The 57,671-nt window shown below is 44.0% G+C and carries 56 protein-coding genes and 1 pseudogene (2 of these 57 running past the window's edge); 48 read left to right on the plus strand and 9 right to left on the minus strand.

Going from position 1 to position 57,671, the window contains the following annotated elements; translation table 11 throughout:
- Positions 1 to 193, plus strand: the 3' end of a protein-coding gene (locus NE638_RS03190) for a ribonuclease domain-containing protein (RefSeq protein ID WP_015525212.1). The gene continues 344 nt to the left of window position 1, outside the view; 193 of the gene's 537 nt are visible here — the last part of the coding sequence; its start codon lies beyond the left edge, outside the window; its stop codon occupies positions 191 to 193.
- A gap of 82 nt (positions 194 to 275) precedes the next feature.
- Here the strand turns inward: NE638_RS03190 and NE638_RS03195 are convergent, their stop codons facing one another.
- The 3 genes from NE638_RS03195 to NE638_RS03205 all read right to left on the minus strand — a co-directional run bounded on the left by NE638_RS03195 (position 276) and on the right by NE638_RS03205 (position 3,941).
- On the minus strand, positions 276 to 1,262 hold the full coding sequence (locus tag NE638_RS03195; protein WP_022426501.1) for a 2-hydroxyacid dehydrogenase: 987 nt from the start codon (positions 1,260 to 1,262) through the stop codon (positions 276 to 278).
- A 241-nt stretch (positions 1,263 to 1,503) separates the two neighbouring features.
- Entirely contained in the window at positions 1,504 to 2,778 is a 1,275-nt protein-coding gene (aroA, locus tag NE638_RS03200; protein WP_173745765.1) for a 3-phosphoshikimate 1-carboxyvinyltransferase, read from the minus strand.
- Positions 2,779 to 2,849: 71 nt separating this feature from the next.
- Positions 2,850 to 3,941 carry a prephenate dehydrogenase gene (locus tag NE638_RS03205; RefSeq protein WP_015525209.1) on the minus strand — a complete coding sequence of 364 codons (1,092 nt, stop codon included), beginning with the start codon at positions 3,939 to 3,941 and terminating at the stop codon, positions 2,850 to 2,852.
- 405 nt (positions 3,942 to 4,346) lie between these two features.
- Between NE638_RS03205 and NE638_RS03210 the strand changes: the two genes are divergently transcribed.
- The 6 genes from NE638_RS03210 (at position 4,347) to NE638_RS03235 (ending at position 12,545) form a co-directional block, all read left to right on the plus strand.
- Entirely contained in the window at positions 4,347 to 5,069 is a 723-nt protein-coding gene (locus NE638_RS03210) for a phosphatase (protein ID WP_173745766.1), read from the plus strand.
- A gap of 149 nt (positions 5,070 to 5,218) precedes the next feature.
- Positions 5,219 to 7,309 (plus strand): elongation factor G, encoded by a 2,091-nt coding sequence (locus NE638_RS03215; RefSeq protein WP_173745767.1) that lies wholly within the window; start codon positions 5,219 to 5,221, stop codon positions 7,307 to 7,309.
- A gap of 159 nt (positions 7,310 to 7,468) precedes the next feature.
- Positions 7,469 to 7,639, plus strand: a complete 171-nt coding sequence (locus NE638_RS03220; protein WP_015525206.1) for a hypothetical protein — start codon at positions 7,469 to 7,471, stop codon at positions 7,637 to 7,639.
- Entirely contained in the window at positions 7,636 to 8,643 is a 1,008-nt protein-coding gene (locus NE638_RS03225) for a LacI family DNA-binding transcriptional regulator (RefSeq protein WP_021652638.1), read from the plus strand. Before NE638_RS03220 ends, NE638_RS03225 begins: the two co-directional genes overlap by 4 nt.
- A 219-nt stretch (positions 8,644 to 8,862) precedes the next feature.
- Positions 8,863 to 10,539, plus strand: a complete 1,677-nt coding sequence (locus tag NE638_RS03230) for a glycoside hydrolase family 13 protein (RefSeq protein WP_022426497.1) — start codon at positions 8,863 to 8,865, stop codon at positions 10,537 to 10,539.
- A 14-nt stretch (positions 10,540 to 10,553) separates the two neighbouring features.
- Positions 10,554 to 12,545 (plus strand): glycoside hydrolase family 31 protein, encoded by a 1,992-nt coding sequence (locus NE638_RS03235; protein WP_022426496.1) that lies wholly within the window; start codon positions 10,554 to 10,556, stop codon positions 12,543 to 12,545.
- 217 nt (positions 12,546 to 12,762) lie between these two features.
- Here NE638_RS03235 and NE638_RS03240 read toward each other — a convergent pair whose 3' ends face one another.
- Positions 12,763 to 13,992, minus strand: a complete 1,230-nt coding sequence (locus tag NE638_RS03240; RefSeq protein ID WP_021652635.1) for a dicarboxylate/amino acid:cation symporter — start codon at positions 13,990 to 13,992, stop codon at positions 12,763 to 12,765.
- Between the two features lie 253 nt (positions 13,993 to 14,245).
- Between NE638_RS03240 and leuS the strand changes: the two genes are divergently transcribed.
- The 6 genes from leuS to NE638_RS03270 all read left to right on the plus strand — a co-directional run bounded on the left by leuS (position 14,246) and on the right by NE638_RS03270 (position 22,244).
- Entirely contained in the window at positions 14,246 to 16,663 is a 2,418-nt protein-coding gene (gene leuS, locus NE638_RS03245) for a leucine--tRNA ligase (protein ID WP_021652634.1), read from the plus strand.
- A 346-nt stretch (positions 16,664 to 17,009) separates the two neighbouring features.
- Positions 17,010 to 18,371: a radical SAM protein gene (locus NE638_RS03250; RefSeq protein WP_021652633.1), complete on the plus strand. Its 1,362-nt coding sequence runs from the start codon at positions 17,010 to 17,012 to the stop codon at positions 18,369 to 18,371.
- Positions 18,372 to 18,462: 91 nt separating this feature from the next.
- A complete protein-coding gene (locus tag NE638_RS03255; protein WP_059085891.1) occupies positions 18,463 to 19,119 on the plus strand; it encodes a TVP38/TMEM64 family protein in 657 nt (218 codons plus the stop codon).
- Between the two features lie 79 nt (positions 19,120 to 19,198).
- The gene (locus NE638_RS03260) at positions 19,199 to 20,485 is read left to right on the plus strand and encodes a chloride channel protein (RefSeq protein ID WP_059085890.1); all 1,287 of its coding nucleotides are present in this window, start codon (positions 19,199 to 19,201) and stop codon (positions 20,483 to 20,485) included.
- A 147-nt stretch (positions 20,486 to 20,632) separates the two neighbouring features.
- Complete coding sequence (locus tag NE638_RS03265; RefSeq protein WP_059085889.1) at positions 20,633 to 20,836, plus strand: hypothetical protein; 204 nt, start codon at positions 20,633 to 20,635, stop codon at positions 20,834 to 20,836.
- A gap of 169 nt (positions 20,837 to 21,005) precedes the next feature.
- Positions 21,006 to 22,244 (plus strand): AGE family epimerase/isomerase, encoded by a 1,239-nt coding sequence (locus NE638_RS03270; RefSeq protein WP_059085888.1) that lies wholly within the window; start codon positions 21,006 to 21,008, stop codon positions 22,242 to 22,244.
- Positions 22,245 to 22,421: 177 nt separating this feature from the next.
- Here NE638_RS03270 and NE638_RS03275 read toward each other — a convergent pair whose 3' ends face one another.
- Positions 22,422 to 24,173, minus strand: coding sequence for an Rqc2 family fibronectin-binding protein (locus NE638_RS03275; protein WP_059085887.1), 1,752 nt, complete (start codon positions 24,171 to 24,173; stop codon positions 22,422 to 22,424).
- 149 nt (positions 24,174 to 24,322) lie between these two features.
- On the opposite strand from NE638_RS03275, the gene NE638_RS03280 reads away from it, so the two are divergent.
- The 8 genes and pseudogenes from NE638_RS03280 to NE638_RS03315 all read left to right on the plus strand — a co-directional run bounded on the left by NE638_RS03280 (position 24,323) and on the right by NE638_RS03315 (position 31,432).
- Positions 24,323 to 25,201, plus strand: coding sequence for a YicC/YloC family endoribonuclease (locus NE638_RS03280; protein ID WP_015525190.1), 879 nt, complete (start codon positions 24,323 to 24,325; stop codon positions 25,199 to 25,201).
- A 45-nt stretch (positions 25,202 to 25,246) separates the two neighbouring features.
- Complete coding sequence (locus tag NE638_RS03285) at positions 25,247 to 25,519, plus strand: DUF370 domain-containing protein (protein ID WP_059085886.1); 273 nt, start codon at positions 25,247 to 25,249, stop codon at positions 25,517 to 25,519.
- Positions 25,512 to 26,132 carry a guanylate kinase gene (gmk, locus tag NE638_RS03290; RefSeq protein WP_059085885.1) on the plus strand — a complete coding sequence of 207 codons (621 nt, stop codon included), beginning with the start codon at positions 25,512 to 25,514 and terminating at the stop codon, positions 26,130 to 26,132. The genes NE638_RS03285 and gmk overlap by 8 nt, the downstream gene beginning before the upstream one ends.
- Positions 26,133 to 26,185: 53 nt before the next feature.
- Positions 26,186 to 26,440, plus strand: a pseudogene (gene rpoZ, locus NE638_RS03295) (DNA-directed RNA polymerase subunit omega); the annotation flags it as partial.
- Between the two features lie 100 nt (positions 26,441 to 26,540).
- Complete coding sequence (gene rimO, locus NE638_RS03300; RefSeq protein WP_173745768.1) at positions 26,541 to 27,878, plus strand: 30S ribosomal protein S12 methylthiotransferase RimO; 1,338 nt, start codon at positions 26,541 to 26,543, stop codon at positions 27,876 to 27,878.
- Positions 27,862 to 28,401: a CDP-diacylglycerol--glycerol-3-phosphate 3-phosphatidyltransferase gene (gene pgsA / locus NE638_RS03305; RefSeq protein ID WP_015525184.1), complete on the plus strand. Its 540-nt coding sequence runs from the start codon at positions 27,862 to 27,864 to the stop codon at positions 28,399 to 28,401. Before rimO ends, pgsA begins: the two co-directional genes overlap by 17 nt.
- Positions 28,402 to 28,432: 31 nt before the next feature.
- A complete protein-coding gene (locus tag NE638_RS03310; protein WP_022427252.1) occupies positions 28,433 to 29,689 on the plus strand; it encodes a competence/damage-inducible protein A in 1,257 nt (418 codons plus the stop codon).
- Between the two features lie 294 nt (positions 29,690 to 29,983).
- Positions 29,984 to 31,432 (plus strand): Ig-like domain-containing protein, encoded by a 1,449-nt coding sequence (locus NE638_RS03315; protein ID WP_173745769.1) that lies wholly within the window; start codon positions 29,984 to 29,986, stop codon positions 31,430 to 31,432.
- Between the two features lie 96 nt (positions 31,433 to 31,528).
- Here the strand turns inward: NE638_RS03315 and NE638_RS03320 are convergent, their stop codons facing one another.
- Both NE638_RS03320 and NE638_RS03325 read right to left on the minus strand, forming a co-directional pair.
- Positions 31,529 to 32,359 carry a Cof-type HAD-IIB family hydrolase gene (locus NE638_RS03320; RefSeq protein WP_173745770.1) on the minus strand — a complete coding sequence of 277 codons (831 nt, stop codon included), beginning with the start codon at positions 32,357 to 32,359 and terminating at the stop codon, positions 31,529 to 31,531.
- 87 nt (positions 32,360 to 32,446) lie between these two features.
- On the minus strand, positions 32,447 to 34,030 hold the full coding sequence (locus tag NE638_RS03325; RefSeq protein ID WP_173745771.1) for a glucose-6-phosphate isomerase: 1,584 nt from the start codon (positions 34,028 to 34,030) through the stop codon (positions 32,447 to 32,449).
- Positions 34,031 to 34,344: 314 nt separating this feature from the next.
- Here NE638_RS03325 and NE638_RS03330 point away from each other — a divergent pair, with 314 nt between their 5' ends.
- The 19 genes from NE638_RS03330 to NE638_RS03420 all read left to right on the plus strand — a co-directional run bounded on the left by NE638_RS03330 (position 34,345) and on the right by NE638_RS03420 (position 49,440).
- Positions 34,345 to 35,661 (plus strand): Na+/H+ antiporter NhaC family protein, encoded by a 1,317-nt coding sequence (locus tag NE638_RS03330; RefSeq protein WP_244094791.1) that lies wholly within the window; start codon positions 34,345 to 34,347, stop codon positions 35,659 to 35,661.
- The gene (locus tag NE638_RS03335) at positions 35,658 to 36,359 is read left to right on the plus strand and encodes a DNA alkylation repair protein (RefSeq protein ID WP_059085879.1); all 702 of its coding nucleotides are present in this window, start codon (positions 35,658 to 35,660) and stop codon (positions 36,357 to 36,359) included. The genes NE638_RS03330 and NE638_RS03335 overlap by 4 nt, the downstream gene beginning before the upstream one ends.
- A 21-nt stretch (positions 36,360 to 36,380) precedes the next feature.
- On the plus strand, positions 36,381 to 37,829 hold the full coding sequence (locus NE638_RS03340) for a DNA/RNA helicase domain-containing protein (protein ID WP_173745773.1): 1,449 nt from the start codon (positions 36,381 to 36,383) through the stop codon (positions 37,827 to 37,829).
- A gap of 39 nt (positions 37,830 to 37,868) precedes the next feature.
- Positions 37,869 to 38,795, plus strand: coding sequence for an AEC family transporter (locus NE638_RS03345; protein WP_022427259.1), 927 nt, complete (start codon positions 37,869 to 37,871; stop codon positions 38,793 to 38,795).
- Between the two features lie 22 nt (positions 38,796 to 38,817).
- Complete coding sequence (locus NE638_RS03350; protein WP_021652616.1) at positions 38,818 to 39,279, plus strand: NUDIX hydrolase; 462 nt, start codon at positions 38,818 to 38,820, stop codon at positions 39,277 to 39,279.
- Between the two features lie 18 nt (positions 39,280 to 39,297).
- On the plus strand, positions 39,298 to 39,828 hold the full coding sequence (locus tag NE638_RS03355) for an alpha/beta hydrolase (RefSeq protein ID WP_256137106.1): 531 nt from the start codon (positions 39,298 to 39,300) through the stop codon (positions 39,826 to 39,828).
- A gap of 434 nt (positions 39,829 to 40,262) precedes the next feature.
- The gene (locus NE638_RS03360; protein ID WP_114001603.1) at positions 40,263 to 42,134 is read left to right on the plus strand and encodes a TIGR03960 family B12-binding radical SAM protein; all 1,872 of its coding nucleotides are present in this window, start codon (positions 40,263 to 40,265) and stop codon (positions 42,132 to 42,134) included.
- Positions 42,109 to 42,825, plus strand: coding sequence for a TIGR03936 family radical SAM-associated protein (locus NE638_RS03365; protein WP_334292737.1), 717 nt, complete (start codon positions 42,109 to 42,111; stop codon positions 42,823 to 42,825). The genes NE638_RS03360 and NE638_RS03365 overlap by 26 nt, the downstream gene beginning before the upstream one ends.
- Positions 42,809 to 44,032 (plus strand): ribonuclease E/G, encoded by a 1,224-nt coding sequence (locus tag NE638_RS03370; protein ID WP_059085871.1) that lies wholly within the window; start codon positions 42,809 to 42,811, stop codon positions 44,030 to 44,032. Before NE638_RS03365 ends, NE638_RS03370 begins: the two co-directional genes overlap by 17 nt.
- A 141-nt stretch (positions 44,033 to 44,173) precedes the next feature.
- Positions 44,174 to 44,479, plus strand: a complete 306-nt coding sequence (gene rplU, locus NE638_RS03375; protein ID WP_015525170.1) for a 50S ribosomal protein L21 — start codon at positions 44,174 to 44,176, stop codon at positions 44,477 to 44,479.
- A gap of 12 nt (positions 44,480 to 44,491) precedes the next feature.
- Positions 44,492 to 44,812, plus strand: coding sequence for a ribosomal-processing cysteine protease Prp (locus NE638_RS03380; protein WP_173745775.1), 321 nt, complete (start codon positions 44,492 to 44,494; stop codon positions 44,810 to 44,812).
- Between the two features lie 5 nt (positions 44,813 to 44,817).
- Positions 44,818 to 45,105 (plus strand): 50S ribosomal protein L27, encoded by a 288-nt coding sequence (gene rpmA / locus NE638_RS03385; protein ID WP_015525168.1) that lies wholly within the window; start codon positions 44,818 to 44,820, stop codon positions 45,103 to 45,105.
- Positions 45,106 to 45,169: 64 nt separating this feature from the next.
- Positions 45,170 to 46,462 (plus strand): GTPase ObgE, encoded by a 1,293-nt coding sequence (gene obgE / locus NE638_RS03390; RefSeq protein WP_021652070.1) that lies wholly within the window; start codon positions 45,170 to 45,172, stop codon positions 46,460 to 46,462.
- Positions 46,463 to 46,473: 11 nt separating this feature from the next.
- Positions 46,474 to 46,764, plus strand: a complete 291-nt coding sequence (yhbY, locus tag NE638_RS03395; protein ID WP_021978046.1) for a ribosome assembly RNA-binding protein YhbY — start codon at positions 46,474 to 46,476, stop codon at positions 46,762 to 46,764.
- A gap of 16 nt (positions 46,765 to 46,780) precedes the next feature.
- Positions 46,781 to 47,422 carry a nicotinate-nucleotide adenylyltransferase gene (gene nadD, locus NE638_RS03400; RefSeq protein WP_021652068.1) on the plus strand — a complete coding sequence of 214 codons (642 nt, stop codon included), beginning with the start codon at positions 46,781 to 46,783 and terminating at the stop codon, positions 47,420 to 47,422.
- Positions 47,409 to 48,023 (plus strand): bis(5'-nucleosyl)-tetraphosphatase (symmetrical) YqeK, encoded by a 615-nt coding sequence (gene yqeK, locus NE638_RS03405; protein ID WP_015525164.1) that lies wholly within the window; start codon positions 47,409 to 47,411, stop codon positions 48,021 to 48,023. The genes nadD and yqeK overlap by 14 nt, the downstream gene beginning before the upstream one ends.
- A 6-nt stretch (positions 48,024 to 48,029) precedes the next feature.
- Positions 48,030 to 48,419, plus strand: a complete 390-nt coding sequence (gene rsfS / locus NE638_RS03410; protein WP_173745776.1) for a ribosome silencing factor — start codon at positions 48,030 to 48,032, stop codon at positions 48,417 to 48,419.
- 92 nt (positions 48,420 to 48,511) lie between these two features.
- Complete coding sequence (locus tag NE638_RS03415) at positions 48,512 to 48,658, plus strand: hypothetical protein (RefSeq protein ID WP_015529224.1); 147 nt, start codon at positions 48,512 to 48,514, stop codon at positions 48,656 to 48,658.
- A 104-nt stretch (positions 48,659 to 48,762) separates the two neighbouring features.
- The gene (locus NE638_RS03420; protein ID WP_117657182.1) at positions 48,763 to 49,440 is read left to right on the plus strand and encodes a hypothetical protein; all 678 of its coding nucleotides are present in this window, start codon (positions 48,763 to 48,765) and stop codon (positions 49,438 to 49,440) included.
- Here the strand turns inward: NE638_RS03420 and NE638_RS03425 are convergent.
- Positions 49,421 to 49,768, minus strand: coding sequence for a hypothetical protein (locus NE638_RS03425; RefSeq protein WP_029732399.1), 348 nt, complete (start codon positions 49,766 to 49,768; stop codon positions 49,421 to 49,423). The genes NE638_RS03420 and NE638_RS03425 overlap by 20 nt on opposite strands.
- Before the next feature lie 421 nt (positions 49,769 to 50,189).
- On the minus strand, positions 50,190 to 50,810 hold the full coding sequence (gene lexA, locus NE638_RS03430) for a transcriptional repressor LexA (protein WP_015525162.1): 621 nt from the start codon (positions 50,808 to 50,810) through the stop codon (positions 50,190 to 50,192).
- A 214-nt stretch (positions 50,811 to 51,024) separates the two neighbouring features.
- On the opposite strand from lexA, the gene NE638_RS03435 reads away from it, so the two are divergent.
- From NE638_RS03435 to NE638_RS03470, 8 genes are all read left to right on the plus strand, one after another.
- Entirely contained in the window at positions 51,025 to 52,467 is a 1,443-nt protein-coding gene (locus NE638_RS03435) for an HlyD family efflux transporter periplasmic adaptor subunit (RefSeq protein WP_244092768.1), read from the plus strand.
- Positions 52,468 to 52,486: 19 nt separating this feature from the next.
- Positions 52,487 to 53,179 carry a YggS family pyridoxal phosphate-dependent enzyme gene (locus NE638_RS03440; protein WP_173745777.1) on the plus strand — a complete coding sequence of 231 codons (693 nt, stop codon included), beginning with the start codon at positions 52,487 to 52,489 and terminating at the stop codon, positions 53,177 to 53,179.
- Between the two features lie 24 nt (positions 53,180 to 53,203).
- Positions 53,204 to 53,857, plus strand: a complete 654-nt coding sequence (locus NE638_RS03445) for a cell division protein SepF (RefSeq protein WP_173739457.1) — start codon at positions 53,204 to 53,206, stop codon at positions 53,855 to 53,857.
- Positions 53,858 to 53,861: 4 nt separating this feature from the next.
- Positions 53,862 to 54,614, plus strand: coding sequence for a YlmH family RNA-binding protein (locus NE638_RS03450; protein WP_021652062.1), 753 nt, complete (start codon positions 53,862 to 53,864; stop codon positions 54,612 to 54,614).
- A 20-nt stretch (positions 54,615 to 54,634) separates the two neighbouring features.
- Complete coding sequence (aroB, locus tag NE638_RS03455; protein ID WP_110103147.1) at positions 54,635 to 55,726, plus strand: 3-dehydroquinate synthase; 1,092 nt, start codon at positions 54,635 to 54,637, stop codon at positions 55,724 to 55,726.
- 62 nt (positions 55,727 to 55,788) lie between these two features.
- On the plus strand, positions 55,789 to 56,259 hold the full coding sequence (lspA, locus tag NE638_RS03460) for a signal peptidase II (protein WP_330603353.1): 471 nt from the start codon (positions 55,789 to 55,791) through the stop codon (positions 56,257 to 56,259).
- 47 nt (positions 56,260 to 56,306) lie between these two features.
- Positions 56,307 to 57,221, plus strand: a complete 915-nt coding sequence (locus NE638_RS03465) for an RluA family pseudouridine synthase (protein WP_015525156.1) — start codon at positions 56,307 to 56,309, stop codon at positions 57,219 to 57,221.
- Between the two features lie 102 nt (positions 57,222 to 57,323).
- Positions 57,324 to 57,671: the 5' portion of a cytidylate kinase-like family protein gene (locus NE638_RS03470; protein ID WP_022427272.1), read on the plus strand. The gene runs 294 nt beyond the window's last position; 348 of the gene's 642 nt are visible here — the first part of the coding sequence; it begins with the start codon at positions 57,324 to 57,326; its stop codon lies beyond the right edge, outside the window.

A 57,671-nucleotide genomic window follows, 5' to 3' on the forward strand; every position in this document is an offset into this window, starting at 1 on the left:
TGGCCATGTACCCTCCAATCTGACTGCTGCAGACTATGATAATGCAGACAGTATGCTTCCGGTAGAGGAGGGCGTAACCTATCAGCAGTGCAGCCTTGATGATGCAGGGAAACAGAAGCTGATCTTCACTCAGGATGCAAAGCGCATTTATTACACAGACGATGACGGACAGTCTTTTGACGAGATCTATTAAAATCAAAAGAACAAAATAAGACCCCCGGATACAGATAAACGATCAGTATCCGGGGGATTTTGCATGTCAGGGTTGAGACTGATCAGTGGACCAGATTTTTCATTTCAGCTCCATCCATAAAAGTTTTTGCGTTTTCCAGGGTTGTCTCCGCAATATTGGTCAGTGCTTCTACCGTAAAGAATCCCTGATGTGAGGTCATGGTCACATTTGGGAAGGACAGAAGACGCTGGATCGTGGAAGTAGGAAGAATGCTGCTTGACATGTCTTCATATACATATGCAGATTCTTCTTCGTAAACATCCAGACCAACGGCGAAGAATTTGTGATCACGGATACCTGCGATCAAATCATCGGTTTTGATCAGTCCACCTCTGGAGGTATTTACAAGGATCACACCATCTTTCATTTTTGCAATCGTTTCGGAGTTGATCAGATGCTCTGTTTCCGGAGTCATCGGACAGTGCAGACTGATCAGATCACTGGTGGAAAGAAGTTCATCCAGTGAAACATACTCCAGAAAGTCAAGATTTTTATTAGGGAAAAGATCATAAGCAATTACCTTCATGCCAAAGCCGCGACAGATTTTTGCCATTGCCTGACCGATTTTTCCGGTGCCGATGATGCCGGCAGTTTTCTGATAAAAGTTAACGCCCATGAGACCGTTCAGTGCAAAGTTATTTTCACGGCATTTGATATATGCCTTGTGGGTGTGCCGGTTGGCGGTAAGTGCCAGTGCCATGGCGTGTTCGGCAACTGCTTCCGGAGAATAACCGGGAACACGTGCCACCTGGATCCCGCATTTTGCTGTAGTTTCCAGATCAACATTATTGTATCCGGCACAGCGCATCAGGATCAGTTTTACACCCTGGCGGTGAAGCTCTTCAATGACCGGTGCGCCGAGGTCTGCATTTACAAATGCACAGATGGCATCGTAGCCGTGGGCAAGAGCTGCGGTTTCTTCATGGATATTTGCTTCAATGAATTTAACTTCAATACCAGGATAGGACGGAAGCAGCTTCTCAAAAAATTCTCTATCGTAGCTCTTGGTGTCATAAAACAAAATTTTCATAATTGTTGCTCCTCTCTGGAAATAATTATTTTCCGAAAAAATAATACCATAATAGTAGGAATTTGGAAAGTGGGGAAAGCGATAAAATTTATCAAAAAAATGGTTTTGTTTTGGAATTATGATATCCATAATAAATAAAAATTATACGAAATACAAAAAAAAGAGAGCATTTTATGCACTGTCATCTGATGGAACAGATGTTGTGATACATGAAAATGCTCTCTGTCTGGATATGAGATAATTATTCAGCCAGACTATAAAGATCAGAATAGAATTCCGGATAGGAGATGTTGACACATTCTCCATTTTTGATGGAAAGTGTTCTTTCACAAAGCAGTCCTGCTACTGCAAAAGACATGGCTACACGGTGATCCAGATGAGAATCGATCTCTGCGCCATGAAGGGCTTTTCCACCATGAATGATCATGCCATCTTCGGTTTCCTGGATCTCTGCGCCCATTTTCCGAAGATTTTCCGTCATAACCTGGATGCGGTCGGACTCTTTGACACGAAGCTCCTGTGCATCCCGGATAACAGTGGTTCCTTCTGCAAAAGCTGCCATAACGGCGATCATCGGAAGTTCATCGATCAGAGTAGGAATGATCGCGCCTTCTATTGTGGTCCCGTGAAGCGCAGAGGAGCGGATCAGAAGATCGGCAGTAGGTTCGCCCTCTGTGGTTTCATTGAGAAGAGTGATATCTGCTCCCATGGCCCTGCATACACGGAGGATGCCGTCACGGGTCGGGTTGATCCCCACATTTTTCAGAAGGATCTCACTGTTGGGAACAAGAAGACCTGCTGCGATAAAATAAGCTGCAGAAGAGATATCTCCCGGAACCAGGATCTCACGTCCGTAAAGAGATGGGTCCGGTTTGATGGATGCTGTTGTTCCCTCTGCGGTTACATTGGCGCCAAAGTAATTCAGCATGATCTCCGTGTGATTTCTGGAAAGGACCGGCTCTGTTACACGGGTAATGCCGTCAGAGTACATTCCGGCAAGAAGTACGCAGGATTTTACCTGGGCAGATGCTACCGGAGAATTGTAGTGGATGGCATGGAGCTTTTTTCCGGAGATCTTAAGCGGTGCACATCCGTTTCCGTTGAGACTTACGATATCGGCACCCATTTGGGAAAGCGGAGTCATGATCCGTTTCATAGGGCGTTTCTGGATGGAAGCATCGCCGGTAAGCTCTGATACAAAGTCCTGTCCTGCAAGGATCCCGGAGATGAGGCGGGTGGTAGTACCGCTGTTACCGACGTCAAGAGTCTCTGACGGAGCACAGAGACCATGGAGACCTTTTCCGTGGACCAGGATCTCTCCTTCTGTATTTTCAATGTTAATACCCATTTTCCGGAAACAGGAAATAGTGGAGAGACAGTCTGCACCCTCCAGAAAATTTGTGATTTTGGTAGTGCCTTCTGCAAGAGAGCCGAACATGACAGCTCTGTGAGAAATGGATTTATCTCCGGGAATGGCAAGAGAGCCGGATAATTTTTTTGCTTTTTTGATTTCCATATTAGTACCTGCCTGTATTGTTATTTTTGAAATACATGGCAGCAGATCGGATATCTGCTGCCGTTTATATATCAGCGTTCGCAGATCTTGTAATTACGTTTTGTAAGAAGCACTTTAGCCTGCTCCAGAGCTGCGTCTGTATAAAATTCGATCTTCAGAACGCCATCTTCAAATTCTCGGTTGTGGATAATACCGATATTTTTGATGCTGACCTTTTCTGTTGCAAGGATGGTTGCGATGGTTGCAATGGCACCGGCCTCATCTGCCACATCGATATAAAGGACATAGGAGCGGGGGATCAGGCTGTTGTCTACAATGTCAATGGAGTCACGGTAATCCTTGGAGCTTGCAAACATGTCAAAGATGTTGTCAGCTTCTTTGTTGTCAATGGAACAGCGGATCTGGATCAGCATACGGATAAATTCATCCAGAACCGTGGAAATGTTTTTCTGATTTTCCAGACAGATCTGTTCCCACATAACCGGTGAAGAAGAGGCAATACGTGTGATATCACGGAAACCGCCGGCTGCGATCATTTTCATATACTGGGCGTCGTTATCCAGAAGATTTACAAGATTTACAAGAGCGGAGGCTACGATATGAGGAAGGTGGCTGACTCCTGCCGTGATGAAATCATGTTCTTCTGCAGTGATAACAAGGGGGATCGCACCAAGAGAGGAGATCAGTTCTGTGAAATCAGAAATCTTTTCCAAAGCAACTTCTCCTCCCGGAGTGATGATATAATAAGCATTTTCCAGAAGATGATCACTGGAATTGGAAAAACCGCTGCGTTCGGAGCCTGCCATAGGATGACCGCCGATGAAGCGTCCTTCAAGTCCGAGCTCGGTTACTTTTTCGTGGATAACACTTTTTACACTGCCTACATCTGTGAGGATACAGTTCTTTCCAAGAGAATCTTTGATCTTTTCCATGTATTCCACATTAAATTCTACAGGTGCACAGAGAAAAAGATAATCACAGTTATATAACTGCTCATCGTCAATATCACAGATCCCGTTGATCACGTTTAAACTGACTGCCTCTGCCAGAGCACTTCTGTCTTTGTCAAAGGCAAGCAGGCGATAATCCGGGTGAAATTTTCGGATGGTTCTGGCAATGGAGCCGCCGATCAGTCCAAGGCCGATAAAACCTATGGTTTTCATAGTACTTCAGAGTCCTTTCAGGTTACTTTTTACTTTTATTCTTTAATAGTGTAAATCACGACTATATTGTAAAAGAAAGTGTGAAAAATGTCAACAAATGTTAGCGGAAACAGGAAGGCCATTTTTGTAGCTGTTTACCGGTAATGTTTTGCGAACAGGGAAGAGTAATAGAAAGTTACTGTTCATTGGTAATATTCCGCGAGGTGTTTTTTGTGAGCGAAGGTCACGGAAAACCCGAGACATACCGCGCGAATTTATGTGATCAGCATAAATTCTGTGCATCGCGAAGCGTGTTGCTGAGAACGGAGTGAACAGTAACAATAGAAAAAGGCTTGAGAAATCGGAGATTTCGGACGTATAATATAATAAGAAAAAAACAATATAAGATACAGAGGAGAATTTATCATGAAATATCAGTCAGTTATGGATCTTCACACACATACCGTAGCCAGCGGACATGCATACTGCACACTTCGCGAGATGGCCAGGGCTGCTTCCGATAAAGGTCTTGAACTCCTGGGAATCACAGAGCATGCACCGAAAATGCCCGGAACCTGTCATAAGTTTTATTTCCAGAATATAAAGGTAGTACCCCGTGAAATGTACGGGATCCAGCTGCTTCTGGGTTCGGAGGTAAATATCCTGGATGCGGCGGGAACGGTAGATCTTGAGCAGAAAACCCTGGAGAAGCTGGACGTGGTCATTGCAAGTCTTCATGTTCCATGCATCAGACCAGGCAGCAGACAGGAGAATACGGAGGCCTATCTTAATGCTATGAAGAATCCGTGTGTCAATATCATCGGACATCCGGATGACGGAAGATACGAGGTTGACTATGAGGCGCTTGTACAGGGCGCCAGAGAATACGGTAAAGTCCTGGAGCTGAACAATCACTCCATGGACCCTGACTGTAACCGTGAGAATGCAGTAGAGAATGATACCATCATGCTGGAATACTGCAAAAAATATCGGGTACCTGTGGTTATGGACAGTGATGCCCATTTTGATCTTCTGATCGGGGAATTTGATCTTGCCAGAGACCTTCTGACTAAACTGAATTTTCCGGAAGAGCTGGTACTGAACCGTTCTGTGGATGCCGTGAAAAAGTATGTAAACCGGAAATTCTGAAAGATAGACGACTGTTCTGTGTTAATTGACGGTAATACGAAAAACTTTCTGAAAAAAAGTTGTCAAAATTGAATAAAATACTTGAAATTTGCATGGAAATTTAGTAAAATGTGAACATATTAAGTAAGACAAACAGGGAGGTATTACATATGGACGTTTTCAGAACAGACCGAATCAGAAATGTAGTCCTATTAGGTCATGGTGGCGCAGGCAAAACAACACTGGCTGAGGCAATGGCTTATCTGGCAGGTATGACAAACAGACTCGGACGTGTTGAGGATGGCAATACTGTCAGCGATTATGACAAGGAAGAAATAAAGAGACATTTTTCCATCACAACTTCTTTGATTCCGGTACCATGGGATAAGATGAAGGTAAATGTACTGGATACTCCCGGATATTTCGATTTTGTGGGAGAAGTTGAAGAGGCAGTCAGCGCAGCAGATGCAGCGATTATCGTTGTTTCCGGTAAGGCCGGTGTTCAGGTTGGAACACAGAAAGCATGGAATCTCTGCGAGAAATATAAACTTCCGCGAATGATCTTTGTTACCGATATGGACGTGGATGATGTCAGCTATCGTGAGGTCGTGGAAGAGCTGACAGAGCTGTACGGCAAGAGAATCGCTCCTCTTCATTTCCCAATCCGTGAGGATGGTAAGTTTGTAGGTTATGTCAATGTTGTGAAACAGGCCGGAAGAAGATACATTGACAAGGCCGGTAAAGAAGAATGCCCGGTTCCGGACTATCTGACCGAATATCTTGAGAAATATCATGAAACTCTGATGGAGTCTGTTGCAGAGACAAGTGAAGAGTTTATGGACCGTTATTTTGAGGGAGATACCTTCTCCGTAGCAGAGGTTTCAGCCGCTATTGCAACCAATGTACAGGATGGAAGTATTGTTCCGGTATGCATGGGATCACCGGTGAACCTTCGCGGTGTATCTAACCTTCTGGATGATATCTGCGGTTACTTCCCAAGCCCAAGCGGACGTTCCTGCAATGGTATCGCACAGAAGACTAACGAGATCTTTGAGGCCAATTATGACTTTGCCAAGGCAAAATCCGCCTATGTATTTAAGACTATCGCGGATCCGTTCCTTGGTAAATATTCTCTGATCAAGGTATGCTCCGGTGTGCTGAAATCCGATGATACACTTCTTAATGTAGAGAAAGGAACAGAGGAGCGTGTAAACAAGCTTTATGTCATGGAAGGTTCCAAACCGATCGAAGTTCCGGAGCTTTTTGCAGGGGATATCGGTGCCATTGCCAAGCTTGGCAGTGTACAGACCGGTGACAGCCTTGCAACCAAGGCGAATCCAATCCTTTATCCAAAGGCTATACTTTCCACACCATATACATATAAGAGATTTAAGGCAGTGAAAAAGGGCGACGAGGATAAGATCGCACAGTCCCTTGCCAAGATGATGACAGAGGACAGAACACTGAAGGTTGTCAATGACAGTGCAAACCGTCAGAGCCTGATCTACGGTATGGGTGATCAGCATCTTGATATCGTTGTCAGCAAGCTGAAGGAGCGCTATAAAGTGGATGTGGAGCTTTCCAAACCGAAGGTTCCGTTCCGTGAAACACTCCGTAAGAATTCAGATGTAGAAGGCAAACATAAGAAACAGTCCGGCGGACACGGACAGTATGGCCACGTTAAGATGCGCTTTGAGCCATCTGGCGATCTGGAGACACCTTATGTATTTGAGCAGGTAGTTGTAGGTGGTGCAGTTCCGAAGAACTACTTCCCGGCTGTTGAGAAGGGACTTCAGGAATGTGTTCTCAAGGGACCTCTGGCTGCATATCCGGTTGTTGGTGTGAAGGCAACCCTTTACGATGGATCTTATCATCCGGTAGATTCTTCTGAGATGGCATTTAAGATGGCAACTATCCTTGCCTTCAAGAAGGGCTTTATGGAAGCGTCTCCTGTACTTCTTGAGCCGATCATCTCCATGAAGGTTACAGTTCCGGATAAATATACCGGTGATGTTATGGGAGATCTGAACAAGAGACGTGGTCGTGTTCTCGGAATGAATCCGGACCACGAAGGAAATACCATCATTGAGGCAGATGTTCCGCTTCTTGAAATCTATGGTTATTCCACTGTCCTTCGTTCCATGACCGGTGGAAGCGGAGATTTCTCCTATGAATTTGCACGCTATGAGCAGGCTCCTAATGATATCCAGGAGAAAGAGATCGCGGCACGCGCAAGCAAGGTTGACAGTGCTGACGAATAAACAGAGATATTTTTTGAGGGCAGAATAAAGAGTTGACAGGCTGCAGCATTTGCTGTAGCCTGTTTTTAGATGCGTTCGTGAATAAGCAGTCAGAAAAACGAATTGCGCTCATACAGGTTATTGAAGTATGAGCAAAAAAGAAAAGAGAGAGGACAAAAAATGTTAGTATGTGATTATATCGTGGAACAGATTGACGGAGATTATGCACATTTGAAGCGTGTGGATCAGCCGGAGGAGGAACTGAAAGTAGTTGCCAGAGCATTACTTCCGGCAGAAATCTATGAGGGCTGTGAGCTTCATTATGAGCTGATGCAGTATTCAATGAAATGATAAGGCTGCAGGATATCGCGGATATGGCAGGTGTCAGTCGTACAACCGTATCCAATGTGATCAATGGAAATACAAAACGGGTTTCACAGAGCACCATTGACCGGATCACGGCGATTCTGAAGGAGCAGAATTATGTTCCCCACATGGGATCTGTGATGCTATCCGGACACGGCTCAAGGATCATTGGAGTGGTTCTTGGTTTTTCCTTCATTCATGGTATGCAGTCTCTGCAGGATTCTTTTGTGGGAGAGATCACCGGAACGCTGCAGGTCGAAGCAGAAAACAGAGGCTATTATATTATGCTCATTGGCGGTGAACGGATCGATAATGTGGTAGATATGGCATCCCGTTGGAATGTAGAGGGTCTTATCATTATAGGGTATAATGAAGAACAGTATCATCAGCTTTCCAGAAAGCTGAATAAAAAAATGGTATTGATCGATGCCTATCCGAAGGGTGGATATAGCTTTCAGAATGTAGGAGTGGATGATTATTCCGGCGGATATCAGATTGGGGAATATCTGCATTCCTGTGGATACCACCGGGCACTTTTTGTTGCGGAAACAGAGCAGGACAGTGATTATGCCAGATGGCTTGGATTCAAACAGGCTATGGAAAAAAATGGCGGCTTCTGCAGCCGCTCCCGCTATGTGGTGGTTCCCCAGGAACCCCGGCGCAGACTGAAAAAATATGAAGAGCTGCTGCCTCATTTTCTGGAGACAAAGGCTCTGGCATTTTCTTCGGATTACACAGCTGTGGAGGCCATCAATTTTTTTACAGACAGGGGAATTCGGATTCCGGATCAGATTTCCATTACCGGCTTTGATGATAATTTTTATGCGCAGATCGTCAGGCCAAAGCTGACCACCATTCATCAGGATGTTCATCAGAAAGCAGTTCTGGCCTTGCGGAAGCTGCTTCTTATGGCAGAGGGAAAGGAACCTGCCGAAAAAAATGTAAAAAGCCCTGTCTGGCTTGTAAAGAGAGATTCTGTAAAAGAGTAGCAGGATCTCTTTTTTTATGTTGTGATGACTTTTCCTGGCACATCATCGAAATACGGTTGGAAATTATTTTTAGAGGCCAGTAGTGCTTTATTGTTAAAACTGCATAAAAAAAACAGAAAAGTTTGGCAGTAATTTAAGTTTCACGAGAAACTTATTGATTTTAAAGGTGGGATAGGATATGCTGATTTCAGAATCAACAGAAAAAGGAGGCAATTTACCATGAAAAAAAACTGGTGGAAAGAAAGCGTGGTATATCAGATCTACCCGAGAAGTTTTAAGGACAGCAACGGAGACGGAATTGGTGATATTCCCGGGATCATAGAAAAACTGGACTATCTGAAAGAACTGGGAGTAAATGTTCTCTGGATCTCACCCATGCTGGAATCTCCGCAGGATGACAATGGCTATGATATTTCCGATTACCGCAGGATCTATAAAGAATATGGAACCATGGAGGATTATGAAAAGCTTCTTGAAGAAGCGCATAAACGGGGCATTAAGATCCTCATGGATCTGGTCGTAAACCATACTTCCGATGAACACAACTGGTTTATTGAAAGCAGGAAATCCAAAGATAATCCTTACAGGGATTACTATATCTGGAGAGAGCCGGTGAATGGAAAAGAACCGAATAACTGGGGAAGTGCGTTCGGAGGACCTGCATGGGAGTATGATCCTCAGACAGAGATGTATTATCTTCACCTGTTTTCAAGAAAACAGCCGGATCTGAACTGGGAAAATGAAAAGGTTCGTCAGGAAGTTTACGATATGATGAATTTCTGGTGTGAAAAAGGAATCGACGGTTTCCGAATGGACGTGATCAGCATGATCTCCAAGGATCAGTCATATCCGGATGGAGAAATGAATGGAGGATTATACGGTGATTTTGGTCCTTACTGCGTCCATGGCCCGAGGATCCATGAGTTTCTTCAGGAAATGAACAGAGAGGTTTTATCCCGATACGATGTGATGACAGTTGGAGAAACCTCCGGTGTGACTATCGAAGAGGCACAGAAATATGCAGGTGAGGACAGAAATGAGCTGAACATGGTGTTTCAGTTTGAGCATGTAGAGGGCCAGGGATCAGACCATGGTAAATGGACTACCGAGAAATACGATTTCCAGGAATTTAAAAAGGTTATGATCAAATGGCAGGAAGAGCTTGCGGGAAAAGCATGGAACAGTCTGTTTCTTGGAAATCATGACCAGCCAAGAAGTGTTTCCAGATTTGGAAATGATAATCCGGCATACAGGGAAACTTCAGCCAAGATGCTGGCAACCTGTCTTCATATGATGCAGGGAACTCCTTATGTTTATCAGGGAGAAGAGCTTGGAATGACCAATGCTTATTTTACAGAGCTTAAGGATTATCGTGATATCGAGAGTATTCAGTATTTCCATGAATATACAGAAGCAGGTATTTATACACCGGAATATATGATGAAGTGCCTGATGCTGAGAGGACGTGACAATGCCAGAACACCAATGCAGTGGGAGGATTCTCATCAGGCCGGCTTTACGGAGGGAACGCCATGGATCAGGGTAAACTCTAATTATAAGGAGATCAATGCGAAGCAGCAGCTTTCAGATCCGAATTCTATTTTCCATTATTATCAGAAGCTGATCCGTTTAAGAAAAGAAAAACCAGTGATCGTTTACGGTGTTTTTGAGGCACTTTACAGAGATCATGATCAGATTTTTGCATATACCAGAACTCTTGAGGGAGAGAAGCTTCTCACAGTCTGCAATTTCAGTGAGCATGTGGCAGAAATGGAAATTCCGGAAGAATTTCAGAAAAATGCAGAATGTCTGATCACAAATCTTGGAAGAAAGGATTTTGGAAAGAAAGTGGTCCTGAAACCTTATGAGGCATTTGTTCTTTACAGAAATCTGTAACAGGAGAGGGAAAAATGATAAAAAAATATGTATATGGAGAGCCCTTTGAGACTGAGGCACTGACAGAAAACATTGAGACAGCAGAAGGAAAGCCAGGATATGGAGAAATCTGTGCAGAAGATGGATTTTCTTTTACTTATATCATGGATGAAGAGGATATCGTCTACGGATTGGGAGAATCCAACCGCGGTATCAACAAGAGAGGATTCATTTACACCAGTAACTGTACCGATGATCCGGAGCATACAGAGGATAAACATTCCCTGTACGGTGCACATAATCTTATCATTGTGTCCGGAAAAGAAACCTTTGGAATGTTTTTTGACTATCCGGCAGCGATCACCTTTGACATTGGCTATACCAGAATGGATACCATGAAGGTAACCTGCGAAAATGCAGACCTGAAGCTTTATGTGATTGAAGGGGAGAGTCCCTATGATATTGTAAAGCAGTTCCGTCATGTGATCGGAAGAAGCTATATCCCGCCGAAATTTGCCTTTGGATTTGGCCAGAGCAGATGGGGCTATACTACAAAAGAGGATTTCCGGAAGGTTGCAGCTGGATATCGTGAAAATCATATTCCTATTGATATGATCTATATGGATATTGATTATATGCAGTCTTATAAGGACTTTACATTAAGTGAAGAGAATTTTCAGGATTTTCCGGAATTTGTAAAGGAACTGAAGGATCAGGATATCCGTCTGATCCCGATCATCGATGCCGGCGTCAAGGTAGAGCCGGGATACGATGTTTATGAGGAGGGTGTTAAAAACCGCTACTTCTGCCAGAGAGAGGACGGCAGTGATTTTGTAGCTGCTGTATGGCCGGGGGATACTCATTTTCCGGATGTATTGAACAAAGATGCCAGAAAATGGTTCGGTGACAAATACCGTTTCCTGATCGAGAAGGGAATCGACGGTTTCTGGAACGATATGAATGAGCCAGCGATCTTCTATTCCACAGAGGGAATGAAAGAGGTCAAAGAGCTTGCAGGAGAATTTGCAAAAGATACGGAAGGAAAGATCCATATCTGGAAGATGCAGAGTGCACTTCGCAATGTTGCAAACAATCCGGAAGATTATCGGAGATTTTACCATAATGTGGATGGCAGAAAGATCCGCCATGACAAAGTCCATAACCTGTTTGGCTACAATATGACCAGAGCAGCAGGGGAGGCTTTTGAACGGATCGATCCGGAAAAACGTTTTCTGATGTTCTCCAGATCATCCTATATTGGTATGCATCGTTATGGTGGGATCTGGACCGGCGATAATAAATCCTGGTGGGCTCATATCCTTTTGAACCTGAAGATGATGCCATCTCTGAATATGTGTGGTTTCCTGTATGCAGGAGCAGATCTGGGTGGATTTGGCGCTGATACAACAAGAGAACTGCTGCTTCGTTTCCTGGCACTTGGAGTATTCACACCGCTGATGCGTGATCATACAGCGATCGGTACCAGAGAGCAGGAATGCTACCAGTTTGAAAATGTGGAAGATTTCCGTCATGTGATCGGTGTAAGATATCGTCTTATTCCATATCTTTACAGTGAATATATGAAGGCGGCTCTGAACGATGATATGTATTTCCGGCCGTTGGGCTTTGTTTATCCGGAGGATAAGATTGCTGTACATGTGGAAGACCAGCTGCTTCTTGGAAATGAGATCATGATCGCTCCGGTTTATGAACAGAACGCAAGAGGCCGTTATGTATATCTTCCGGAGGAGATGAAGTTTGTGAAATTCCTTCCGGATGGAACCATTGCAGAGGAGATCCTTGAAAAGGGTGTTCATTATGTAGAGGTGGCACTGAATGAGATTCCGTTGTTTATCCGGAAGGGAAAATGTATTCCGGTTGCAGAAGCAGCGGAATGTGTGGCAGCTCTGGATACAAAAAATATGCAGCTTCTCGGATATGAAGGTGCGGAGTATACCTTATATGAGGACGATGGGGTCCATAAGGATTACGACAGAGAAGAAAATTACCGTGTTCTGAAAAAATAAAGTCAGCAAAATGAAATATAAATTTCTGTGTTACATCATTTACGTTAAACAGTATAAAGAATACAGGATGTGAACAGTTGATAAACAGAAAAGCCGTAAGTATATGTGAAAGTTTCTTAAACATATATCTTACGGCTTTTGCTATTGCTGCTTTACATAAAATATTTTATGTAAAGTAATTCGCATTCTGTTTAAATAACACTTCAGAAAGATTTGTTTATGCTTCTTCCTCAATCTGGATAACATTTTTCAGTACAGAGCAGCATGCCATGTCACCGATAACATTGACACAGGTGGCGCCCATATCACAGAGGGTATTGATACTGATATAAACACCAAGAACTCCGGCAGGAAGTCCGGCCATAGTTGCCAGTGCTGCGAAAGATGCGATAGCACCACCGGGAACACCTGGAGTACCAACGGAAAGCAGTACGTTTGCAAGAAGGATAATGATCATAAGAGGAATACTTACATGGATCCCGCAGGCGTTTGCAAAGAACATGATCATAAAGGACATCAGGATAGATACAGCATCCATATTAACGGTAGCACCAAGAGGAATGGCGATGCTGGTGATCTGGTTGGATACGCCCATTTCTTCCTCCATACACTGCTTGCTTAATGGAATGGTTGCGGAGCTTGAGCAGGTTCCGAAGGCATTCAGTGCTGCTGGCAGGATCGCTTTCAGGAATTTCAGCGGACTCTGTTTGCCGATCAGCTTTACAGAGAGACCGTACACTACAATAGCGAAGCCAAAGAATGCCACATACAGAATGACAAGCTGTGTTGCAAGGGAAATGATCGTTTCAGTTCCGTTGGCTTCCACAACCGGTACGATGGTACAGAAAACACCGATGGGTGTAAAGTACATGATGGTTGTGATGATCTTCAGGCATACTTCATTGATGGAATCAATCAGATTCAGGAATGGAGTTCCTTTTTCACCGACTGCGATCAGTGTGAAACCGATGATCAGGGCAAACACCAGAACCTGGAGCATGTTTCCGTCAGCAAATGCGGCGATTGGGTTGGAAGGGATCAGGTTTTTCAGGGTGTCAAGGATACTGCTCATTTCTGTAGCCTGGATATCGGCTGTTGCCATCTCAAATTTGACTCCCTTTCCGAGATGGATCAGTCTCGGGATGATCAGTCCGCACAGGCTGGCAAGTGCCGTTGTGCAGAGAAAATAGATCATGGATGCTGCAGTGATCTTGCCGGTAGTACGTGCGTTTCCGATGGAACAGATTCCAATGACAATGGAACAGAAGACCATGGGAAAGATCATCATGTTCAGGGCGTTCATGTAGATACTTCCGATCAGACTGGTCACAGTGAGGACAGGTTCAAACCGTCCGGCCAGGAAAAGTCCTGTGAGGATACCCAGGATCAGTCCTGTAAAGATCGCACCGGTAATATGCTTCCGGTACCAGGAATAAAAAGATTTCATTTATGTGTTCCCTCCTAAGATAAATATGTATGGTATGTATAATATAGGAAAATACATGCAGGAAATTATATCATGTGAAAAAAGAAGCGTCAACTAAACCAGGCCAGGATTGCAGGTTCATGTATATTTTGATGGAAAAAGGCTGTTTTTGGATTTTTGTTTGACAAATACATCATAAGTAGTTAAAATTAATAGCAGTGTGTGAAAGCATTAAAGTATTAATACTGAGTAATTTGTCAGGAGGAATAAAAAAATGGCTGCACCTTATAACCATAGAGCCATCGAAGCGAAATGGCGCACAAACTGGGAGAAAAAGCCGGTAAATGTCAATGATGGCAAGAAACCGAAATACTACTGTCTGGATATGTTCCCGTATCCGTCCGGAAACGGTCTTCATGTAGGACACTGGAGAGGCTATGTGATCTCTGATGTATGGAGCCGCTATAAAATGCTCCAGGGTTATTACCTGATCCATCCGATGGGATGGGACGCTTTTGGTCTCCCGGCTGAGAACTATGCCATCAAGATGGGTGTTCATCCGGCAGTATCTACAGCAGCAAACATCAAAAATATCAAACGTCAGATCAACGATATCGCAGCGATCTATGACTGGGATATGGAGGTTAACACAACAGATCCGGAGTTCTATAAATGGACACAGTGGATCTTTGTAAAAATGTTCAAAGAGGGGCTTGCATATGAGAAGGAGTTCCCGATCAACTGGTGCCCTTCCTGTAAGACAGGTCTTGCAAATGAAGAGGTTGTAAACGGATGCTGCGAGCGTTGTGGCACTCCGGTTACCAAAAAGAACCTCCGTCAGTGGATGCTCCGCATAACAAAATATGCAGACAGACTTTTAAGTGATCTGGATAAACTGGACTGGCCGGAGAAGGTTAAAAAGATGCAGACAGACTGGATCGGCAAATCCTACGGCGCAGAGGTCGATTTCCCGGTTGAGGGAAGAGAAGAGAAGATCACGGTCTATACAACAAGACCGGATACTCTTCATGGAGCAACATTCATGGTACTTGCACCGGAGCATGCTCTTGCAAAATCTCTTGCAACAGACGAGACAAGAGAGGCTGTAGAGAAATATATCTTTGATGCTTCCATGAAATCCAATGTAGACCGTCTTCAGGATAAAGAGAAGACCGGTGTGTTCACAGGTACTTATGCGATCAATCCGCTGAACGGCGAGAAGCTTCCAATCTGGCTTTCTGACTATGTACTTGCTGATTATGGTACAGGTGCTATCATGTGTGTACCTGCTCATGATGACCGTGACTTTGAGTTCGCAAAGAAATTCGATATTCCGATTATCCAGGTTATCGCAAAAGATGGTAAAGAAATTCAGAATATGACAGAAGCTTACACAGAGGCTTCCGGAACCATGATCAACTCCGGTGAGTGGAACGGAATGGAATCTTCCGTACTGAAGAAGGAAGCACCGCATATCATCGAGAAGCTGGGTATCGGACGTAAGACTGTCAACTACAAACTGAGAGACTGGGTATTTTCCCGTCAGCGTTACTGGGGTGAGCCGATCCCGATCGTACACTGCCCGAAATGCGGTGCGGTACCGGTACCGGAGGATCAGCTTCCGTTAAGACTTCCGGAGGTAGAAAGCTACCAGCCGACAGGAACCGGAGAGTCACCGCTTGCAGCTATTGACGAGTGGGTAAATACCACATGCCCATGCTGTGGTGCTCCTGCAAAACGTGAGACAAATACCATGCCTCAGTGGGCAGGATCTTCCTGGTATTTCCTCCGTTATGTAGATAATAAGAATAATAAAGAACTGGTTTCCAAAGAGAAAGCTGATAAATATCTGCCGGTAGATATGTATATCGGTGGTGTAGAGCATGCTGTTCTTCATCTTCTGTACTCCAGATTCTACACCAAGTTCCTGTATGATATCGGAGCTATTGATTTCGATGAGCCGTTTGTCAAGCTGTTCAACCAGGGTATGATCACAGGTAAAAACGGAATCAAGATGAGTAAATCCAAAGGAAATGTTATTTCACCGGATGATCTTGTAAATGATTACGGATGTGATTCCTTACGTATGTATGAGCTGTTCGTAGGACCGCCGGAACTGGATGCAGAATGGGATGACAGAGGAATCGATGGTGTATCCAGATTCCTGAAACGTTTCTGGAATCTGGCTCTTGACAGCATTGAGAAAGATATCCCGGCTACCAAAGAGATGGAGAAGACCCGTCATAAGATGGTATATGATATCACCAGCAGACTTGAGGCCTTCAGCCTGAATACCGTAGTGTCCGGATTTATGGAATACACAAACAAGCTGATCGCTATCGCAAAGCAGAATGACGGCGCTGTTGACAAAGAAACCATCGAGACAGTTACCATTCTTCTTGCGCCATTTGTTCCTCATATTGCAGAGGAGATCTGGGAGAAGCTTGGTCATGAGGATTCCATTTTCCATGCACAGTGGCCGGCTCACGATGAGGAGCTTATGAAGGATGATGAGATCGAGGTTCCGGTTCAGATCAACGGCAAGACCAAGGCTGTTATCAGTATTCCGGCAGAAATCTCCAAAGAAGATGCGATTGCCGAAGGAAAGAAGGCAGTTGCAGATAAGATTTCCGGAAATATCATCAAAGAAATTTACGTACCGAAGAAGATCATCAATATCGTAGTAAAGTAATAAGATAAATCAAAAACACCCGAAGCAGGGCGGAAGATATTTCTGCCTTTGCCAGGGTGTTTTTTATATGGATAAACATCGTAAAATCGGTAAGTATGCACAAAAATAACGAATGTTATTTAGAATAAATGCCAATAATATTTAGGCATTTTAACAGATTTGCCTAGTTTTTGGTCATGCCAATTATATTGCCTATTGTTATTCAAATGGAAAAAACGTACAGTAACACCATGAGTCAGGCAAAGATAGTAAGAAAGCTTTGGTACTCGAAATGCAGTGTGACGGAATGAAGATGTCCGTTTAGCTAGATTGCATATTTACATTGAGAGAAATAAGGAGAGATAGTATGAGCGCAATGAACACACTTAAGAAATTCGGACTTGAACAGGCATTCAATTATGTTTATAAAGATCCGGATAAGAATTTTATCAAGATCATGGACTGGGCAGATAAATTTTCCGGTGGTGGATTTCCTACACAGAGAGCAATGATCCGCGCAGCCATTTCTAATCCGGAACATCCGTATTATCCGTTTATTCATAGATTGGTAACTGATATTGATCCGCATGTTATGAAAACTCTGGTTGCAAACTTCTTTATCAATGCAAATCTTGCAGGCTGGAAGAAACAGGATGAATGCCGTGAGAAATATGGCTGTAATATCCCGTGGGCAATCCTTCTTGACCCAACAAGTGCATGTAACCTGCACTGTACAGGATGCTGGGCAGCAGAGTATGGAAACAAGCTGAACCTCACCTACGATGAGATCGATGACATCATCCGCCAGGGTAAGGAGCTTGGCGTTTATATGTATATTTACACAGGCGGAGAGCCACTTGTAAGAAAAAAGGATCTGATCCGTCTTTGCGAGAAACATAATGACTGTATCTTCCTTTCCTTCACAAATGCAACACTGATCGATGAGGATTTTGCAAATGATATGCTTCGGGTAGGAAACTTTGTTCCTGCAATTTCACTGGAAGGATTTGAGACTGCAACAGATGGCAGAAGAGGAAATGGTGTATACCAGAAGGTTATCAAGGCCATCAATCTTCTCAGAGAGAAGAAGCTTGTATTTGGTATCTCTGCATGTTATACGAGTGCAAATTTCGAGTCTATCACATCAGAGGCATTTTACGACAGCCTGATCGATCTTGGAGCGTACTTTATCTGGTATTTCCATTATATGCCGGTTGGAAATGATGCAGCACCGGAGCTGCTTCCTACTCCTGCACAGAGAAGAGAAACCTATGAGCGTATCCGTAAATACCGTGCAACAAAGCCGTTGTTTGCCATGGATTTCCAGAATGATGCAGAGTTTGTGGGAGGATGTATTGCAGGCGGCCGTCGCTATCTGCATATCAATGCAAACGGCGATATCGATCCATGTGTGTTTATCCATTATTCTGATTCCAATATCCGCGAGAAAACACTTCTGGAAGCACTGCAGTCTCCGATGATGATGGCATATCATGACGGACAGCCGTTTAATGACAATATGTACCGTCCATGCCCGATGCTTGAAAATCCGCAGAAGCTGAGAGAAATGGTAGAAAAATCCGGAGCACATTCCACAGATCTTCAGTCACCGGAGAGTGCAGAGCATCTCTGTGCGAAATGTGACCGGTATGCTGAAAACTGGAAGCCGGTAGCAGAGGAAATGTGGAAGGAAGACCAGGAGAGAAAGGCAGCGAAGAAAGGCTGCTGATCCTGAAACTTAAAAAAGCAGAACTTATGAAAGAGCACGGTACCGGAAACAGGTGCCGGTGCTCTTTTTTTGAAAACGGAGGGATCAGACCATGAAAAAAATGATTGATAACATCAGAAAATATCTGCCGGCGGTGCTCCTTCTTGTGCTTCTCCTTTTCTGTATCCGTTATAGAGAGGATCTGTCTGTGGAAAGGATCTTAAGCTATACACCGGAGGAACCTGTTAAGGCTGCATTACTTATGCTTGGGCTTTATGCAGTGAAAAGTGTCTCTTTTATATTTCCAATTGCGATCCTGCAGCTTGCTGTAGGGCATCTGTTTTCTACAGGAACAGCACTTCTGGTGAACTTTCTGGGAAGAGCAGTCACATTGGCGCTTCCTTACTGGATGGGACGTTTTTCCGGCTCTTCCATGGTGGAGAATCTTACTTCCAAATATCCGAAGCTGAAAACAGTGGTGGACTATCAGAACGGAAATCCGCTGTATATCTCTTTTTTTATGAGAACGCTGAATTTTTTGCCCGGGGATGCAGTGAGCCTGTTTCTGGGCGCGGTGAAGATCCCGTTTGAAGTATATATGCTGGGCGGGATGCTGGGAACATTTCCGGGAGTTATCCTAGCCACGATATTTGGAGCAAATATCAAGAATCCCGGATCACCGGCATTCTGGCTTTCCGCAGTGCTTCTTGTGATGATCAGTGTATTCTCGGTCCTGATACATAGATATATTTCCGGGAAGAAAAAATAAAAGGGCTTTCTCCTTCCTGCTTTTACTGTGAAGAAAAATGTAGTATAATGCAGACAGTAAAGAAAAGAAGGGAAGGAACATGGGGATCGATCATAACAAAAGATTAAAGGAACATTTATATTATTACAGCGCAAGAATCAGCCGGGATATCTCAAATCTGATCAAGTGGCTGGTTCTTGCTGTCATTACAGGATGTATCGTAGGAGCTGCCAGCACACTGTTTTCTTTTACGTTGAAGGCAGTGACCAATTACCGGAAGGCTCATGAATGGATTTTCTTTTTGCTGCCATTATCCGGACTTGTCATTGTATTTTTGTATGAGAAGCTTGGAAAAGAGGATGGAGGGACCAATCAGGTTCTTTCTACCGTGCGTTCCAGAGATGATGTGCCAATCCTTTCTGCGCCTCTGATCTTTATCACAACGGCGCTGACTCATCTTACCGGTGGTTCTGCGGGACGTGAGGGAGCAGCGATCCAGCTTGGAGGAAGTATTGCCAACCAGCTTGGAAGATGGATCCATCTGGACGAGGAGGACCGTCATGTAATTGTCATGTGCGGCATGAGCGCGGCGTTTTCCGCATTGTTTGGAACACCGATGGCAGCGGCAGTTTTTGCGCTGGAAGTGGTCAGTGTGGGCGTGATGTATTATGCAGCACTGATGCCGTGTATGATCGCGTCATTGATCGCTTCCGGATTTGCAGCCGGAATGGGAATCACGCCGGAAAGTTTTCATGTGACGGATATTCCGGCACTGACTGTGGAAACTGGCCTGAAAATGGGAGTGATCGCTCTGGGCTGTGCAATTGTCAGCATTATGTTCTGTATTGCGCTGAATGGTGCAGCAGGACTTTATGGCAGATGGTTTAAGAATAAATATGTCAGGGTTGCAGTGGGCGCCTGCCTGGTCATTGTTGTCACCTTTATTCTGAGAACAGATGAATATATGGGCGCTGGTGCGGAGCTTATTGAAAAAGCGGTGGAAAACGGACAGGCGGATACTTTCGCCTTTTTTTGGAAAATAGTTCTTACAGCACTGACTATGCGCGCAGGGTTCCGCGGGGGAGAGATCGTACCTTCTTTCTGCATTGGAGCTACCTTTGGCTGTGTGATGGGTAATCTTCTGGGAATTTCTCCGTCGATCTGTGCAGCCTGCGGAATGGCAGCAGTTTTCTGCGGTGTGACCAATTGTCCGATCACTTCGATCCTGATCGCTTTTGAAATGTTTGGATTTAAGGGAGTATCCTTCTATCTGATCGCAGTATCTATCAGCTATGCAGCATCGGGATATTATGGCCTTTACAAGGATCAGACCATTGTGTACTCCAAATATAAAGCAAAATATGTGAACCGACATACCAGATTCTGATATAGAACGAAATGTGAAGGGGTGTGTATACTGGCATAATATCTTATGGAATACCGCATGGACATGGCTGGAAAATATCTGGACATCTGCGGAAATCTGATGTAATATATTAAACGTTAGTATTTACAGAAAGGCAGATTTTAAGGTATGGAAGAGAAGATTCTTGATTTTATCATGGAGTATGCACAGGAGAATGAGGGAGTCCCGTTTCAGGTGATCGAGGAGAATTTTAATATCGTTATGGATGATAAGCTGAAAGATATCATCAGTGATGCGATCTGGGACAGGGATAATGTTTCCGATGTGATCATGGAAAGTGATCGTTATGTGATCACCTGTTTTGAAGATTAATACAGGGCTATCTGTGACCGTTACGGTAATGGAATTAAGAAATCTGATATGAGGAGAATGCATATAGGGCATTCTCCTTTTTTCGTCAATCTGTCAAAAGAATCCAAAGGAATTGAAGTCCCCAAAAAAGAATGGTATCCTAAAGAAAAAAGTAGATGGGGTGGTTGAAATGAACAGCAAATATGAGATCAGCACAAAAGAAAACCGGGAATTCCTGAAAGCATCCTGTGAGGAGCTTTTGAATTTCGGACATCGGTTTCCTTCACCGAATGGAGGTTCCTATTATCTGGGGGACGACGGAACACCATGGAAGGACAGAAACCGGGAAACCTGGATCACCTGTCGTATGGCTCATGTATACAGTCTGGGTCTGATGCTTGGCCATGAGGGAAGCGGAGAGCTTGCGGATGCGGCATTGAAAGGTCTGAAGGGAGAGCTTCACGATGAAAAAAACGGTGGCTGGTATGCAGGTGTAACACCGGAAGGAGGTATTGTGCCCAATAAACAGTGTTATGCCCATGCATTTGTGATCCTGGCTGCATCTTCCGCACTGACAGCCGGAAGGTCCGGGGCGAAAGAGCTCCTTGAAGAGGCATTGGCTGTTTATGACCGACATTTCTGGAATGAAGAGGAAGGGCTGGCCTGCGACACCTGGAATACGGAATTTACCGTGCTGGATGATTATCGGGGATTAAATGCCAATATGCATACGGTAGAGGCTTTTCTGGCAGCAGGAGATGTCACCGGGGATAAAAAATATCACATTCGTGCAGGCAGGATCATTGATCATGTGATCCAGTGGGCAGAAGATAACTCCTGGAGGATCCCGGAACATTTTACGAAGGAATGGGTGGCAGATCTTGACTGCAACCGTGACCGTCCGGATGATCCGTTCAAGCCATACGGCGCAACACCGGGACATGGAATCGAATGGGCAAGGCTGATCACACAGTGGACGCTTGCAAACTGTGGAGAAGAGAAAGAAAAACTGGAAAAACATCTTCAGGCAGCAGAAAATCTTTACACAACAGCAATAAAAGACGGCTGGAACGCAGATGGTGCACCGGGAATTGTATACACGACAGATTGGAATGGCAAACCGGTGGTACATGACCGTATGCACTGGACTCTTGCGGAAGCGATCAATACCTCTGCAGTTCTTTATCATGTGACCGGTAAGGAGAAATATGCGAAAGATTATGCTGCGTTTATGAAGTACCTGGATGAAGTGGTCATGGATCACGAAAACGGCTCCTGGTTTCATCAGCTGGATGAGCAGAATCATCTGAAAGGAACCGTATGGCCCGGAAAATCCGATCTGTACCATGCACTGCAGTCTACACTGATCCCATATCATAAAGCAGATACGTCTATTGCACCGGCAGTGAAGAAAAAACTGGAGATCTGAACAAAATCGTTTTGCGATTTTTGTTCGTGAGCATGTAACGAAGCGGAGTGCGAATGTTCAATAAAAAAAACTTCCTGTGTTTACAGAAAAATTTCTCAGGACAGATACTTGCAGAGATACAGGTATCCGGTCTCGAAGAAATACGAGAACACAGGAAGGTTTTTTGTTGAATAGTTATTACTCCGTAACCTCTTTCAGATCCGAAATATCCGGAGAAGCCATGAGAGAATAATTGGTGTAATAAACAACGAAACCGGGTTTCGCACCGGCAGGTTTTTTCACATGCTTTTTCTGGATATAATCGATCTCTACCTTGGGAGCAGAGTGTCCTTTGGAGTACCAGGCTGCCAGGCGGCCTGCTTCTTCGAAAGTACGGTCCGGAAGTTCACCGTCTTTGGTGCGGACGATCACATGGGAACCAGCCATTTTCTTTGCATGGAACCACCAGTCATTTCCGGTTGCGAACTTGAAAGTCAGCTCATCATTCTGGAAATTGTTTTTTCCTACATAGATATCAAAACCGTCACTGGATATGTAGTGGAGCGGTTTGGATTTCGGCTGGGCTTTCTGGCCTTTTTTGTTTGTGTAGTGACGTTTGATATAGCCGTACTCAGTGAGCTCTTCCTTGATCTGGGAAAGGTCACTTTCAGATCTGGCGATATCCAGAGCATTGGAGATAGATTCCAGATGAGAGATCTCACTTTCCGTATCTGTGATCTGTTCTGTGACGGCTTCCTCTGTACGCTTTAGCTTTCCGTATTTATCAAAATATTTCTTGGAATTCTGTGCCGGAGTCAGTGTCGGGTCAAGAGGGATAGTGATCTCCTCGTTGGTGTAATAATTCAGCGCTTTAAACGATTTGCAGCCTTCTTCAAGCCCGTATCCGTAGGTATTGATCAGTTCGCCGTAAACTTTGAATTTATCTTTCTTGGCAGTATCGTTCAGCTGTTTTTTCTGGATGTTATATTTTTTTCGGTTACGTTCCAGAGCAGTCTGTACTACGCGACGAAGATCGGAAGATTTCTGGTGGATCCTTGTCAGCAGACTCTTGGTAGCATAATAAGTCTCCAGCATGGCAGAAACACTGTCAAAAGTTTCGCTGCGGTATTCACTGCCAAACTGCTGATAAGGAAAGACACCGTATTCCACAGGTTCTTCTCCGCGGTAGACAATATTCGGAGTGAATTCTCGGTTTTGGATCTGTTCCATCAGGCGGAGAAAGGTATGATAAAGATGGGTGCAGGCCGTCTCATCCAGAGACTGTGTCGCATCACTTCCGTCAATAGATGCACGGTAGCAGATCTCCTCAGCCATTACCGGGCTCATACCGGTGAGGGAAGTATAAAGCGCTTTGGAAATGTTTACCGGTTTTTTGCAGATATGTCCGGTAAATTCTTCCTCGGAAACTGTCAGCGGATTTTCTTTATCCCGGGTATTGGGAATGAAATATTCTCTTCCGGGAAGAACCTCACGGACAGAGCTCATATGAGAAGAGACATGTTTGATGCTGTCCAGGATCATTCCCTTTTCGTCACAGAAGATGATGTTGCTGTGCTTGCCCATCAGTTCCATGATCAGACGCTTTCTGCAGGGATCCCCCAGCTCATTAAGATGCTCCAGCTCAAATTCCACCACGCGCTCCATTCCAGGCTGCTTCACATCAAGGATACGGGCGCTTCCGATGTGCTTTCTGAGAAGCATGCAGAAGTTCGGTGCGGTTAAAGGACTGATACGGTTCTTATCTGTAAAATAGATCAGAGGAAGGGATGCGCTTGCACTTAAGAGAAGACGTTTCTGTCCATTTGCGCCCTTTCCTGTGATCAAAAGTTCATCGTTTTCCGGCTGGGCGATCTTGTTGATACGGCCGCCTTTTAAATTATCATCGATCTCTGCCACGAGAGCAGAAACTGTAATTCCGTCAAATGCCATGATTTTACCTCCATTTCAACATCAATCATTATAACAGTAAAAAAAGAGTTTGACTAGGGTTTTGGAATGAACTATAATAAATCCGTATGCAATCAGTTACTGTATTTATCAGCAGCTGATAAACTTAAGAGGCAGTATTGGAGGATAACATGATAAAAAGTATGACCGGCTTTGGCAGGGCAGAAGCAGTTTCCAGAGAGCGTAAGGTTTCTGTTGAACTGAAATCCGTCAATCACAGATATCTGGATCTGAACATCAAAATGCCGAAAAGACTCAGCTATTTTGAGGGAGAGATCCGAAATGTGATGAAGACTTATATCCGCCGCGGCAAAGTCGATGTGTTCATCACCTATGAAGACTATACAATGGGCGGAATGGCTCTGAAATACAATGCAGAGCTGGCAAAGGAATATCTGGGCTATCTGAACCAGATGAGTGAGGAACTGGGGATCGAGAATGATATCCGTGTTTCCACACTTTCCAGATATCCGGATGTGTTTACGATGGAAGAGCAGGCTCCGGATGAGGAAGAGCTCTGGAATTTTCTGGAGGGTCCGCTTCATGAGGCCTGCCGGAAATTTGTGGAGACCCGCCAACGTGAGGGTGCTAATCTGAAACAGGATCTTCTTGGGAAGCTGGACGGACTGGAAGCAAAGGTCGATGTAGTGGAAAAACGTTCTCCGGAAGTAGTGAAGGCTTATCGGGAGAAACTGGAAGCCAAGATGCACGAGCTACTTGAAGATAACCAGATCGATGATTCCAGGATCGCCGCAGAGGTGATACTTTTTTCAGATAAGATCTGCAATGATGAGGAGACGGTACGTCTTCGAAGCCACATCCACGGAATGAGAAAGATCCTGGATGAGAACGAGGGCGTGGGACGTAAGATGGATTTCATGGCACAGGAGATGAACCGTGAGGCGAACACTATCCTGTCTAAATCCAATGATCTTATTGTATCCAACGCGGCCATCGATCTGAAGACAGAGATCGAGAAGATCCGTGAGCAGATCCAGAATATCGAGTAACCGGGCAGGAAACAGGCTGTACACAGACAGAAAGGGAGAGCGTAAATGGCGAAACTTATTAATGTAGGCTTTGGAAATGTTGTCAATTCACGCAAGATCGTGGCTGTGGTAAGTCCGGATGCCGCTCCTGTAAAGCGCATGATACAGAGTGTCAAGGGGACCCGAACTCTGATCGATGCCACACAGGGAAGAAAAACAAAAGCAGTGATCGTTACTTCCGATGATTATCTTGTCCTTTCCGCTCTGCAGCCGGAAACCATTGCCAGGAGATTTTCGGAAGCGTATGGAGAGGAAACGAGGGAGGAAGAAAATGAGTAAGGGAATTTTAGTTGTTGTTTCGGGCTTTTCCGGTTCCGGAAAAGGTACTGTCATGAAACGGCTGATGGAAAAATATGACAATTATGCATTATCTGTTTCTGTTACTACCAGAAATCCAAGACCAGGCGAGAAGGACGGAGAGGCTTATTTCTTCCGCACAAAAGAAGAATTTGAACAGCTGATCCGGGAAGACGGACTGATCGAGTATGCGCAGTATGTGGAGAATTATTATGGCACACCCCGCAAATATGTAGAGGAGCAGCTTTCCGCAGGGAAAGATGTGATCCTTGAGATTGAGATCCAGGGTGCCATGAAGATCCGTGAGAAGTTTCCGGATACACTGCTGGTATTTGTATGTCCGCCGTCTATGGAGGAGCTTAAGAACCGTCTGGTAGGTCGAGGAACAGAGACTCTGGATGTGATCAACGGGCGTCTCAGAAGAGCGGTTGAAGAATCCAGAGGAATGGATAAATATGATTATCTCCTGATCAATGATGATCTGGAGGAATGTGTTGATACACTTCATGAGACCCTCCGGTGTGAGCGCATGCGTACATCCAGGAATCATGATTTTGTATCCAGGATCCAGAAAGAAGCGGAAGCTTTTTTATAAATACCAATTAACAAGTTAAATACGGCCCTGCCGTTACAGAAGGGAGAAAAGATATGATACATCCATCTTATTCAGAATTAATTGAGGCTATCAACACAAACAACGAGGACGACGATGAGGCTCTCGTGCTGAACAGCCGTTATTCTCTTGTACTTGCAGCAAGCAAACGTGCCCGCCAGCTGATCGCAGGAGCAGAGCCGCTTGTACCTGGTGCAGCAGGAAAGAAACCGCTTTCCGTTGCCATTGATGAGCTTTACAAGGGCAAAGTAAAGATCCTTCCCGGACAGGAGGAAGAGGAAGAGCTGGAGGCTCTTGAAGCTGAGAAGGAGGCTCTTGAGGCAGCAGAGGGCGAGACCGCAGAAGGCACTGAGACTGCAGAAGCAGCTCAGACAGAAGCGGAGTAATTTTATGAAAATATTATTCATCTCTCTTGGCTGTGACAAGAACCTGGCGGATTCTGAGGAAATGCTGGGACTTCTTACAGCCGGAGGTCATGAGATCACAGACGATGAAACACAGGCAGATGCAATCGTGATCAATACCTGCTGTTTTATCAAGGATGCCAAGGAAGAGAGTGTGGAAACCATTCTTGAAATGGCAGAATACAAAAAAACAGGAAGCTGCCATGCTCTGATCGTTACCGGCTGTATGGCACAGCGATACCAGAAAGAGATCATTGAGGAGGTTCCGGAGGTCGATGCTGTTCTTGGAACTACATCCTACGGCGACATCGTAAAGGCTCTGGAGGAAGCAGTAGCCGGAAATCATTTCGAAGAATTCCGTGATATTGATTATCTGCCGGATACAGGAAGCAAACGTGTCCTTACAACAGGTGGACATTTCGGCTACCTGAAGATCGCGGAAGGCTGCGACAAGCACTGTACCTACTGCATCATCCCGAAGCTCAGAGGTAAATTTCGAAGCGTCCCAATGGAGCGCCTCATTGCTCAGGCAGAGGATATGGCTGAACAGGGAGTGAAAGAGCTGATCCTGGTAGCACAGGAGACCACCGTTTATGGAAAGGATCTTTACGGCAAAAAATCTCTTCACATTCTTTTAAAGAAGCTCTGTGAGATCAGAGGTATCCGTTGGATCCGCATCCTTTACTGTTATCCGGAGGAGATTTACGATGAACTGATCGAAACCATTCGTGATGAGAAGAAGATCTGTCATTATCTGGATATTCCGATCCAGCACGCATCGGACCGAATTCTTAAAAGAATGGGCCGCCGTACTTCCAAACAGGAACTGATCGATATTGTCGGAAAGCTCCGTAAGGAGATTCCGGATATCGTACTGCGTACAACTCTGATCACCGGATTTCCGGGTGAGACGGAGGAAGACCATGAAGAACTGAAGGAGTTCGTAGATGAGATGGAATTTGACCGTCTCGGTGTCTTCACTTACTCTCCGGAGGAGAATACCCCGGCAGCAGAGATGGCAGACCAGGTTCCGGAAGAAGTGAAGGAAGAACGCAGAGACGAGCTGATGGAGCTTCAGCAGGAGATTTCTTATGACAGAGGCCAGGACCGTATCGGACAGGAACTTCTTGTTATGATCGAAGGAAAAGTTGCAGATGAAAGTGCCTATATCGGACGTACCTACGGGGATGCACCGAAGGTTGACGGATACATTTTCGTTCAGACAGGCGAACTGCTTATGACAGGTGATTTTGCAAAGGTACGTGTGACAGCTGCGCTTGAGTATGATTTGATAGGAGTGCTGAGCGATGAATACACCGAATAAACTTACAGTTGCAAGAATGATACTTGTACCATTTCTTGTAGTTTTCTTACTGACAGGCTGGGGAGGAGAAGCAAACCGTTGGATCTGTCTTGCGATTTTTGTCGCAGCAAGTGTGACAGACTGGTTTGACGGTCATCTTGCCAGAAAATATAACCTGATAACCAATTTTGGAAAATTTATGGATCCGCTGGCAGACAAGCTTCTGGTATGCTCTGCCATGATCTGCATGATCGAGGTTGACAAGCTTCCGGCATGGGTTGTGATCATTATCATCGGACGGGAATTTATCATCAGCGGTTTCCGTCTGATCGCAGCGGAGAACGGAATTGTCATTGCCGCAAACTACTGGGGAAAATTCAAAACCGTTTCCCAGATGATCATGATCATACTTCTGATGCTGGATTTCGGAGGTGTTTTTGCAGTGCTGACACAGATATTTATCTGGCTGTCCGTTGCACTGACCATTATTTCCCTGCTGACTTATATCATGCAGAACAGAAAGGTCCTTTCCATGCAGGAGTAGGGATCAGAGTATACGAAAGGAGTTTCTTTTCATGATCACAGAACTGATATCCGTAGGAACCGAGATCCTTCTAGGAAATATCGTAAATACCAACAGCGCCTATCTTTCTGAAAAATGCGCCCTGCTTGGGTTAAGTGTTTACTATCAGGATGTAGTAGGTGATAATGAAGGCCGTATGCGTGACGTGATCCGTACTGCACTGGATCGTTCCGATGTTGTGATCCTCACCGGAGGTCTTGGACCAACAGAGGATGATATCACCAAGGAAGTAACTGCGGATCTGATGGGAATGCCTCTTAAGGAAGATTCCCACTCAAGGAAACTGATCGATAAATATTTGAAGGAATATGAGAAAAACAATCCTCAGAGACGTATCACGAAGAACAACTATAAACAGGCCATGGTTCCTGAGGGAGCCATTGTTCTTGACAATCATAACGGAACTGCTCCGGGATTGATCCTTGAGAAAAAAGGAAAAACCGCGATCCTTCTTCCGGGTCCTCCCAATGAGCTGAAGCCCATGTTCGAGGAGTATGTTGTCCCGTATCTGCAGAAAAACCAACCGGAGATCATTGTGTCCCAGATGGTAAAGATCAGCGGGATCGGTGAGAGTCAGGTAGCAGAGGAAATCCAGGATCTGATCGAAAGCCAGACCAATCCTACCATTGCACCTTATGCAAAAACCGGTGAAGTGCATCTTCGTGTGACAGCAAGCGCAGAGAATGAAAAGGCCTGCAGAAAGCTGATCAAACCGGTTGTCAAGGAGCTAAAGAAGCGTTTTGGAGAGAATGTTTTCGCCACAGATGAGAGCAAGACACTGGAGGAAGCGGTGATCGATCTTCTGAAAGAGAAAGATCTGAAGCTTTCCCTGGCGGAATCGCTTACCGGCGGTATGATCGCCCAGCGCATTGTCAATGTATCTGGTGCGTCTGAGGTGTTTGGCTATGGCTTTGTGACTTACAGTAACAAGGCCAAGCATAAATGTCTGGGAGTGAAGAAGCGTACTCTGAAGGAGCAGGGGGCAGTTTCCGCCAAATGTGCCAGAGAAATGGCAAAGGGCGCCTGCAAAGCATCCGGAGCAGACATCAGTATTTCCGTGACGGGTCTGGCAGGACCGGGAGGCGGAACAAAGGAAACTCCGGTTGGTACTGTATTTATGGGCTGCTGCTATAAGGGCAAGGCTATTGCCAAAGAGTTCCACTTTACAGGAAACCGCATGCGGATCCGCGAGCAGACTACAGCGCATGCACTGGCGATGTTACGTGACTGTATCATTATGAGCAGATAGCGAATGCCTTGATCTGCCTGCTATTACGGATCAACCATGATATTTTTTATATAACAGGACTGATTTTTAAACAGATGAAACTTTTGATTTCAAGTATCTGTATCAAAAATCAGTCCTGTTTTATTTTTGTTTCCTGACAATAAGCCCCGGTATGGGCGATGAAAGAATATAAACGATCATATTTACAAGGATACTATCATAAGTGCTAGTGTTTTTATAAGGGATTTCCTCTAAAATGTGATTAAAGCAATATATGACGTAAATATACGTTTTACCGGAAAGGGGGAAATCAGAATGAAAAAGAAAAAAAATCTGTTGTGTTTTGTGCTGCTGATCAGCCTTATTTTTACGATGGCATTTGGAAGTGTGACGGTCAGCGCCGCACCAAAACTGAACAGAACAAAAGTAACTCTTTTAAAAGGTGAGAAGACAACACTTAAGGTTACCGGGACCAAGCAGAAGGTTGCCTGGAGATCTTCCAAAAAGAGCGTTGCGACCGTAAACAGCAAAGGTCAGGTGGTTGCCAAAAATAAAGGTTCCGCAACGATCTATGCAAAGGTAAGCAAAAAAACATATAAATGTGTTGTAAAGGTAGAAACACCGAAGCTCAGCAGGACATCGCTGACATTAACAGAAAAGAAATCCAGTGCCATTAAATTGACAGGAACAACTGTGAAGGTGAAATATTCTTCTTCCAATCCGAAGATCGCACGTGTGGATTCCAAAGGAAAGATCACCGCAGTGAGAAAAGGAACAGCAGTGATCACAGCGAAGGCAAATACGAAGAAATTCAACTGTAAGGTTACAGTAAAAGCAGCGCAGAAACCGAAACCGAAGCCGACACCTACACCGGTGCCGAAACCATCTTTAAGTGCCACCACCTTAAATATGAATAAAGGTGATGTGAGACAGCTTCAGGTAAAGAATTATAAAGAGATTCTTGTATGGACCAGTGATGATACATCTGTTGCAACTGTAGACAGTAAAGGCAAAGTAACGGCAGTGAATGTGGGAACAACAAAGATCCAGGTCCGGGATAAGAGTACCTGGCGAGGCAGCTGTACTGTCCACGTGACACAGACAGTAAAGAAACAGGTGGAGCCGGTTCTTGCAAAAGGAACTAAATCTGCAAAAAAAGAGATCACCAATGATAAAGGACAGAAGGAAGTTATTAATGTAACGATAAATACTTATACTTACACCTTTACCACGATCCCGACCAATGCGGAGGAACTGAAACAGTATGATATCACAACGGCAGACGGACGCTATAAGACCATGGCTCTGCTGATCCTTGCATATCGTACCTGGACACCGACCAATCCGACGGACTGCGAGGAGATGATTTCTTATCTCAATAATAAAGAGATGACTCAGTATTACAAAAACTTTTTGAGGGATCGTATGAAAGCGGATAACGGATATAAATATCTTGGCAATTCTTACCTGAACGGAGCAACTCCGGCCAACAATTATACTCCGTCTAAACCGATTTCCATTACGTTAAGACAGGACACACTTCCGGGTAAGGGAAATTCCATCAGTGAAGATATCCCGTATTTTGAACCGACTCAGACCACTCCTGCGATCTACAGATCATTTACTGATTTTGCAGGCAGCGACAGTTCCAGATGGATCTGTACATATAAGCACTCCAAAACCGGAAAATGGTATATCTGGGATCAGTCCTGGCATGATCTTCTTACCAGGATCAAACAGCCGGCAGGAAACTATGAATATTGATCGAATGTGAATGTACCGCTATTCAATCCCATTCTAAAAAAGGAACCGACAGCGTAAAAACTGTCGGTTCCTTTTTGGCATACATAATAGAATATCTCATCGGTGCAGCGCAAACTTTTCAATGGCGCGTGCTACACCGTCTTCGTCATTGGAAGCAGTAATATAATCGGCTGCTTCTTTTACCTGGGGCTGTGCATTGGCCATGGCTACGCCAAAACCGACTTCCCGGAGAAGATGGACATCGTTGTCACCGTCTCCGCATGCCATAATGGATTCCCTTGGGATTCCCAGCATTTCGCCAAGAGCAACAAGAGCGGTTCCTTTGTTGACACCGGCGGCGTTGATCTCAATATTGTAGCTTAAGGAGCCTACAAGCTCCAGCTCCTTAAGTTCACTTAATTCCTTCCAGGCGGAGGCACGTTCCTCCATGTCTGCAAAAAGCGCCTGGACTTTATCCATGCTTCTGTTTTCTTTTGTAATGACATCCTGGATGTCCGGAACCGCGATACGGGTAGTACGGACATAATTCCACATATTAGGGTCGTGATGGTATTTTCCTACATTATCAAGCTTGGCAGCGTCTGCATATCCCTGGCCGTCAAAATAGATCTCACTTAAAGTATCATATTTTTCAAAGATACGGAGAGCTTTTTTTGCACTTTCCATGGGAAGAAGCTGCTCGATAAGAAGTTTATTATGGTCTGTATCAAGGACTCTGGCTCCGTTGGAGGTGAGAGCATAGTGAATTCCCGGAAAATTTCTCAGTTCCGCGGGAATGCCGGTATATGGACGGCCGGTAGCCATCAGAACAAGGATACCTGCATCAATAGCTTCCCTGAGAACGTGCCTGGTATTTTCTGTGAGTTCTTTTTTTGTATTCAGAAGAGTTCCATCCAGATCAAGACCGATCATTTTTATCTGCTGCATATTTAAGATTTCCTTTCCCGGTTAAGGTCACATATACAGAAAAACCGTCCCGAAAAAACATTTTCCGGGACGGTACCTATCTGTTTATCAGATATCAAGAAGATCACTGTAAACTTTCAGTGCTCCGTCTGTATCATGAGCGAGAACACGTTTTGCAAGAACCTTACCAAGCTGTACACCCTCCTGGTCAAAGCTGTTCAGGTTCCATACAAAGCCCTGGAACATGATCTTGTTCTCAAAGTGTGCAAGAAGCGCACCCAGAGACTTCGGTGTAAGTTCCTCACCAACAATGATACTGGAAGGACGTCCGCCCTTGAAGTTTTTGTTCAGGTTCTCATCTTCTTTTCCACATGCAAAAGCAACGATCTGTGCTGCAACGTTTGCACAGAGTTTCTGCTGGCTTGTGCTGTTCTCGATATCAACATCAACACCAAGTTGGCTCTTCTTAAAGCCGATGAACTGAAGCGGAACAATATTGGTTCCCTGATGCAAAAGCTGGTAGAAGGAGTGCTGTCCGTTGGTTCCTGGCTCACCAAAGATCACCGGTCCGGTCACATAATCCACCGGCTCACCAAAGCGGTTTACAGATTTACCGTTAGACTCCATATCACACTGCTGAAGATGAGCAGGGAAGCGGCTTAATGCCTGTGAGTATGGTAAAACTGCAGTAGAAGGATATCCCTGTACATTTCTCTCGTAAACGCCGATCAGGGCATCCAGCATATCCGGGTTCTCAAGAATGTTCTTATTTGTTGCAAGCTTATCCTCCTCGGCAGCTCCGTCAAGGATGTCTGCGAATACTTCCGGTCCGAATGCAAGGGAAAGGATCGCTCCGCCTACGCCGGAAACGGAAGAGTAACGTCCGCCGATATAGTCGTCCATGAAAATAGCGGTAAGGTACTCATCACTCTTTGCAAGAGGAGAGGTCTCACTGGTTACAGCAAGCATATGTCTGGACGGGTTCAGGCCCGCTTTTGTAAGGGCGTCTTTTACGAATGCCTCATTTGTCAGAGTTTCAAGTGTTGTACCGGATTTGGATACAACGATGAAAAGAGAGTGAGCAAGATCTACAGATGCAAGAACAGCAGCTGCATCATCCGGGTCAACGTTGCTGATGAATTTTGCTTCCATCTTGAAGGTGTTGTTTGCCTTTGCCCAGTTCTCAAGTGCGATATATAATGCACGCGGTCCCAGGTCACTTCCGCCGATACCGATCTGTACAACCGTGGTGAATTTCTCACCGGCTTCATTTGTGATCTCACCTGCATGTACTTTGTTTGCAAAATCTGCAGCTTTCTTCTGCTGAGCTACATAGAATTCTCGCTTGTCCACACCGTCAACAACAACAGGCTCGCCAAGCTGTGTACGTGCAAGATGATGAAGGACCATACGTTTCTCGCCTGTGTTGACCACTGCGCCGTTATATAATTCCTGGAATTTTTCGATCAGTTCTGCCTCATCAGCCAGTTTGGAAAGTGCGTCAAGAACGGTCTCGTCCACTTCCTTAGCTGCGTAATTGTAAGCCAGACCTGCTGCCATCGGTACGCTGTACTTCTTTACACGTTCTGCACCCTGCTCGCCGGACATTGCTTCTGCAATGTTCACGTGATCTTTCAGACTGTTAAGTTTGCTGTAAGAAGCAAGAGTGTCCAGATTTTTCCATGTTGCCATAATCATATTCCTCCTTTAATGACTGTGATCAGAGATATCAACATAAATCCTTCGGATATCTTTTTCACAATTGTCTACAGCCAATTATACTGAAAAAAGCTCTGGATTTCAACGGAAGGAACGATTTAATTGGTGAAAATCTTGTTAAATAAGGTGAAAAATATCAGAGATAACAGGATCGTGACGGAAATATGAAGAAGTTTCCGTCAGCAGCAGGACAGGAATGGGGAAATATGATATGATAGAAAACAGATCACCCGGAGAAAAAAGCCGGGAATATAATAAGTGATGAAGGGAATTGTTTTATGGAGGAAATGAAGAAAAAAGGAAATGTGATCGCACTGCTGCCTATCGGTGTTTTTCTGGTCCTGTATCTGGGACTGGGGATTTTGTTTGAGTATGTGATGAAGATCCCTATGGGATTTTATAATGTACCGATCGTTGTGGCTTTTCTGTCTGCGATCCTGGTGGCATGTGTTCAGAACAGAACGATCAGCTTTGACAGAAAGCTGGAGCTTATGGCAAAAGGAGTAGGAGATAAAAATATCATCACCATGCTTCTGATTTTTCTGACTGCCGGCTCTTTTGTGGGTGTTGTAGGGCGCAGCAGTGCAGAAAGTGTGGCCTACTGTATGCTTTCTCTGATACCGGCACGTTTTTCTGTTGCGGTATTGTTTGTAGTTGCCTGCTTCGTATCTGTGGCTATGGGAACTTCCGTTGGGACTATAACGCTTCTTACCCCTATTGCGGTAGCGGTTTCCAAAGCTTCCGGTTTTGATATGGCATTTTGTGTGGCATCGGTGATGGGAGGAGCCATGTTTGGTGACAACCTTTCTTTTATTTCTGATACCACGATCGCAGCCTGCAACGGTCAGGGCTGTCAGATGAAAGATAAATTCCGGGAAAACTTCTGGATCGCATTTCCGGCAGCTGTTGTTACACTGATCCTGATCCTTATCCTGTCTTTTCAGACAGAGATCCAGGGAAGAGTGGTACAGGATTATCATCTTATACAGATCTTTCCATATGTTCTGGTGCTGATCGGCGGGATCATCGGCATCAATGTATTTGTGGTACTTCTGATCGGAATTGTCTCCGGCGCATTTATCATGCTTCTTGGAGGACATATTACACCGGTGGAGCTTCTGACCAATATAGGCTCCGGTGTTTCCGGAATGTTCGAGACCTGTATGGTAGCTATCCTTGTAGCAGCCATGTGTGCGCTGATCCGGGAGCATGGAGGCTTTGAAGCACTGCTTTCCGGAATACAGAGAGTTTTTAAAGGGAAAAAAGGCGGACTTCTTGGTATGGGACTTCTGGTTGGAGCTATGGATATCGCAACAGCCAATAATACGGTGGCTATTGTTATGGCCAACCCCATTGCAAAGGAAATGGCGCTGGAATATAAGATCACTTCCAGAAAGACAGCTTCTATCCTGGATACATTTTCCTGTATTTTCCAGGGGGTGATCCCATATGGAGCCCAGATGCTGGTTGCCATTTCTGCGGCAAAGGAACTGGGATTTGAGCTTTCTGCTTTTCAGATCATGCCGAAACTGTTTTACCCCATGCTTCTGTTTGTGAGTTCTCTGATCGCGATCTTTGGTATAAAAGGCGGGGATGATAAATGAATCAGGAAGAGATGATCCGGGATGTCCGGAAAAGACTGTTTGAAATGCAGGATACAGGATATCGGGATTTTCATGCAAGGCTGGTTCCGACTGTGGAGAAAGAAAAGATCATCGGTATCCGGACACCGATACTCCGGAAATTTGCAAAAGAATTTGGAAAAACAGAAAGATCCGAAATGTTCCTGAAGGTTCTTCCTCATCAGTATTATGAGGAAAATAATCTCCATGGCCTGCTGATCGAGCAGATCAGAGATTATGATAAATGTCTGAAAGAACTGGAGCGTTTTCTTCCGCACATTGATAACTGGGCGACCTGTGATCTGCTGGCGCTCCATATGATGAAAAAACACCGTGATATATTTATCCGGGAGATTTATCGCTGGATGGAGTCGGATAAGCCGTATATCATCCGGTTCGGGATCAGTATGCTGATGCGCCATTATCTGGACGAAGGATTTAAACCGGAATATCCGGAGAAAGTGGCAACGATCCGCTCGGAAGAATATTATGTAAATATGATGCGAGCCTGGTATTTTGCTACAGCGCTGGCAAAACAGTATGAGAAGATCCTTCCATTCCTGGAAGAGCAGAGAATGGATATCTGGACTCATAACAAGACGATCCAGAAATCCATTGAAAGCTACCGGATCACACAGGAACAGAAGGATCATCTCAGGACACTGCGGATAAAGAAATAAACAGCAGGTAAGGGTTGGAATATGAAGGCAATATCGATCTATGCACTTACAAGAAATCAGAATATGGAATGTGTCCAGAAGCTGGAACGCCAGCTTTCCGGCAGAGATTTTTTTCTCAGGATCAAAGAATGGGAACTGGAAAGTATGAAAGCACTGGTGAAGCAACTGGAACTGCATATGGAGGAAGTGTATAAGCTGCGCTTTTTCTATTCGTTTCAGATCCCGAAGCTTGGAAAGGAGTTCGATCTTCTTCAGATCAAAGATGACCAGATCGTGAATATTGAACTGAAAAGCGGCATTGTGTCGGACGAGGCTATCCGGAGACAGCTGATCCAGAACCGGTATTATCTGTCTGTTTTTGGAAAACCGATCCTGTCGTATACCTATATCAGCAGTGAAAATCATCTGGTGAGACTGACCAATCATGATCACATTGTGGAGGGGGACTGGAAACAGCTATGTATTGCATTGGGGAAAGAAAGCCCGGACTATGAGGGAGATATCGAGGATCTGTTTCAGGCAGAGCTTTATCTGATCTCTCCGCTGACAGAACCGGAGCGTTTTCTCAAAAAAGAGTATTTCCTTACTTCCCAGCAGAGAGATATTGAACGGCAGATTCTGAAGAGAATACGTGGAGAAAGAGGAGGATATTTCTGGTTCAGCGGACTTCCAGGAACCGGAAAAACATTGTTGCTTTATGATATTGCGATGAAGTTGTCCGTGCGCCAGAGAGTCTGTATCATTCACTGTGGAGAGGCGGGAAAAGAATGGAAGATTCTTCATGAACGTCTGCGGCGGATAGATTTTCTGGCAGATACTCAGCTGGACGGAACGACGGATCTTGGCCGTTACAGCAGCATTCTGGTAGATGAAGCACATCTTCTGTCCCTGGAAAAATTATCGGTTCTGCTTACATGGAGTGAGCACAGGCCGGTGATCTTTTCCAGTGATTCCGAGGATGTGATCTCACCGGAAGAGATGGATCGTAGCATTGTGGAAAGCCTGGGAAATCTGCCGGAGATCCAGAAATTCCATCTGACAAACCGGATCCGTACCAATGCGGAACTTTCCTCTTTTATCCAGAACATGATGCACCTGCCGGAAAAAAGAAGCCCCAGATGGTATCCGCATATTGCAGTGGTGTATGCCAATAATGACCGCGAGGTGGAAAATTTTCTGAATGATTTTGCGGGACAGGGGTATCAGCAGCGGATGCCAGAGGGTTCTGGACAGCTTGGTATCCAGGCAGTGAGAGATGCGGAGAAGATCGTTGTATTGCTGGATGAACAGTATTATTACGACGAAAAAGGATATTTAAGATCCAGGTGCTCCGCGGAAAAATATTCCAGTGTACGAAAACTTTTTCATCTTTTGAATCAGGCGAAAGAGAGCCTGGCTCTGGTGGTGAGAGAGAATATGGCGGTATATGAAGTGATGATGGAGATTTTGCAGATGCACAGAAACAGATAAAAACAAAAGATTAAAGACAATGGAGAGGAAGACAGAGGGATGGAAGTTTTGGAGATTGTTTTGCCTGTACTGGCGATGATCATTCTTGGAATCCTGTGCAGAAAATGGAAACTTTTAGATCAGAGTGGTGTCAATAACATGAAAACACTGGTAACAAATATTATGCTTCCTGTGGCAATTTTTCATGCACTGGCAACAGCAGAGTACAGTGGAAAGATCGGAATTTTGGTTCTGATCATGTTTGTGATGCTCTTGATTTCATTTGGGGCAGGATTCTGGATGAAAAGATTTATGGACGAGCCATATAAGAAATATCTTCCGTTTCTGATCTGTATCTATGAAGGTGGAATGATGGCTTACCCGTTGTATACAAGTCTTTGTGGCAGCGAAAATCTTTCACAGATTGCAGTGCTGGATATTGCGGGACTTCTTTTTGGATTCAGTGTGTATATGGGAATGCTGGGACAGACGGAAAACGGGGAAAAGATCAATGCAAAAAGCCTGTTTTACAGTGCATTGCGAACCCCTGCTTTTATAGGAACGGTTCTTGGAATTATTGTGGGACTGACACGAATGATCACCCGGCTTCTGGACAGTCCTTTTGGCAATTGTTATCTCAGTGTGGAGAATATTCTGACAACGGCCATTACGCCGATTATTCTTATTGTAGTTGGGTACAGTATGGAACTTGCGCCGGAACTTATCAGCCCCTGCCTCAAAACCATATTGCTGAGAGTCCTTTTGCAGGCAGTGATGATTGCGGGAGTTCTCATGGCAGTAAAATATTTGGTAGGAGGTTCCAGGCTTCTGAACCTGGCGGTTATTACATATATGTCCTCGCCTGCTACATTCAGTATGCAGACTTTTCTGAGAAAGAAAGAGAGCAGTGCTTATGCATCCACAACAAATTCTCTGTATTGTGTGGTCTCAATCCTGGTTTATATCACACTGGCAGTGGCAGGATGATGGAACTGAAAGAAGGGATCAAATGACGACAACGACATTATGTTATATAGAAAACGATGATAAATTCCTGATGCTTCACAGAGTAAAAAAACAGGATGATATGAATGAGGGCAAATGGATCGGCGTTGGCGGGCATGTGGAAAGTCAGGAAACTCCGGAAGAATGCCTTGTTCGTGAGGTGAAAGAGGAAACAGGGCTGACACTTACCTCCTATAAGTTCCGTGGCCTGGTGACATTTATAAACAGTGAATGCGAATCAGAACTTATGTGTGTGTTCACGGCCGATGAATATGCAGGAGAACTGATTGAATGTGATGAGGGAGAACTTTGCTGGGTTGACAAAGCCATGGTGCCGAATCTTCCGGCATGGGAGGGGGATCAGGTATTTCTTGATCTGCTCCTTTCAGGAGAAAAACGCTTTTTTTCTGTAAAATTGCAGTATGAAGGTGACAGACTTGTAGAGAAGAAAATTCATTTGTATTAATAGTAGATTGTTTCATAGCTGGAGGGGAAAAAGAGATATTTTGAAACCTATGATGGTGACGGAGAACATATTTATATGACAGGAACCAGTGCGGGGGCGAGCCTGTGCGTATATCTGGCCGCTATGTTAAAAAGTCCTGAATTGGCAAAGGCTTTTCAGGTTGTTCCAAATGATCTGAAAATTCGGGCGCTGGGTCTGGCAAGTGGAATGTATTATACAACCAAACCGGACAGTATAGGGATTTTTCTTCCCTCCTATATTTACGGGAAACACTGGAAAAAGAGTTCGTTTTATCCATATATAAATCCGGAAAACAAAGAAATTATCCGAAACCTGCCACCGTCATTTCTGGTCACAGCTTATGGAGATACTCTTCGAAATTACAGCAGACAGTATGCAAAAGCGATAAAAAAAGCCGGTGTGATCTGTCATCTTGAAGATTATGAGGTGGACAAAAAACTTCCGCATGCTTTTAGTACAACTTTTCCTGAAATGGAGGAAAGTAAACGTGCAAATACGCAGATGGTGGAATTTCTTTTTAAATACTGATGAAATGCCAGGAAACCTTACTGGAGTCCGGATCCGGATTATTCTCCCTGCACAAGGATGCAATCGCTATATACAGTTAAGAACACAATTTTCTTGAAATCCTAACCATAGATGATTATAATAGGGAGAAGGTATGTCAATTTTGTGCTATTAATGATATTTGGCATTGCATTGTATTTTAATATACAAAATGCCATTTTTCTTTACGATAAGTTCGCGAAAATCCGCAGGATATTAACTGTTTGTGGGTAATGATAACCATTGTTGGCAAGTTGAAAAAATGTCCATTTTTGACCAAACGGGGTTTTGGGCACCATTTTATAGCAACTTTTTACACAAGAATTGGCTTACAAATATAAACATTTTTGATGTTTCACTGAATTTTATATCTTTAAATTCTTTGTGAAATATTACTAATTTTAGAAAGGGATAGAATGAGAAAATTAGCATTAAGTGATGAAATTTTGCTCAAAGTTGATAAAGCTGCCCGCTATATTGGCGGTGAAGTCAACTCTGTAATGAAAGATAAAAATGCGGTAGATATCCGTTTTGCAATGTGCTTCCCGGATGTCTACGAGATCGGCATGTCAAACCTGGGCATGATGATCCTCTATAACATGTTCAACCAGCGTGAGGATGTATGGTGTGAGCGTCTCTTTTCTCCATGGCCGGATCTGGATAAGGTGATGAGGGAGAAGAAGATTCCGTTGTTTGCACTGGAGTCCCAGGAACCGATCCGGGATTTTGATTTTCTTGGAATTACGATTGGGTACGAAATGTGCTACACCAATATTCTGCAGGTACTGGATCTCAGTGGTATCCCGTTGAAGAGCGCAGACCGTGGTGAGGATTTCCCTATTGTGATCGGTGGCGGTGCCTGTGCGTATAATCCGGAGCCGTTGGCACCTTTTTTTGATATGTTTTATATCGGAGAAGGGGAAACTGTTTATGATGCACTTTTTGATGCATACAAGGCCAATAAAAAGGCTGGCGGCAGCAGGAGAGATTTCCTTCTGGCAGCAGCTAAGATTCCTGGAATTTATGTTCCGTCTCTCTATGAAGTTACCTATAAAGAAGATGGTACGATCGCATCCTTTGCACCGACGGCGGATGGTGTTCCTGAGAAGGTCCAGAAACAGCTGATCATTGATATGGAAAAGGAATATCGTGCTGTGGAGGCACCGGTCGTTCCTCACATTAAGGCAACACAGGATCGTGTAACTCTTGAGATCCAGAGAGGATGCATTCGAGGCTGTCGTTTCTGCCAGGCAGGTATGATCTATCGTCCGACCCGTGAACGTGATGTGGAGACTTTGAAGGAATCGGCGCGTATCATGCTGAAAAATACAGGACACGAAGAGATTTCCCTTAGTTCCTTAAGCTCCAGTGACTATTCCCAGCTGAAAGAACTGGTGAACTTCCTGATCGAAGAGTTTCATGGAAAGGCTGTTAATATTTCCTTACCATCTCTCAGGATCGATGCGTTTGCACTGGATGTTATGAGTAAAGTGCAGGATGTAAAGAAAAGCAGCCTGACTTTTGCTCCGGAGGCCGGTTCTCAGCGACTTCGTGACGTTATCAACAAAGGTCTGACAGAGGAAGTGATCCTCCATGGTGCGGGCGAAGCATTCAAGGGTGGTTGGAATCAGGTGAAGCTTTACTTTATGCTCGGTCTTCCCACAGAAACAGAAGACGATATGAAGGGAATTGCTCATCTGGCACAGAAGATCGCAGAGACCTATTATGAGGTAGTTCCGAAAGAACAGCGTAAAGGTAAGGTACAGATCAACGTCAGCACATCTTTCTTTGTGCCGAAGCCGTTTACCCCATTTCAGTGGGCACCAATGTATACAGAGCAGGATTTTGTGGAAAAAGCCAAGGTGGTTAAAAATGAAGTCCGCGCTCAGCTGAATCAGAGAAGTATCCGTTATAACTGGCATGAACCGGATGTAACAGCTCTGGAGGGATTTCTCGCACGCGGGGACAGACGATGCGCGGATGTGATCCTGAAGGCTTATGAAAAAGGTGCCCTTTACGATGCCTGGACAGAAAATTTTGATTATGATATCTGGAAGGAAGCTATGGCTGAATGCGGAGTGGATATGACATTCTACACACTTCGTGAAAGAAGCCTGGATGAGATCCTTCCATGGGATTTCATTGATACCGGTGTCAGCCGCAGATTCCTGGAGCGTGAATGGCAGCGTGCAAAAGAGGGTGTTGTGACGGAAAACTGCCGTCAGAAATGTTCCGCATGTGGAGCTATGAAATTTAAAGGAGGTGTCTGCCTTGAAGGTAAGAATTAAATTCAGCAAAGAGGGTCCTATGAAGTTTGTGGGACATCTGGATACCATGCGTTATTTCCAGAAAGCACTTCGTCGTGCAGAGCTTCCGGTAGCGTTTTCCGGTGGATACAGCCCGCATATGATCATGTCTTTTGCGGTTCCACTTGGAGTGGGGATGGAGAGTCTCGGAGATTATTTTGACCTGGAAATGGCAGAAGATATGCCTACTGCAGAGATCGCAGCCCGTCTGGAGGAACAGATGGCAGAGGGGATGCATATCGTTAGCGTCCGCAAGGTAGAGGATGGAAAAGCGGGTAAAGCGATGGCACTGGTGGCAGCAGCAGATTATCTTGTGGAGTTCCGTCCGGGCAAAGAGCCTTCGATTGACTGGAAAAGCCGTGTGAAAGAATTTCTGGCACAGCCGGAGATCAAAGTGACCAAGCAGACCAAGCGCAGCGAAAAGGAGATCGATCTTCGTCCGAATATCTATAAAATGGAAGTAAGAGAGAATGGGTTCTTTTATATGCTGGCATCTGCAAGCTCTAATTATACGAAGCCGGAGATGGTAACAAACACCTTTTTCCACTGGATTGGAGAAGAACTTCCGGAATTTGCCTTCACAGTGAAACGTCTGGAAATGTATGCCGATAAAGGAGAGAATGCAAGCCCACGTTTTGTGACTCTGGAATCATTAGGTGAGGAAATTGAGTAAACTGATCATAACAAGAATGGAGATCCATGGTGTGCCCTGTACAGTAGCAGCCCTTTCGGAGGAGGAACGGATCGTTGAGATCCGACTGGAATCCGATCAGGAAAAATCCATTCTTGGAAATATATATACCGGACAGGTCGAAAATATCGCATCCAATATCCAGGCGGCTTTTGTGCAGATCGAGCCTGGAAAGAGATGCTACTATTCTCTTGCAGAGGCACAGAGAGCTGTTTTTTCCGCAGGAAGAAAAGGAAACGGACCATTGCGGCCTGGAGATGAGCTCCTGGTACAGGTGAGCAGGGATGCCATGAAGGGAAAACTTCCGGCACTGACATCCAATCTGAATTTTACGGGAAGATATCTTGTTCTCACTACAGGAGATAAAAAGTTTGGTCTGTCTTCCAAGCTGGCACTGGAAGATCGCCATCGCCTCAGCGGATGGCTGAAAGAGGAAGCAGAGCGTCCGGATAAGGAATTCGGTATCATTGTCCGGACCAATGCCGCAGACGCTTCCAAAGAAGAGATCCTGAAGGAACTGGAGTGGCTGAAGGGCCGCTACCATAAAGCCGTAGTTCAGGGACGGAACCGTACCTGTTTCAGTCTTGTACTGGAGACAGAACCATTTTATGTGGCTGCTGTAAGGGATGCTTATGGTCGTGACCTGGATGAGATCATTACCGATGTGCCGGAAATCAGAGAAATGATCCTGGGATATCTGGAAGAGATCAGCCCGGAGCTTAAAGAAAAGCTTCGTTTTTATCAGGACAAACTTCTTCCGCTTTATAAGCTGTATCGTGTGGAAACTGCACTGGATGCGATCCAGAAAGAAAAAGTATGGCTGAACAGCGGTGGATTTCTGGTGATCCAGCAGACGGAGGCATTTGTGTCCATTGATGTAAACAGTGGAAAATATACCGGAAAGAAGAAAATGGAAGAAACCTTCCGTAAGATCAATCTGGAAGCGGCAGCGGAGATCGGCCGGCAGTTGCGGCTGCGTAATCTTTCAGGTATTATCCTGATCGATTTTATCAACATGGAAAATCCGGATCACAGAGATGAACTCTTTCATGTTTTACAGAAGCTTCTCAGAAAGGATCCGATAAAGAGCAGGGCCATTGATATCACACCATTGCATATCCTGGAAATGACCAGAAAGAAAGTAAGACGTCCGGTGATCGAGGACATTCGTGAGCTTACAAAAAAATAATAAAAATATCAAAAAAACTATTGACATAACAGTATGTCACTGTTATGATAATCGAGTATGCCGCACAAAGAGGTTAAAGAGCTTCAGTTTCAGAACAGGAGCCACCGAATTTGGCGAGTAAATAATTAGGAGGTGCCACAGATGTACGCAATTATTGCAACAGGTGGTAAACAGTACAAGGTTGCCGAGGGTGACGTAATTAAAGTTGAAAAGCTCGGTGTAGAAGCTGGTGAAACCGTAACATTTGACAACGTGATCGCAGTCAGCAATGACGGATTAAAGGTTGGCGAGGATGTAAAAGATGCCAGTGTTACCGCTTCTGTAGTTGAAAACGGTAAGAATCGCAAGGTCATCGTTTACAAATACAAACGCAAAACTGGATATCACAAGAAAAACGGACATAGACAGCAGTACACCAAAGTTAAGATCGAAAAGATTAACGGTTAATCTGGTGTCATCATGATTACAATTAAAGTCAGAAAGAAAAACGGATCTTACGAAGAATTTATTTCGAAGGGACATGCCGGTTATGCAGAAGCCGGACAGGATATTGTCTGTGCTGCGGTATCTGCACTGATCATTACCACGGTGAATTCTCTTGAGGAATTCACAGATGATAAATTTGATGTGCAGGAAAAGGATGGATTTGTTTCCATTCATTTCAGAAATGATCTTTCTGAACGGGGGATGCTCCTTATGGATTCCTTACTTCTCGGTCTGACGGAAATTGCTGGTAGTTATAACAATCGATATTTGACAGTAAAAGTCAAGGAGGTGTAACAACAATGATGAAGATGAACCTTCAGTTATTCGCACATAAAAAGGGAGTTGGTTCTACAAAGAACGGTCGTGATTCCGAGTCTAAGAGATTAGGTGCGAAAAGAGCAGACGGACAGTTTGTAAAAGCCGGAAACATTCTTTACAGACAGCGCGGAACCAAGATTCACCCAGGTGAAAACGTAGGCTGCGGTAAAGACTATACTTTATTTGCACTTACAGACGGAGTCGTAAGATTCACAAGAAAAGGTCGCGATAAGAAACAGGTTTCTATCGTTCCTGTAGACGCAGAGTAATGAAATAGGTAAAAGGCTTCAAATCGATCCGGTTTGGAGCCTTTTTTTGGAATAGAGGTGTAATATGTTTGCAGATAGAGCAAGGATCATTATCCGCTCCGGTAAAGGCGGCGACGGACATGTAAGCTTCCGACGTGAGCTGTATGTACCCAATGGCGGGCCGGATGGCGGCGATGGTGGCCGTGGCGGTGATGTGATTTTTGAGATCGACGAGGGCCAGAATACTCTCGGAGACTACAGACACAGAAGAAAATATAAAGCTGAGGATGGCCAGGAAGGCGGTAAAAAACGCTGCCATGGTGCAGACGGTAAGGATGTGGTCCTGAAGGTTCCGGAAGGTACGGTGATCATGGATGCGGAATCCGGCAAGGTCATCGCGGATATGTCCGGTGAGAATCGCAGACAGGTCGTATTAAAAGGCGGTCGTGGTGGAAAAGGCAATCAGCACTATGCAACAGCTACCATGCAGGTACCGAAATATGCCCAGCCTGGACAGCCGGCTCAGGAACTTGAGGTTCTCCTTGAGCTTAAAGTGATCGCAGATGTCGGTCTGGTAGGATTTCCGAATGTTGGTAAATCTACTTTCCTTTCCCGTGTGACAAATGCACAGCCGAAGATCGCCAACTATCATTTTACAACATTGAGCCCTAATCTTGGAGTTGTAGATACTGATAACGGCGGCTTTGTTATCGCTGATATCCCGGGACTGATCGAGGGTGCATCAGAAGGTGTGGGACTTGGACATGAATTCCTCCGTCATATTGAGCGTACACGAGTTATCATCCACATTGTAGATGCCGCTTCCGTAGAAGGTCGTGATCCAGTGGAGGATATCCACAAGATCAATAAAGAACTGGAGGCCTACAATCCGGAAATTGCAGCAAGACCGCAGGTGATCGCAGCCAACAAGATTGATTGTATTTTTGATGATGGCGAAGAAAGCCCTATTGATCAACTGAAAGCAGAATTTGAGCCACAGGGTATTTCGGTTTATCCAATCTCAGCCGTTACCGGGCAGGGTGTCAGAGAACTCCTTTTCCATGTGAAAGAGCTTCTGGATAAGAGCCCGATGAAACCGGTAGTGTTTGAACAGGAATTCTTCCCGGAAGATGTTCTTGTAAATGAAAATCTTCCGTTTACTGTGGAGCGCAGCGAGGAAGATCCGGAAGTATTCCTTGTGGAAGGTCCTAAGATTGAAAAAATGCTTGGCTATACAAATCTGGATTCTGAGAAGGGATTTGCCTTCTTCCAGAAATTCCTGAAAGAGGGCGGTATCCTGGAGGAACTGGAAAAAGCCGGTATCCAGGAAGGCGATACGGTTCGTATGTATGGCTTTGATTTTGATTATTATAAATAAGAGGTATGACAATGACAAGTAAGCAGAGAGCATATTTAAAAGGCCTTGCCATGACAATGGATCCGATCCTTCAGCTTGGCAAGGGTGGTCTTACTCCTGAAAATACCGCTGCTGTTGAGGAAGCTCTTGCAGCAAGAGAGCTGATCAAGATCAGCGTTCTTCAGAACTGTCTGGAGGATCCACGTGAAATGGCACAGGTTCTTGCAGAGAGAACAAGATCTCAGGTAGTACAGGTGATCGGTAAAAAGATCGTTCTCTACAGAGAAGGTAAAAAGGACAAGAAAAAAATCATTCTTCCGTAATCTCGGGAGGTTATAAATGAGCAAAGCAACAAAAAAAATAGGAATCATGGGTGGTACTTTTGATCCCATTCATATGGGGCATTTGATCCTGGGAGAAAAAGCCTATGAACAGCTTGAGCTTGATAAAGTTTTGTTCATGCCCTGCGGAAATCCACCTCATAAACGGAACCGTAAGGGCAGAGCGACTGATGAACAGCGTGCGGAAATGGTCCGTCTTGCCATAGAGGATAATCCTCACTTTGAGCTGTCTCTGATCGAGATGCATGAGGAAGGCTATACGTATACTTACCGGACTCTGGAACAGCTGAATAAAGCGAATCCGGACACAGAGTATTATTTTATCATCGGTGCAGATTCGCTTTTTAATTTTGATACCTGGATGGAACCGGAACGCATTTGTCAGGAAGCAGTACTGGTAGTGGCAACCAGAGATCATACTCCATTGAAGGAACTTGATCAGCAGATGCAACTTCTGTCACAGAAGTATAACGGGAATTTTATTCGACTGGATACCATGAATATTGATGTTTCCAGTGAGCTGCTCCGTTCCTGGCATGAAAGCGGGCAGAGTCTCCGCTATTATGTTCCCAAGCCTGTGATTTCCTATATTGAGAAAAACGATATCTATAAAGGAAATGATTCAGATGGGAAAATATGATTTTATCAAGATAAAAAAGAAACTTTCCAAATATCTGGATGAGGCCAGATTTGAGCATACAATGGGGGTTATGTACACTTGTGCTGCGCTTGCCATGGTTTATGATTATGATCTGGAGGATGCACAGGCTGCAGGACTTCTTCATGACAGTGCAAAGTGTATTCCTAATAAAAAGAAACTGAAGCTGTGCAGCCAGCATGATATTCCGGTATCAGATTTTGAAAAGGATCATCCGTTTCTTCTTCATGCCAAACTGGGGGCTTATGTGGCCAGCAGTAAATATGATATTAAAGACGAAGAGATCCTGACAGCGATCACTTATCATACAACAGGAAGACCGGGAATGAGCCTTCTTGAGAAGATCGTATATATTTCAGACTATATTGAACCAATGCGTGACAAAGCTCCGAATCTTGCGAAGGTGCGAAAGATTGCTTTTGAAGATCTGGATGAGTGTATGTATGAGATTTTAAAGGATACACTGGAATATCTGGAGGAAAATCCCAAGGAAATCGACAGTACGACCAGGGATGCTTATGTTTATTATAAAGAACTCCATGACAGAAAAATGCAGGATGCAGCCAACAGACAGGAGGATTAAAATTCTATGAGTATCGAAAAAGAGATGGTCCGGATCGCCTGCAAGGCACTGGATGATAAAAAAGCAAAGGATATCAAGATCATTGATATCCATGAGGTTTCCGTGATCGCAGATTATTTTGTGATCGCAAGTGCTTCCAACCAGAATCAGGTACAGGCAATGGTTGACAATGCAGATGAAATGCTTGGCCGTGCCGGATATGAAGCAAAACAGATCGAGGGAACCAGAAACTCCAGCTGGGTCCTCATGGATTACGGTGACATGATCATCCATATCTTTGATGAGGAAAACAGACTTTTCTACGATCTTGAGAGGATCTGGAGAGACGGCAAGATTCTTGATGCGGAAGAATTTCTTGGTGAGAATTATACAGAAGTAACTAGCATTTTTCTATAATTTGTAAAAACAATTATTCTGTAGCAAACCAACCAACAAAACGAAGCGTATTACTGGCAAAACCGGTGATACGCTTTTTTAATGGAGGCAAAATGAAAAAATTTAAAGCTAAAATCTACCTAAAAAACAAAAAAGAATTAAATGAATACCTAAAAAATCTCGTAAAAATAAAGAAAAACCCTACTTTAGAAGATGTGAAATTTTCATTCAAGTGGGGAACAATCCCTTGTGACCAATAACTACCATTTGGAAATATCAGGGAAAAAGAAGATGTGGAGGAAATATAATTATAAATAACGAAATACCTAAAACAATTCCGGTCGCAGACTATGCCGGATATATTATGAAAAATTTTAAACCGGATGTCATAAAATTCAAAAAGCCTGAATCGGAATGGACAGAAGAAGAACATACAGAATATACAAAGTGGGTTCTTAAACTGTCTATGGCACATAGATTCAAGCAACAAATACAGGAGAATAAGCCCTTAACAAATAGGGACAAAAGGATTATAGAGCGTTTTAGAAGTGGCGCAGATTTCTTTGGCGAAAAAATATGTGGCAAAGAAACATCAAGACTATTCGAACAACCATATACTTTTGATCTATTTGATGAGTGGCAGGAAAAGCACTTTAAAGAACACCCGGAAGACAAAGATAAAACAATCGAAGAGTTATTTGACATACGGCTTTCTGAACAGAAGCTATATCATTACAAAGAAGTAAACGGCAAATATTATGGTGCAGAAATCCCAAAAGAAATACATTACACAGAATATTTCCGATATCTATATTTCAATGTAAAGTATGAATTTAGTGAGAAAACATATTACAGATCTATCCCATATACAGACAAGGATAAGCAAGAAAGTATATGGGATAGGGAACGCTGCTTCGTTGCACAAGAAATCAGTGAATGGAGAGTGGACGAACTAGAAGATTGGCAGCGAGATCTTATTGAAAAAATAAGAGTCGGTGTTGAGCTGAAAGACGATGATATTGTTAAAGCAATGGGTTATTAAAATCTAAATGATGGTTCTTATAAAACATCTTTAGGCGAATTATGACTTCTCGTTCTTTACGAAGTTTAGCAAGAGATTCTTCATCAGATGAAACATGAGCCTCTTTAATCGAGGAATCCAACGATTTATGATAACAACAACAAGCAGAATATACAACCAGGTGATTATTTAATAGCCATTGTTCATCTATTAAATTTGAGTCTAAATAGTCAACACATTTTGATGTGGCTTTTTTGCATTCTGGTTGTTCGTAACAGCTTTGATTTAGCTCAAAAAGATAATTTGTCAAAGCATTACGTATGATAGAGTGAAAATCTTTGTTATCCATATTCTCAAAGCTCCTTTCTAAATACTCACCTATGGCAGTAGGCTGTATATATAGTATAGGGGCTGAACGAGAATAAGACAACAATAATAGTGCTTTCACACTTCATAGCAACAAAATCTAAATAAAATTCTGATTTTATTTAGACTACTAATCGTCTGAAGCAAGCAAATATTGCTTAAAACAGAGGATAACGATTTTTACGAAAAACAGAAAAATCATGTTTGCGAAAGGATAAGAATGAGTAAAATTTGTTATATTGGTTTACTGTAAAAATATTATGTGAACTAAATAAGAAGAAATCAAAAAGCAGAAGTTTTCTGCTGAAAAAAAGAGAGATATCTTTGTGGGGCTGTACAGCTACCTTAAAGATATCTCTCTTTTTAGATCACATTACATTGGGTGGGATCTGTTGTTTATATTTTCATGAAAAGAAACGAAATACACCAAATACTTTGCCGAGGATCTGCAGATTACCGGTGATGATGATCGGTTCCATATTGTCGTTCTCCGGCTGAAGTCGATAATAACCATTTTCTTTGTAGAAAGTCTTAACTGTTGCAGAATCATCGATCAGAGCAACTACCATGTCGCCGTTTTCTGCTGTTGCCTGCTGCTTTACAAGAACCTGATCTCCATCAAAAATACCTGCATTGATCATACTGTCGCCTTTGACAGTCAGCATGAAACTTTGTTCATTGGGCATATATTCAGCCGGGATCGGAAAGTAAGCATCGATATTTTCCACTGCCAGGATCGGCTGTCCGGCAGCAACAGTGCCTACAAGAGGAACATTGACAACCTCGCGGCGGACCAGATTGAAATTATCATCAATGATCTCGATCGCACGGGGCTTGGTGGCATCTCTGCGGATATATCCGTTTTTTTCCAGAGCTTCCAGATGGGAGTGAACGGAAGATGTGGATTTCAGGTTTACTGCTTCACAGATTTCACGGACGGAGGGCGGAAAACCTCTGTTAAGGATCTCATTTTTCATATAATCCAGTATTTCCTGCTGCTTTTTACTGATTCTGCCATATGTCATGTGTACTTACCTCCCTGGGTTGATTTTATCTGCTGTCGACCATAATATGACAGCATCACGAAATTATATTTTGAATAGTATAACATACTTTTGAAAAAATGGCAAACGGATATTCGGAAAGTATGTTCGCACGTTTTAAAGCTTGTATTCATTTAAATAAAATGTTACAATAAAACGAACTTTAAGAGATGAACGATGTAAAGGAGGCATTCATTTGCCGGATAATAAAGTACATTCCGGAAAAACTCCGGGATTCTTAGCAAAGCTTCGTAAAATTTTTGGTCTGAACATTGGAACTGTAATGTTCGGAGCAATTTTTATCTATATGATCTTTAGTGTGATTCTTTATCTTACAGCTTCTCATATGGAATCTTATCAGGTTCCCTCCGGTCCGTTATCCATGAATGAGACATACACAGGGCTGACGATCATGACAGAGAACGTAGTGCAGGCAGATGCGGGCGGTTACGTTACATATTACGCAAGGGAAGGTACCAAGATCAATGCCAACGGTGCTGTCTACAGCCTGAACAGTTCAAGATCTGCAGACAATGTAACCTCTCTGAGCAGAGAGGAACTGGCGGATATACGCAGTAATATGCAAAGCTTTTCCAAAGGATTTGATCCCAGCAAATTCAACAGTGCCTATAGTTTTAAATATCAGCTCAATGGAAGCATCCTTCAGTATGCTTCAGACAGTTCGGGAGCTTCTTCTGCAAGCACGACGTCTGAAGATGGAGAGGAAGCCACAGTTACAACAATAGTTTCCAGTGATCCGAATATCCGCCGTGCGCAGACAGACGGGATCATCCTGTATTCTACAGATGGCTACGAAACCAAAACCGTTGATAATGTCACAGCTGCTGATTTTGATCAGAATTCCTATCAGGAAACGGATCTGAAAACAGATGGACAGATAAAGGCCGGAGATGATATTTATACGATCATTACAGATGAACGCTGGAGTCTTTTGATTCCTTTAAGTGAGAAGCAGGCTGCTAATCTGAAGGAGCGTACATCGATCCGTGTCAAGTTCCTGAAAGATGATCTGACGCAGACAGGAGACTTTTCGATCATGGAGATCGATGGGGCTAAATACGGTAAGATTGATTTTAATAAGGGACTGATTCGATATGCGTCAGACCGGTTTCTGGAAATAGAACTTGTCACGAACAATGTGACAGGTTTAAAGATCCCGTTATCTTCTATCGTAACGAAGGAGTTTTATGCAATACCTTCCAAATATCTTACGACGGATGATGAAACACAGCAATCCGGATTTATGCTTTCCGGAAGAAATAAAAAAGGCGACAGTACGATAACCTTTGTCAGTGCCGGTATCTATGGCCGTGATGAGATCACAGACAAAGAAACACAGGAAACAAGCTATATTTATTACGTAGACAAGAATAAATTTAAAGAAGGCGATGCTCTTGTTGAGCCGGATAGTGGAGAGAAGTTTATCATCGGAGATACAGAAGTTCTGGAGGGAGTTTTCTGTGTCAATCAGGGATATGCGGTATTCCGCCGGATCGAGATCCTGGATGAAAATGAGGAATATGCGGTTGTATCAAAGGAAACCTATAATGGGCTTGTCCGATATGACCGTATTGTGAAAAATGCAGATAAAGTAAGTGAACAGGATATACTTTACTAATTAAAGGAGGATTTATATCATGGTAGCGGAAAATTTGGCACAGGTGCGGAAAAATATTAATGAATCCTGCAATAAAATTAACAGAGATCCGAATGAAGTCACACTGATCGCAGTAAGCAAAACCAAACCGGTGGAGATGCTGAAGGAGGCTTATGATGCCGGAGCACGTGTCTTTGGAGAGAACAAAGTGCAGGAGATCGTGGATAAATATGATCAGATGCCTTCAGATGTCAAATGGCATATGATCGGACATCTTCAGCGTAATAAAGTAAAATATATTGTGGATAAAGTTGCAATGATCCATTCTGTAGATTCGCTTCGCCTGGCCGAGACGATTGAAAAAGAAGCAGCGAAAAAAGCGGTTATTGTTCCGATCCTTATAGAAGTAAATGTAGCGCAGGAAGAAAGTAAATTTGGTCTGAAACCGGAAGAAGTTTTACCGCTTATAGAACAGATCGCAGATTTTTCACACATTCGGATAAAGGGGCTCATGACAATTGCTCCCTATGTTGATAATGCAGAGGAAAATCGCGAAATTTTCCGTGAACTTAAGAAATTAAGTGTTGACATTGCTGCTAAAAACATTAATAATGTTACTATGAGTGTTCTGAGTATGGGAATGACCGGAGATTACATGGTTGCCGTGCAGGAGGGCGCTACGATGGTGCGTGTAGGCACTGGTATTTTTGGTGCAAGAAATTACGCATTATAAGACTAATAAGATTGGAGATTTAAAATGGGCGTTTTAGACAAGTTTTTAGATGCCATCAAACTGAACGACGATTATGACGATGACGAATTGTTAGATGATAGCCTTCTTGAGGATGAGGACGATTATGAGGACGATTTCCTCGATGAAGATGATGATATGGAAGAGAAACCAAAGAAGAAATTTTTTGAGAAATTTTCCAAGAAAAAAAATGACGAGGAAGAGGATTTTCTGGATGATGAGCCGGAAGATGAAACGGTTAAGGCACCTGTTGCCAAGTCATCTGCAAAGACAGCTGCAGCCAAGGCCCCGGCAAGGCAGGAACGTATTTCCAGACCGGCACCTTCTTCCAAAATCACCCCAATGCGTACAAGCAAGCGTTCTTCCCAGGCTGCAAATATGGAAGTTTGTGTGATCAAGCCTACAACCATGGAGGAAGCAAGAGAAATTGCGGATACACTGGTCGATAATTCTACCGTGATCCTGAATCTTGAAGGAATCGATGTGGAGCTTGCACAGAGGATCATCGATTTTACTTCCGGTGCATGTTATTCACTTGGAGGAAGCCTTCAGCAGGTATCCAGCTATATTTTTGTACTTGGACCATATAATGTAGATATTACAGGTGATCTTCAGAATATCCTTGGCGGTTCTGTGCCGTCTGTTAGAGTGGGTTATTAACCTCATGGATAAAGAAGAACTTTTTGTTAAGAGAATCCGTGAACTGGCAAATCTGGCCTATCAGAGAGATATTACCACATTTACGGATTTTCTTAATTTAAATGAACGGAATATTTTAAACAGTCAGAATTTTCATAAGCTGGGTGTTACAGCGGAAGGTTTTGGCGGATATGAGAATGCAGAGCGTCAGATGGTAGCCTTTCACCCTGATGCTCTTGCTTTTACATGGGATTATCCCATTGATTGTATCCGGCTTGAGCCAAAAGCAGTGAAATTTTCAGAAGATCTGACACATCGGGATTATTTGGGAGCGATCCTGAATCTTGGGGTTGACAGGAGTGTTGTTGGGGATATTCTTATAGAAGATCATACTGCGAGTTTTTTTTGTCTGCGTCAGATGACAGATTTTTTTCTGGAGAATCTGTGTCGTGTAAGACATACCACAGTTGTGGCGTCGAAGATAGAAGATCCGGGTGATCTTCCGAGGCCGGAACTGAAACCAGTTAGTGGAACCTGTGCGTCCGTACGCCTGGATTCTCTGATCGCACTGGCTTTTGGGACTTCCAGAAGCAGTATTGTGCATTGTATTGAAGAAGGGCTTGTTTTTGTAAATGGAAAACTGATCACATCCAATGGTTATGAGCCCAAAGAGGGAGACATCATATCCGTTCGGAAAAAGGGACGTTTTATTTATGATGGGGTATCCCGTCAGACAAAAAAAGGACGTCTTGGAGTACGGATTCTGCTTTATATCTGAACAGCTAGGAGGAAAACGCAATGACAGCATCAAAATTACTTGTAAAACGAGAAGGTGATTTTCATTATCCCATCTGTTTTGAAGAAGATTTTTCTAATCTGGCACAGGTTATGAAGGAAGAAGGACTTGTTGACAGAAAAATCTGCATTGTAACAGATTCTAATGTGGGACCACTGTATGAAGAATCTGTAAAACAGGTTTTAAGTGAGGTAAGTTCCGATATTTCTGTGTTCACCTTTGAGGCAGGAGAAAAAAACAAAAACCTTAATACCGTTTCGGCATTGTATCAGGCCCTGATCCAAAATGGTCTTGACCGAAAAAGTCTGCTTGTTGCATTAGGCGGTGGTGTGGTAGGCGACCTTACCGGATTTGGCGCGGCAACTTATCTCAGGGGGATTGACTTCATTCAGGTACCGACAACACTGCTTGCACAGGTAGACAGCAGCGTTGGCGGAAAAACCGGCGTAGATTTTCAGCAGTACAAAAACATGGTAGGAGCTTTTCACCAGCCACGTCTTGTATATATGAATCTAAGCACTCTTTCTTCGCTTCCGGCAGAACAGTTTGCCTGCGGAATGGGTGAGATTTTAAAAACAGGATTGATCTGTGATGGAGATTTTTTCCGCTATGTATGCTGTGAGCAGAAAGGGATCAAAAAGCTGGATATGGAACGGATTGCCAGAATGGTACGCAGATGCTGTGAGATCAAAGCAGGCGTTGTGGAGCGTGATCCTAAGGAACAGGGAGAGCGTGCGCTTCTTAACCTGGGACATACTGTGGGGCATGCAGTAGAAAAACTTAAGAATTTCACCCTGCTCCACGGACAGTGTGTGGGAGTCGGACTGGTAGCTGCGGCATATCTTTCCATGAAACGAGGACTTCTGACCAAAGAAGAATATCAGGAAATCTGCCAGGGATGTTCGGATTACGATCTTCCGGTGCATGTAGATGGTCTTATCCCGGAAGAAGTTCTTTCCGCAACAAAGAAAGACAAAAAAATGGAACAGGGACATATCAGGTTTATCCTGATGGATGGTATCGGAAAAAGCTTGATCGACAAAACAGTTACCGATGAAGAAATGCTTTCCTGTATTCAGGAGATAACTCTATGATCAGTCGTGTTAACCATCATCAGAAAATGTCTTTTAGTAAGTGTATGTCGGGGGACATTTTTTTGCTGATCTTACTCGTGGCTGCGGATCAGGGAGCAAAATGGCTGTCATATCTGTATCTGAAAGGACAACCATCGGTTTTGCTGATTCCTGGCGTACTTGAACTTCATTATCTCTATCCGGAAAACAGGGGAATTGCGTTTGGAATGTTTCAGGGAAGTGTACTCTTTTTTGCCATTGTGAGTGTACTGTTTCTGGGAGTGATCCTCTATGCATGGATCCGTATTCCGAAAGAGCGGTTTTATCTGCCGTTGCTCACCATTGCTACAGTACTTGCAGCTGGTGCACTGGGAAATTTTATCGATCGTTTTTTCAGAGGGTATGTGATCGATTTTATCTATTTCTCCCTGATCGATTTTCCGGTATTTAATCTTGCGGATGTTTATGTGGTTGTAAGTGGAATTTTTCTGATCCTGTTTGTATGCACGAAATACAGAGATGATGATTTTGCGTTTCTGAATATCAAACAGTGATCCGGGCAGAGATATAATGCATTTATCTGTTCTTGTAGGAGATATAAATGGAAATATATGATTATACAGTAGAAAAAGAAGAATCAGGTATACGAATCGACCGCTATCTTGCTGAGAAAGACAGCGGTCTTTCCAGGTCTTTCCTTCAGAAACTTCTGAAAGAAGGACAGATTACCGTGGGAGAGAAGGCTGCCAAATCTAATTATAAGGTCCGTGAAAATGACAGGATCCATCTGGAGATCCCGGATTCCAGTGAGCCGGATATCGTTCCGGAGGATATTCCGTTGGATATTCTTTACGAGGATGAAGATGTACTGATCGTTAATAAGCCCAAAGGGATGGTTGTACATCCTGCAGCCGGGCATTATCAGGGAACACTGGTCAATGCAGTTATGGCACATTGTGGTGACAGCCTTTCCGGTATTAACGGAGTGATGCGGCCTGGAATTGTCCACAGAATTGATAAGGATACCACCGGGGCACTGTTGGTATGCAAAAATGATATTGCTCACCGGGATCTGGCAGAACAGCTGAAATGTCACAGTATCCGCAGACGCTACCGGGCAGTTGTGCAGGGAAATCTGAAAGAGGATGAGGGAACCATAGAGGGACCTATTGGACGGCATCCGACAGATCGTAAAAAAATGGCCATCAATCATAAAAATGGTAAAGATGCAATAACACATTACAAAGTGCTGGAACGTTTTGGCGAGGCCACGTATGTGGAATGTCGTCTTGAAACAGGTCGTACCCACCAGATCCGTGTGCACATGGCCAGTATCGGACATCCGCTTCTTGGGGACACGGTGTATGGTTCATCCAGAAATCCCTATCATCTGGAGGGACAGGCACTTCATGCAATGATCCTTGGATTTGTTCATCCACGTACCGGGGAATATATGGAATTTACAGCCCCACTTCCGGAATATTTTGTTAAATTGCTGACAAAATTGCGAAAATAGCTGGAAAACTTGTGGAATATAGTGTATAATAACTATATTAAAGAGGAAGCGGAGTTAATATTTGCAAATTCGCTGAATCTGAGCAGAAAGGATGTGGCTGTTATGAGTAACAATACAACAAGTTCTATTATTACTATCGGTCGTAAATATGGCAGCGCCGGAAGACAGATCGGCCAGGAAGTTGCTAAATATTTTGGAATCAAATGCTATGATAAAGAGCTGCTGGAGCACGCAGCCAATGACAGTGGGATCTGCAAGGAGCTGTTTGAGCATCATGATGAGAAGCCAACAAACAGTTTTCTTTATTCTCTTGTAATGGATACTTATTCATTTGGGTATTCCTCAGCCGGATTTACAGACATGCCTATGAACCATAAGATTTTTCTTGCACAGTTTGAGGCAATCAAGAAGCTGGCTTCAGAAGGTCCCTGTGTAATGGTCGGCAGATGT

The sequence above is a fragment of the Blautia sp. MSK.18.38 genome (genome assembly GCF_024460535.1).
In the GTDB taxonomy this organism is placed as follows: domain Bacteria; phylum Bacillota; class Clostridia; order Lachnospirales; family Lachnospiraceae; genus Blautia_A; species Blautia_A fusiformis.

Bases quoted from the DNA above. Each gene is read 5' to 3' on its own strand.
- NE638_RS03230 (WP_022426497.1), top strand. From the start codon at position 8,863: ATGAAAAAAAACTGGTGGAAAGAAAGCGTGGTATATCAGATCTACCCG.
- NE638_RS03250 (WP_021652633.1), top strand. From the start codon at position 17,010: ATGAGCGCAATGAACACACTTAAGAAATTCGGACTTGAACAGGCATTC.
- NE638_RS03270 (WP_059085888.1), top strand. From the start codon at position 21,006: ATGAACAGCAAATATGAGATCAGCACAAAAGAAAACCGGGAATTCCTG.
- NE638_RS03445 (WP_173739457.1), top strand. From the start codon at position 53,204: ATGGGCGTTTTAGACAAGTTTTTAGATGCCATCAAACTGAACGACGAT.
- NE638_RS03415 (WP_015529224.1), top strand. From the start codon at position 48,512: ATGAAAAAATTTAAAGCTAAAATCTACCTAAAAAACAAAAAAGAATTA.
- NE638_RS03310 (WP_022427252.1), top strand. From the start codon at position 28,433: ATGATCACAGAACTGATATCCGTAGGAACCGAGATCCTTCTAGGAAAT.
- NE638_RS03225 (WP_021652638.1), top strand. From the start codon at position 7,636: ATGATAAGGCTGCAGGATATCGCGGATATGGCAGGTGTCAGTCGTACA.
- NE638_RS03425 (WP_029732399.1), bottom strand. From the start codon at position 49,768: ATGGATAACAAAGATTTTCACTCTATCATACGTAATGCTTTGACAAAT.
- gmk (WP_059085885.1), top strand. From the start codon at position 25,512: ATGAGTAAGGGAATTTTAGTTGTTGTTTCGGGCTTTTCCGGTTCCGGA.
- NE638_RS03210 (WP_173745766.1), top strand. From the start codon at position 4,347: ATGAAATATCAGTCAGTTATGGATCTTCACACACATACCGTAGCCAGC.
- NE638_RS03255 (WP_059085891.1), top strand. From the start codon at position 18,463: ATGAAAAAAATGATTGATAACATCAGAAAATATCTGCCGGCGGTGCTC.
- NE638_RS03345 (WP_022427259.1), top strand. From the start codon at position 37,869: ATGGAAGTTTTGGAGATTGTTTTGCCTGTACTGGCGATGATCATTCTT.
- NE638_RS03265 (WP_059085889.1), top strand. From the start codon at position 20,633: ATGGAAGAGAAGATTCTTGATTTTATCATGGAGTATGCACAGGAGAAT.
- NE638_RS03240 (WP_021652635.1), bottom strand. From the start codon at position 13,992: ATGAAATCTTTTTATTCCTGGTACCGGAAGCATATTACCGGTGCGATC.
- NE638_RS03235 (WP_022426496.1), top strand. From the start codon at position 10,554: ATGATAAAAAAATATGTATATGGAGAGCCCTTTGAGACTGAGGCACTG.
- lexA (WP_015525162.1), bottom strand. From the start codon at position 50,810: ATGACATATGGCAGAATCAGTAAAAAGCAGCAGGAAATACTGGATTAT.
- rplU (WP_015525170.1), top strand. From the start codon at position 44,174: ATGTACGCAATTATTGCAACAGGTGGTAAACAGTACAAGGTTGCCGAG.
- NE638_RS03205 (WP_015525209.1), bottom strand. From the start codon at position 3,941: ATGAAAACCATAGGTTTTATCGGCCTTGGACTGATCGGCGGCTCCATT.
- NE638_RS03325 (WP_173745771.1), bottom strand. From the start codon at position 34,030: ATGGCAACATGGAAAAATCTGGACACTCTTGCTTCTTACAGCAAACTT.
- NE638_RS03380 (WP_173745775.1), top strand. From the start codon at position 44,492: ATGATTACAATTAAAGTCAGAAAGAAAAACGGATCTTACGAAGAATTT.
- pgsA (WP_015525184.1), top strand. From the start codon at position 27,862: ATGAATACACCGAATAAACTTACAGTTGCAAGAATGATACTTGTACCA.
- NE638_RS03330 (WP_244094791.1), top strand. From the start codon at position 34,345: ATGAAGAAAAAAGGAAATGTGATCGCACTGCTGCCTATCGGTGTTTTT.
- NE638_RS03335 (WP_059085879.1), top strand. From the start codon at position 35,658: ATGAATCAGGAAGAGATGATCCGGGATGTCCGGAAAAGACTGTTTGAA.
- NE638_RS03260 (WP_059085890.1), top strand. From the start codon at position 19,199: ATGGGGATCGATCATAACAAAAGATTAAAGGAACATTTATATTATTAC.
- NE638_RS03280 (WP_015525190.1), top strand. From the start codon at position 24,323: ATGATAAAAAGTATGACCGGCTTTGGCAGGGCAGAAGCAGTTTCCAGA.
- NE638_RS03195 (WP_022426501.1), bottom strand. From the start codon at position 1,262: ATGAAAATTTTGTTTTATGACACCAAGAGCTACGATAGAGAATTTTTT.
- nadD (WP_021652068.1), top strand. From the start codon at position 46,781: ATGAGCAAAGCAACAAAAAAAATAGGAATCATGGGTGGTACTTTTGAT.
- NE638_RS03350 (WP_021652616.1), top strand. From the start codon at position 38,818: ATGACGACAACGACATTATGTTATATAGAAAACGATGATAAATTCCTG.
- NE638_RS03275 (WP_059085887.1), bottom strand. From the start codon at position 24,173: ATGGCATTTGACGGAATTACAGTTTCTGCTCTCGTGGCAGAGATCGAT.
- NE638_RS03215 (WP_173745767.1), top strand. From the start codon at position 5,219: ATGGACGTTTTCAGAACAGACCGAATCAGAAATGTAGTCCTATTAGGT.
- NE638_RS03220 (WP_015525206.1), top strand. From the start codon at position 7,469: ATGTTAGTATGTGATTATATCGTGGAACAGATTGACGGAGATTATGCA.
- rpmA (WP_015525168.1), top strand. From the start codon at position 44,818: ATGATGAAGATGAACCTTCAGTTATTCGCACATAAAAAGGGAGTTGGT.
- NE638_RS03285 (WP_059085886.1), top strand. From the start codon at position 25,247: ATGGCGAAACTTATTAATGTAGGCTTTGGAAATGTTGTCAATTCACGC.
- NE638_RS03320 (WP_173745770.1), bottom strand. From the start codon at position 32,359: ATGCAGCAGATAAAAATGATCGGTCTTGATCTGGATGGAACTCTTCTG.
- yhbY (WP_021978046.1), top strand. From the start codon at position 46,474: ATGACAAGTAAGCAGAGAGCATATTTAAAAGGCCTTGCCATGACAATG.
- rsfS (WP_173745776.1), top strand. From the start codon at position 48,030: ATGAGTATCGAAAAAGAGATGGTCCGGATCGCCTGCAAGGCACTGGAT.
- aroA (WP_173745765.1), bottom strand. From the start codon at position 2,778: ATGGAAATCAAAAAAGCAAAAAAATTATCCGGCTCTCTTGCCATTCCC.
- NE638_RS03360 (WP_114001603.1), top strand. From the start codon at position 40,263: ATGAGAAAATTAGCATTAAGTGATGAAATTTTGCTCAAAGTTGATAAA.
- NE638_RS03440 (WP_173745777.1), top strand. From the start codon at position 52,487: ATGGTAGCGGAAAATTTGGCACAGGTGCGGAAAAATATTAATGAATCC.
- rimO (WP_173745768.1), top strand. From the start codon at position 26,541: ATGAAAATATTATTCATCTCTCTTGGCTGTGACAAGAACCTGGCGGAT.
- yqeK (WP_015525164.1), top strand. From the start codon at position 47,409: ATGGGAAAATATGATTTTATCAAGATAAAAAAGAAACTTTCCAAATAT.
- aroB (WP_110103147.1), top strand. From the start codon at position 54,635: ATGACAGCATCAAAATTACTTGTAAAACGAGAAGGTGATTTTCATTAT.
- NE638_RS03340 (WP_173745773.1), top strand. From the start codon at position 36,381: ATGAAGGCAATATCGATCTATGCACTTACAAGAAATCAGAATATGGAA.
- NE638_RS03465 (WP_015525156.1), top strand. From the start codon at position 56,307: ATGGAAATATATGATTATACAGTAGAAAAAGAAGAATCAGGTATACGA.
- leuS (WP_021652634.1), top strand. From the start codon at position 14,246: ATGGCTGCACCTTATAACCATAGAGCCATCGAAGCGAAATGGCGCACA.
- obgE (WP_021652070.1), top strand. From the start codon at position 45,170: ATGTTTGCAGATAGAGCAAGGATCATTATCCGCTCCGGTAAAGGCGGC.
- NE638_RS03315 (WP_173745769.1), top strand. From the start codon at position 29,984: ATGAAAAAGAAAAAAAATCTGTTGTGTTTTGTGCTGCTGATCAGCCTT.
- NE638_RS03420 (WP_117657182.1), top strand. From the start codon at position 48,763: ATGAAAAATTTTAAACCGGATGTCATAAAATTCAAAAAGCCTGAATCG.
- NE638_RS03450 (WP_021652062.1), top strand. From the start codon at position 53,862: ATGGATAAAGAAGAACTTTTTGTTAAGAGAATCCGTGAACTGGCAAAT.